Source organism: Nocardioides guangzhouensis, assembly GCF_004519545.1.
Lineage (GTDB): Bacteria > Actinomycetota > Actinomycetes > Propionibacteriales > Nocardioidaceae > Nocardioides > Nocardioides guangzhouensis.
This window is the reverse complement of the sequence record NZ_SDKM01000034.1, coordinates 1-51,457: the sequence shown is the minus strand read 5'-3', so window position 1 is coordinate 51,457 and position 51,457 is coordinate 1. Positions and strand designations below refer to the sequence as shown.

The window sequence follows — 51,457 nt, the reverse complement described above, 5'->3', positions numbered from 1 at the left end:
CCTTCACCTCACCGGTCCCCGACAACGCCCGGACGGCGTCCGGGGCGGTCGGCGTGGCGCTGGAGGTCGGGCGGGTGGTCCGGCCGGCCCCGGCGGGCGAGGCGTCGCCGGCGGTGGAGTCGGCGCTGCACGCCCCCAGCGCGAGCGCCGTCGCCGCCAGCCCGACGGGCACGGCGTGGGTGGTCCGGCGTCGGTTCATGACGACCCCTTTCGCGCCTCCGTGGCGGTGGCGGCTCCGCATGTCGACTGCTGCTCCTGTGCACACGAGGCACGAGCGGACCGCCCGGTTCCCGGGACCGCCGGATTTTCCGTCGATCCGTTGACGCGTTGTCGGTGGGGAGGTGTACCGTTCTGATTGTTCGAACAGGTGTTCGAACACCACTCCGGTGGGGGCGACCTCGACCCCCGCCCCCGCCGGGGTTCCCGCTGACGCGGCACAGCATCACCACATGCCACCGACAGGTGGCGCCGAGGGGTCGGACAGGGCGGGGTCGAAGGCTGGTTCACGAGTCCCGGTCGAGGGACCGGGGGAGAGGAAGCGAGATGCGCCGGTACGACGATCCCGTAGAGGTCCGCAAGGGGATGGTGGGCAGCCAGGAGGCGCCCGAGCAGTTCCTGTGGCGGGGCCGGCTGTGGAAGGTGCGCGACGTGCTCGCGCACTGGGTGGAGACCGGGCCGTGGTGGCAGTCCTCGGGGGTGCGGGCGGTGGTCGGCACCGACGACGCGTTCGCCGAGGAGCCGTCGGTGGCCCCGTCGCCGGTCGGGCACGACCTGCTCGCGGAGCGCGAGATGTGGCGGGTCGAGGCCGGCGCCGGCATGACCAGCGCCGGGGTGTTCGACCTGTCCTTCTCCTGGTCCGACGGCCACTGGCAGCTCGTCGGCTGCGCGGACTGAGGGGGACCGGTGAATCCCTACACGCTCCCCGCCACCACCCACGCCTACCTCGAGCGGTCCGCGGAGTCGCTGCGCGAGGCGATCACCACCTCCGAGGTGCCCGCCCGCTACGCCTTCGCCCACGTCGCCGCGCTGCGGGCGGCCGCCGCGCTGCTGGCCGCCCGGGCGGCCCCGGCGACCACCACCCGCCGCCGTGGCCAGAAGAACGCCTGGGTGCTGCTCGCCGAGGTGGCCCCCGAGCTCAGCGAGTGGGCGGCGTTCTTCGCCTCCGGGGCCTCCAAGCGGGCCGCCGCCGAGGCCGGCTCGGTCCGCGCGGTCACCGAGCGCGAGGCCGACGACCTGGTCCGCGAGGCCGACCGTTTCCTCGCGGTCGTCGAGCAGGCACTCGGGCTGGCGCCGCACGTGTCGTTCGAGCAGCAGATCCCCTGGCGTGGCGGAGCCGCGCACTCGATGGGGCGCGGAGGCGTGCGCAGTGCCTGACCCGTTCGTCCACCTGCACGTGGCGTCGGGCTACTCCCTGCAGTACGGCGCCTCCCACCCCCACGTCCTCGTCGAGCGCGCCGCCGAGCAGGGGATGGACACGCTCGCGCTCACCGACCGCGACGGCACCTACGGTGCGGTGAAGTTCGCCAAGGCGTGCCTGGCCGCGGGGATGCGGCCGGCGCTCGGGGTGGACCTCGCGTACGCCGACCCCGGTGGGCCGGGAGTCGTCGGGGCGGGCCGCCCGGCGCCGGGCCGCACCCCGGTCCGGGGCGGGGCGTTCCGCGACCCGCGGCTGCCCCGGGCCACCTTCCTGGCCCTGAGCCGGGACGGCTGGGCCGCGGTGTGCCGGCTGGTGTCGGCGACCCAGCTCGCGGGAGAGCGGGGGCGTCCGGTGACCACCCCGGACCTGGTCGCCGAGCACGTGGCCGGCGGTGACGTGCTGGTGCTGCTCGGCCCGGGCTCGACCCTCGGTGCGGCCGCGACCGAGCGCCGCGACGACCGGGCCCGGGCGGTGCTCGACCGGTGGCGCGAGATCGTGCCCGCGGGCAACCTGCTGGTCGAGGCGGTCTCCCACCGGCTGCCCGGCCACGGCCCCGGCTCCTCGCCGCACGCCGCGCGGATGCTGGGGGTGGCGCGGGAGGCCGGGTTGGGCGCGGTGCTCAGCAACGCGGTCCGCTACGCCGACCGGCTCGACGCGCCGACCGTCGACGTGCTCGACGCCGCGCGCCGGCTGGTGGCGCTCGACCTGCGCCACGTCGACCGCGGCAACGCCGAGGGGTTCCTCAAGTCCGGCAAGCAGATGCTCGAGGTGGCCGAGGAGGTGTGCCGGTTCGCCGGGCTGGGGGAGCGCGAGGCGGTGCGGCTGCTGGCCCGCACCCGGCTCACCGGCGACCGGGCGGCGCTCGACCCCCGGGCCGACCTCGGGCTGGGCGAGGTGCACTTCCCCGACCTGGAGTTCACCGGCGGCGGGGTCGCGGCCGACGCCGACCGGCTGCTCCGGGAGCGCTGCGAGGGGGCGATCGGGTGGCGCTACGGCAACGCCCCCCGGCAGCGGATCTGGAAGCGGCTCGACGACGAGCTGGAGGTGATCCGCGGCCTGGGCTACGCCTCCTACTTCCTCACCGTCGCCGACGTCACCGACCTGATCGCGGAGATGGGGGTACGGGCCGCCGCCCGCGGGTCCGGCGCCGGCAGCCTGGTCAACTACCTGCTCGGGGTCTCCGGGGTCGACCCGATCCGGCACGGGCTGCTGATGGAGCGGTTCCTCTCGCCGCTGCGCCAGGACCTGCCCGACATCGACGTCGACGTGGAGTCCGCGCGCCGGCTCGACGTCTACCGCGCGATCCTCGACCGCTACGGCGGCGAGCGGTGCGTGTGCGTCTCGATGATGGACACCTACCGCGTGCGCCACGCGGTCCGCGACGTCGGCGCCGCGCTGGGCATGCCGCCGGGCGAGACCGACGCGATCGCCAAGGCGTTCCCGCACATCCGTGCCCGCGACGCCCGGGTGGCGCTGCGGGAGCTGCCCGAGCTGCGCGCGAGCGGGCTGGGGGAGGAGCGGCTCGACCTGATGTTCCGCCTCGTCGAGCGGCTCGACGGGCTGCCCCGTCACATCGCGGTGCACCCGTGCGGGGTGCTGCTCTCCGACGCGACCCTGCTCGACCGCACGCCGGTGGAGGCGTCCTTCGCCGGGTTCCCGATGAGCCAGTTCGACAAGGACGACGTCGAGGACCTCGGCCTGCTCAAGCTCGACGTGCTCGGCATCCGCATGCAGTCCTCGATGGCGCACGCCTTGCAGGAGATCGAGCGGGTCGACGGGGTGGTGGTCGACCTCGAGGACCGGGTGCAGGTGCCGTTCGAGGACGACCCGACGTACTCCATGATCAGCCAGTCCAAGACCCTGGGCGTGTTCCAGATCGAGTCGCCGGGGCAGCGGGAGCTGGTCGGCAAGTCCGGCATCGAGTCCTTCGAGGACATCATCACCGACATCTCGCTGTTCCGGCCGGGGCCGGTCAAGAGCGACATGATCACGCCGTACCTCGAGGCCAAGCAGGGCTGGCGGTCCCCGTCCTACCTCCACGACGACCTGCGCCCGATCCTCGGCGAGACCCACGGGGTGGTGGTCTTCCACGAGCAGGTCATCGAGATCATCGCCCGGTTCGCCGGCATCTCCTACGCCGAGGCCGACGAGAAGCGGCGGGCCCTCGGCGACGTCGAGGGGATGGCCGAGACCCGCCTGTGGTTCTTCCCGCGGGCGCTCGCACTGGGGTACTCCCCGCGGGTGGTCGAGCAGATCTGGACGGTCCTCGAGGCGTTCGCGTCGTTCGGCTTCTGCAAGGCGCACGCCGCGGCGTTCGCCCTCCCGACGTACCAGTCCGCCTGGCTCAAGGCGCACTGGCCGGCGCACTTCCTGTCCGGGGTGCTCACCCACGACCCCGGCATGTACCCCAAGCGCCTCATCCTCGAGGACGCCCGCCAGCTCGGGATCACCGTGCTCGGCCTCGACGTCAACGCCTCGCAGAAGGAGTACGTCGTCGAGCGGCTCGGGGAGGCGGAGCCGACTGCGGAGGCGTGGCCCCCCGCTCCCACGGAGCCGTCAGGGCTTCCCGACGGCTCCGGCTACGGCATCCGGCTGGCGCTGTCGGAGGTGAAGGGGATCAGCGAGGCCGAGGTCGACCGGGTGGTGGCCGCCCGTCCCTACCACTCGCTCACCGACTTCTGGCACCGCGCGCGGGTGTCCCGGCCGGTGGCCGAGCGGCTGGTGCTGGCCGGCGGGTTCGACAGCGTCTACGGCATCGGGCTGCCCGGCGGGATCAGCCGCCGGGGCACGGTCACCCGGCGTGACCTGCTGCTGCAGGTCGCCGAGCTCGACCTGCACGCCCGTGCGGTGGAGCGGGCCGGGCGGGGTCGGGGGCTGGCCGGGCGTCGGGTCGCCGCCCAGGTCCGGGGGCTTCCGGCGACGCCGGCCTCGACGGCCCGGGCGCGGGTCGAGGAGGCCGCCGCCCGCAACAGCACCGACGCGCTGGACCGCGAGAGCGCGGCGCCGGTCGAGCGGCACGCGCTCGCCTCGCCGGGGATCTGGGCGCAGGCGGCCGCGCAGTCGCAGGCGACCCGGGCCCCCGAACCGGTCACCTCGGTCCAGCTCACCCTCGACCTCGGCGACGAGCCGCGGGAGGGCGAGGCCAGCGGGCTGCCCGAGATGGACGCCGAGGAGCGCATGCGCGCCGAGCTCGAGATCCTCGGCCTCGACGCGAGCCGGCACGTCGTGGAGTCCTACACCGAGTTCCTCGACGCGCTCGGCGCCACCCGCAGCAAGGACCTCCTGCGTCAGCGCAGCAAGGCCGAGCTGCTGGTCGCCGGGGTCAAGGTCGCCACCCAGACGCCGCCGATCCGGTCCGGGCGCCGGGTCATCTTCCTGACCCTCGACGACGCCACCGGCCCGGTCGACGCGACGTTCTTCGAGGACGCCCAGGGCCCGTACGCCGCCACCGTCTTCCACTCCTGGCTGCTGGTGGTCCGCGGCGAGCTGCGCCGTACCGGCCGTCGCGGGGTCTCCCTCCGCGCCACCGGCTGCTGGGAGCTGCCGGTGCTGCACGCCCTGTGGCAGCGCGAGGGGATCGCGGCGGTGCACGAGGCGATGGCCGTGGTGCCCGACGGGTTCGCCGGGGTCGGGGTGGAGCGCGCGGTCGCCGGCGCGGCCGAGAGCCGGGCCACCCGGCCGGTCATGTCAGCCCCGCAGAGCTTCGAGGGCGCCGACGGTGACGCGCCGCACGCCGCCACCCGCGGCACTGCCGGCGGCATGGGTCGGCGCCGGGTGCTGGTGCACTCCAGCGGCTTCCGGATGTCGCCGTACTCCGACATCAAGCCGGCCGGCGAGGAGACCCGCCAGGTCGCCCGCAAGCTGTGGCACCGCAGCCCGGGGAGCGCCGGATGAACGACCGCCGCCCCGGGGCGGTTCGTCGCCCACTGTTTCGTCTGGTGGGCTCGGTCGCTCGCTCGTCCCCTTCGAGACGGGCCTGGCGGCCCTCCTCAGGACACCGCCTCGCTCGACTCAGTCGCCCACTAGGGTTGCTGCCATGGCAGCCACCGAACGTTCCGAGCGGCCCAGCGAACGGCGGGCAGCCACCCGCACCGCGGTCGTGTGGGAGGCCCTGCGGTCGGTGCTCGACGCCCCCGGGGACTTCCTCGACATCGGCGGCGGCACCGGCGGCTTCGCGGTCCGGGTCGCTGAGCTCGGTCACCGGGTCTCGGTCATCGACCCCAGCCCCGACGCGCTCGCCGCGCTCGACCGGCGCGCCCAGGAGAGCGGCGTCGCCGACCGGGTCGCCGGCCAGCAGGGCGACCTGTCCAGCCTGCTCGACGTGGTCCCCGCCGGCGGGGTGGACGTGGTGCTCTGCCACGGCGTCCTCGAGTACGTCGACGACCCCGGCGCCGCACTGGCCACGATCGGCGAGGTGCTCCGCCCCGGTGGCACCCTCAGCCTGCTGGTCGCCCAGCGCCACGCCGCCGTGGTCGCCCGGGCCATGGCCGGCCACTTCACCGCCGCCCACGGGCTGCTCGACGGCACCGAGCCGGTCGGCCGCTCCGGCCGCCGGTTCACCCTCGAGGAGATCACCGGCCTCCTCGACACCGCCCACTTCACCACCCGCTCCGTGCACGGCGTCCGCGTCTTCGCCGACCTGGTCCCCGGCTCCCTGCTCGACCTCGAGCCCGGCTCCACCCGGGCCCTCGTCGACCTCGAGCGCGCCGTGTCCACGCGCCCCGAGTACCTCCCCCTCGCCACCCAGGTCCACGTCCTGGCCACCCACTGACCCCGAGGTCCTGCGGACATCGATCGGCGGCGGGACGGGCCGGGCCGGTAGGGGCCCACGCCGGGCCCCGGCCCGGGCCGGACTCGACTGCTCGGCGGTGAGGGGTGCGGGTCGGCGCCGACTCGACGTGCGTCCGGACCGACAGGCCGCCGGATCCCACCTCGGCCCGGTCCCAGTGGCACGAGACCGCCGCCGGCCGGACCGCCCCGCCCCGAAGGTACGCAACCGGCGACCCGACCACAGGCTGGCGGTCAGGTGCGGCACCGAGGGGGAACGGCCCGATGCGTGACCCTTCCTGGTCCTGTCACCTCCTCCACGTCGACATGGACGCCTTCTATGCGTCCGTGATGGTCCGCGACCGCCCCGACCTCGACGACGTACCCGTGATCGTCGGCGGCGGCTACCGCGGCGTGGTGCTGTCGGCCAACTACCTCGCCCGGGGCAGCGGGGTCCGGTCCGGGATGCCGATGACCCGGGCCCGGCGCGCCTGTCCGGCGGCGGTGGTGGTGCCGCCCGACTACGACACCTTCAGCACCGTCTCGTCCTCGGTGATCGAGACCTTCCGCCGGATCACCCCGACCGTCGAGGTGGTCTCGCTGGACGAGGCGTTCCTCGACGTGAGTGGCACCGCCCGGCGGCTGGGGTCGCCGCTGCAGATCGCCGAGTACCTCCGCGCCCGGGTCCACGACGAGCAACGGATCACCTGCTCGGTCGGCGTGGCCGCGTCGGTGTCGATCGCCAAGCTGGCCAGCCGCCGGGCCAAGCCCGACGGGGTGCTCGTGGTGCCGCCCGGCGAGGTCACCACGTTCGTGCACCCGCTCGACGTCGGCGAGCTGTGGGGCGTGGGGGAGAAGACCGCGGGGCAGCTGCACCGGCTCGGGCTGCACACCGTCGGTGACGTCGCGCACACCCCGCTGCGCACCCTCCAGCGGGCCGTCGGCCAGGCACTGGGCAGGCAGCTGCACGACCTGGCGTGGGGCACCGACCGTTCGACGATCGCGGCCCGCGACGCCTCGGTGTTCGGCGGCGACCCCGACAAGTCGATGGGCGCCCAGGAGACCTTCGGCCGCGACACCGACGACCGCGAGGTGGTGCTGCGCGAGATGCTCCGGCTGGCCGCCCGGGTCAGCAACCGGATGCGGGTCGCGGGCGTGGCCGGCCGCACCGTCACGATCACGGTCCGCTTCGCCGACTTCACCACGGTCACCCGCTCGCGCACGCTGCCCGAGGCCACCGACGTGACCCGCGAGATCCACCAGACCGCGACCCGCCTGTACGACGCGCTCGGACTGCAGCGGGCCCGGGTCCGGCTGGTGGGGGTGCGGGTCGAGGGACTGGTGCCCCGGGCCAGTGTGCAGCGCCAGCTGGTGCTCGGGGAGCGCGAGCACGGATGGGCCGACGCCGACCGGGCCGTCGACCGGGCCGCCCTCCGGTTCGGCAGCAGCGCGGTCCGGCCGGCCAGCCTGCTGCCGTGACCAGCCTGCCTGCGGGCCCGGTGGCCCGACACCCCTGCTGTGGTGGGGTCCTGCAGCCGTGACACAGCGCGACGTCCGGGGCGAAAGTCCTAGCCGGGACACCCGATCGGCCCACCCGTGGGGTGGCCCGATGACCCCACCGGACCGGTCCACCCGATCCGGGTGAGGAATTTTCACAGGTTGGGGTACTACCGTGACCAACGCCTGCCTAGACTTGGGGCAACAGCTGAGGCTGCGAACGTTGGAGGTACCGGTGCCACTCTCTGAAGAGGAGCTGCGACTACTCGAGCAGATGGAGCGCGCCCTCTCCGAAGAGGACCCGAAGTTCGCCTCCACCTTGCGCGGCACCTCCTTCCGTCGAGCCGCACGTCGCAAGGCGATCCTCGCCGGCGTCGTGTTCGCCATCGGCATCGCCGTGCTGATGACCGGAGCGGTTCTCGCCCAGGTCGTGGTCGGGGTGCTCGGCTTCGTGATCATGCTGGTCTCCGCGACGTACGGCCTCGCCGTCCTCCGCGGCCACAAGCACCCACCGACCGCCAAGTCCGGTGAGTTCGAGCGTCCCGCCAAGGGCGGCCTCGGGGTCATCGACGGGGGCCGCAAGCACCGGCCCCGTCGTCAGCGCCACCAGCGTCACCAGGGCCACAGCGGCACCCCGTTCATGGAGCGGCTCGAGGAGCGCTGGCGCCGCCGCCGCAACGAGAACGGCGGCCTCTGACCCACCGACACCACCGACCCGTCGTCACCCGGCGACGGGTCGTCGCACGTCCGGAGCACGAACGCCAGGTGTGACGCGCCCTGACGGATTCCCCGGTCGACCGGGGAATCCCTCTCTTGTCAGGCAATGCTTTCCCTGACAGGCACCAGATTCCCCGGTCGACCGGGGAAACCCTCCCTTGTCAGGCAATGCTTTCCCTGACAGGCACTAGATTCCCCGGTCGACCGGGGAATCGTGAGGCGGGTGTGACGAACGGCGGCCGGTCAGCCGACGTGGTCGACGACGTCCTGGGTGGACCGCACGCGGGTGACGACGGGGAGCTGGACGACCGAGCGGCGCAGGCTCAGCACGGAGGCGGGCAGCCAGGTGGCGCGCAGCCGGGCCTGGCGGGTGGCTCCGCCGCGCAGGGCGTCGACGCAGGTGGTGACGGTGGCGCGGAGCTCGTCGACCGTCGGCGTGCGGCTCACCTCGGGAGCGTAGCGCGCCTCCTCCAGCCACCCGACCAGTCGCTCGATCGCTGCGACCGCCTCGGGATTCGTGTGGGCGCCGGTCTGCGGGCGGGCCGGGGTGTCCGGCCCCAGCGGGGCGCCGAACTGCCGGCGCAGCAGGGCGCCGACGGCCCGGGGGGAGCGGCCGGCCGGCCACTCCACGCCGAGGTCGACCGTGGACGCGCGCAGCTCGGCCCAGGCCCCCTCCACCAGGTCGCTGTCGCCGCGCCAGCGGCGCGCGGAGGCGGCCCGGCGCAGCGTGCGCGGCGTGAGCGCCAGCGCGACCAGCAGCACCAGCAGCCCGGCCGACCACAGCACCGTGGTCCACGGGACGCCGCCGCCGGAACCCCGGCCCGAGTCGTTCGCACCCGCGGCACCGACCGACTCGGACGGGCGCGGGGCGTTGCTGAGCCGGTTGGTCGGGGAGTTGGTCACCGATGGGGCGGCGGAGTTCTCGCCGTCGGTCAGCTGGCCCGTGGTGTACGGCGGCACCACCGGCGCGCGGCTGGACGGAGTCGGCTCGAACTTCACCCAGCCGGAGCCCTCGAAGTAGAGCTCGGGCCAGGCGTGCAGGTCGTGCGTGGAGTACTCCCAGACGTCGCTGCCGACCGGGTCGCCGCCGAGGAAGCCGACCACGACGCGAGCCGGGATGTCGAGGCTGCGCGCCATCGCGGCGTACGCCGTCGCGAACTGCTCGCAGTAGCCCTCCCGGCCGCCGTCCTTGTCGAGGAACGAGACCAGGTCGGCAGCGCTGTTCCCGGGCGGCGGGTCGGTGGTGTAGACGAAGCCGCCGTCGCGCCGGAAGAACTGCTGCAGCGCGACCGCCTTCTGGTAGTCGGTCGGCTCGTTGGCGGTGACCTCCTCCGCCAGCTGGCGCACCGAGTCGGGGAACTGGTCGGGCAGGTCGGTGTACGTCGCGGCGATGTCGACCGGGGGGGTGCCGGCGTTCGCGAGGACCTGGGCGTCGAAGGTCGGGATCAGCGAGCGCAGGGAGTAGTTCATGCCCGACGTGTCCACCCCGTCCCGCGCACGGAACACGTCGAGGGTCTTGCTGTCGTAGCGCCAGTCGTCGCCGGCCTGGACGGAGGCGACGTACTCAGAGGTGGGCAACCACAGCGAGGCGAAGTTGTCGTTGATCTCGACCCGCCAGTCCTCGGTGGTTCGCGAGACGCTGTCGTCCATGCCGATCGGCGGCGGGAAGTCACCCTCGGCGGTCTGATCGGCGTCCAGGTCCCGGCCGCCCGGCGTCCACGCCTGGCCGGTGAAGACGGTGAGCAGCGAGATGTGGATGTACTCCGGGTTCGGCTCGGTGGTCGACACCCGCATCAGCGGGGTGTCCTCGCGGAGCACCAGGTCACGGCGCAGGTTGGTCATCGGGTTGGTGATGCTCACGTCGCGCCCGTCGCCACCGCCGAGGCCGCCGGGGCCGCCGTCGAAGGCGTTGAGGTCGAGGGTCGGGATCAGCACCGGGAGGAAGACCGCGAGGACGGTGGCCGAGGCGCCGATGGCCATCGTGTGCCGCGTGCCGGTCGCCCTGCGGAAGCCCAGGGCATCGCCGGGGTCGACGGCCAGCGGGCGGCCCCAGCGGCCGATCCGCTCGCCCTCCTGGACGGCGAGCATCGCGAGGAACCCGACCGCGGAGAGGCAGAACACCAGCCAGTTGACCGAGGCGTCGAGGGCGCTGACGGGCAGGCTGTAGATCATCAGCAGCGGCAGCCCGGCGATCGGGACGCGACGCAGCGTGGCGGCGAAGAAGTCGACGAGGACGCCGCAGAGCATGCCTCCGGTGATCAGCAGCGGCGTGACCGGCACCGCCTCCGTGGGCACCGGCGCGGCGTACTCGCGGGCACTGGTCACCGCGCCGTCGTACGCCGCGCCCAGCGCGTCGAGGGATCCGGTCGACGGCAGCAGCGCGTCGCCCCAGGCGGCGTTGGCGTAGAGGAAGACGGCGAGCAGCTGGACCGCGAGCACCATCACCGGCGGCAGCCGCAGGAAACGGGACAGCACCCCGGCCCCGGCGACCAGCGCGAGCCCGCCGACCAGCGGGTTGAGGTAGCTGCCCGGCACCGCGACGAAGCCGCTCCAGGCGAACAGCGTGACCCAGGTGGTCACCGCGCTGAGGGCGGCCATGCGGACGCCGAGCGAGGGGAGGGCGGTGCGGGAGGTCATGACGGGTGCACCACCTGCGGCGGGACCAGCGCCACCGGGTGCTCGCTGCGCGGGTCGGTGATGCCGCCGGCGCGCCGGCCGAGCTCCTGCCAGAGGGCGGGCAGCCGGTCGGTCGGACGGGCACCGACCGCACGCCACCCCAGCGAGGTCAGCATCGTGGCGGCGGGGACGTCGGCGTCCACGTCGACCGGGCCGATCCAGGCGTCGACGTCGAGAGCGACGGCGAGCGGGGTGGTGCCGTGGTGCTGGATCCGGGCGAGGACCGGCCGGTCGGTGTTGCCGAGGTCGCCGAGGATCGCGACCAGCAGCCCGGTGTGGCCGCCCTCGGCGAGCCAGTCGGTGTCGATCGTCCGGCGCTTGGCGACGGTCACCACGGCCAGCGCCTCGAGCAGGGGAGCAGTGTTGGCGGACGACGCCCGGTCGTGCCAGAGCGTGTTGGGGTCCTCGCCGTCGGCGGTGACCAGCCGGACCTGGAAGCCCCGCTGGGTCAGGTGCACCGCGATCGAGGCTGCGGCCGACACCGCGGTCTCGAGCGACGACGCCGCGCCGTGCCCGCGGTGCGCCTCGAGCCGGTTGTCGAGGAACAGCGTGGCCCGGGACTGCCAGGGCTGCTCCTCGCGGCGGACCATCAGCTCGCCGGTGCGGGCGCTGCTGCGCCAGTGCACGCGCCGGAGGTCGTCTCCGCGGCGGTACTCGCGGACGGTCACGTCCTCGGCGCTGCCGGTGGCGAAGGCCCGCGGCCGGTTGTCGCCGGAGCCGGTCCACGCACCGGTCAGCGGGATGGTCGGCAGGGCGACCGTGCGCGGGGTGACCGTGAGCGGCACGGTGGTGGTGAACGAGCGGCCGAGCTCGACCAGGCCGAAGGGGTCGGCGACCCGCACGGTCATCGGCCCGATCTCGAACCGGCCACGCAGGTCGGAGCGCACCTGGTAGGCGACGGTGCGGTGCCAGCCGTGGCCGATGCCCTCCACGGTGAACCGCGGGCGGGTGCCGAGCACGTAGGGCACGTGGTCCTCGAGCAGCAGCACGCCGGTCGGGGTGCGGCCCTCGTTGGTGATCTCGAGCTGGACCTGGGCGGGCTGGCCCGCGGTGACCAGCTGCGGGGAGATCGTGCGCACCAGGGCGAGCCGGTAGCGGCTGCGCCCGACGAGGTACGCCGTGACCAGGGGCAGCGCGACCAGCAGCACGCCGACCCGGGTCAGTGCGTCCTGGCCGAGCAGGATCGCGCACACCACCGCGGTGGTGCCGGCGGCGACGAAGGCGCGCCCCCGGGCGGTCAGCCCCGCCAGTCCCTCACGCATCGGTCCCCCGCTCCGGTGTCAGGTGGCCGGTCGCGACTCGGGCACCGGCACCGACGTCACGATCCGGTCGAGGATCGAGCCGATGCTGCGCCCGCTCATCGCGGCCTCGACGCTCGGCAGCAGGCGGTGCGCGAGCACCGGACGGGCCAGCGTGTGCACGTCGTCGGGCAGCACGTAGCTGCGGCCGTGGATCCCGGCGTACGCCTTGGCCGCGCGGATCAGGTGGAGGGTCGCTCGCGGCGACGCGCCGAGGTTGAGGTCAGGGGTGTTGCGGGTCGCGGTGGTCAGGGCCACGGCGTACCGCTGGACCGACTCGGCGACGTGGATGCCGGCCACCATGCCGACCACCTTGCGGATCTCCGCGGAGTCGGTGACCGGCTCGAGGTCGTCGAGGGGGTTGCGCGCGGAGTGGGCGGTGATCATCGCGAGCTCGGCAGACTGCACCGGGTAGCCCATCGACACCCGCGCCATGAACCGGTCGCGCTGCGCCTCGGGGAGGGCGTAGGTGCCCTCCATCTCGATCGGGTTCTGGGTGGCGACCACCATGAACGGCGTCTCGAGCTGCCAGGTGTTGCCGTCGACGGTGACCTGGCGCTCCTCCATGCACTCGAGCAGCGCCGACTGGGTCTTGGGGGAGGCCCGGTTGATCTCGTCCCCGACCACGATGTTGGCGAAGATGCCGCCCGGGCGGAACTCGAACTCCCGGGTGTCCTGGTTGAACACCGACACGCCGGTGACGTCTGAGGGCAGCAGGTCGGGGGTGAACTGGATCCGGCGGACCGTGGAGTCGATGGAGCGGGCCAGCGCCTTGCTCAGCATCGTCTTGCCCACGCCGGGCACGTCCTCGATCAGCAGGTGTCCCTCGGCGAGCAGCACGGTGATCGCCGTGGTCACCACCTCGGACTTGCCCTCGATCACCGAGTCGATGCTCTCGCGGACCCGCGCGGCCACCCGGGCCACGGTGTCGACGTCGCCTGCGGGAATCGTCACGATTCGCCCCTCCACCTGTCCTCGCCGGTGCCGACCACGCCGTCGGACCCCCGGTTCCGCCACCGCCTGAACGGTGCAAGTCAACCGTACGGGTGGTTGTCCCGTCCGCGGACGACTCCATAGTCATCGATTTGGTCGCTTTGCTCCCGCCCCACCTCATCCCCCACTTTCCTCCACCTCCGCCCGCCAGGCCACTGCCCGGGCCCCCAGAGCCCCGTCGTACGGCGTCACCAGGCGGGAAGCCGGTCCGGTCGCCGACGGCGCCGGGGGAGCGCCCCGGAGCGCAAAACGCCTGATCAGGGGAGGGAAACACGCTGAATATGGTTGACCGTGGATGATCGTGGAGTAAAGTGGAGCGCAGTGGAGGAAGTGGCCGTCAGAGGGGGTGGCGATGTTCTTCGGCACCTACACCCCCAAGCTCGACGACAAGGGACGGCTCTTCCTCCCGGCGAAGTTCCGGGACGACCTTGCGGAGGGGCTTGTGGTCACACGAGGGCAGGAGCGCTGTCTGACGGTGTGGTCGCTCGACGACTTCCGCGGGCTCACCGACCGGCTCCGTGAGGCGCCGGTGACCAACAAGGGCACTCGCGACTACGTCCGCATGCTGTTCGCGGCGGCGTCGCAGGAGGTCCCCGACAAGCAGGGCCGGATCACCATCCCGCCGGTGCTGCGCGAGTACGCCTCGCTCAGCAAGGACGTGATGGTCATCGGGGCGATGAACCGGATCGAGATCTGGGACCCGGGGTCGTGGCAGAGCTACTCCGAGGAGCAGGAGCAGAAGTTCTCGGAGCTCAGCGACGAGGTCTTCCCGGGGATCTGATCCCCGACGGCACCGCCGAGCAGGACACCGCCGAACAGAACTGAACAGCCGGATTCGCAGGACGAGGTCTCGGGCCCGCTCCCTGTGCGTCTTCTGGGACCCCTTCCCCGGTTCCAGACGACGGACTCGTAGCCATCTGGGGCACCTTCCCCGGTTCCAGAGGGCGACCTTCCCACTCCGTGGGAGCGGGCAGGGACCTGGTCAGGCGAATCAGGCTCGGCATTTCGGCAACCGCTGGACCCGAACCGCAGCCAGGCAGCAGTCGCAGAACCCCACCGCAGCACCGTCAGTCCATTCCCGTCAGCAGGGGTCGAGATCATGAGCATCGCAGTCACCGGCAGGCCGCCCGCGGCCCGTCGCGTGCGCCACCAGGCGCGCGAGGTGCTGGCGGTGATGGCGTTCTCCCTGGCGAGCTCGGTCGCGCTCACCGTGCTGCTGGTGCTGCTCATGACGCTGGGCCGGCAGGGCTAGGTCCGGATGAGCAGCCCACGCCACGTCCCCGTCCTGCTGGACCGGGTCGTCGCCCTCCTCGCGCCCGCGCTCGACCACCACGGTGCGGTGCTGGTCGACGCCACCCTCGGCCTCGGCGGCCACTCCGAGGCGGTCCTCGCGGCCTGCCCGGAGGCGCGGCTGGTCGGGATCGACCGCGATCCCGACGCGCTCGCGCTGGCGGGGGAGCGGCTCGCGCCGTACGCCGACCGCACGACGTTCGTGCACGCCGTCTACGACCGGATCCCCGAGGTGCTCGCCGACCTCGGCCTCCCGCACGTCGCCGGCGTCCTGTTCGACCTCGGCGTCTCCTCGATGCAGCTCGACGTGCGCGAGCGAGGGTTCGCCTACGCCCAGGACGCACCGCTGGACATGCGGATGGACAGCACCGCGGACCTGACCGCGGCCGACGTGCTCAACACCTACCCGGCGGCCGACCTGGCCCGGGTCCTGCGCGAGTACGGCGAGGAGAAGTTCGCGAAGCGGATCGCGGACCGGATCGTCGCCGAGCGCGAGCGGGAGCCGTTCACGACCTCCGGCCGCCTCGTCGCCCTGCTGTACGACGCGATCCCGGCGCCCGCACGGCGCACCGGCGGCCACCCGGCCAAACGGACCTTCCAGGCGCTGCGGATCGAGGTCAACGACGAGCTCGGCGTCCTGCGCCGCGCCATCCCGGCCGCCATCGAGGCGATCGGTGTGGGCGGCCGGGTGGTCGTCGAGTCCTACCAGTCCCTGGAGGACCGGCTGGTCAAGCAGGCGTTCGCGGCCGCGACGCGGTCCGACGTGCCCGAGGACCTGCCGTTCGTCCCCGAGGGCCACGAGCCGGCGCTGCGCCTGGTCACGCGCGGGGCCGAGAAGGCTGTGGAGCCCGAGCTCACCGACAACCCCCGGGCCGCCTCCGTGCGGCTGCGGGCGATCGAACGCGTGCGTGAAGGAGTCACCGAATGAGCACCCCGCTTCCCCACAGCCGGGTCCGCGTCCAACGGATCGCCGAGGCCGCCGTCGAGCGTGCCCGGCTCACCGTCGTGCCCCGGGTCCGGGCGCGCAGTCCGCGGGTGCCGTTCGTCACGCTGGTCTCGCTGCTGCTGGTGGGTGGCGTGGTCGGGCTGCTCATGTTCAACACCACGATGCAGCAGAACGCGTTCGCGGCCACTGAGCTCGAGCAGCACGCCTCCGACCTCACCTCGCGGGAGCAGACCCTGCGCATGCAGCTCGAGGTGCTGCGCGACCCGCAGGTCGTCGCCGAGAAGGCGCGCGCCCTCGGCATGGTCGACGCCGGCGCCCCGGCGTTCCTCAAGGCGGACGGCTCGGTCGAGGGGGTCGCCGTGCCGGCCACGGTCGAGAACAAGGTGCCGATCCTGCCGCCCGCGGTGAAGAAGCCGGAGGCGCTCGACCCGAAGCCGATCATCGTCTTCGAGAAGCCCGGGAAGGAGCAGAAGGCCGACGCGAAGACCAAGAAGAAGAGCGACACGGACCGCACCTCACACCGGGACGGCGACCGTGAGCGCAGGATGAGCGGCACCAGGACGAACTCGGGAGACCGGAGCACGCGTTGACCGCTCGATCGCACCCTCAGCGCCCCGGCCGGTCCGGGCGCCCCGGGCGGTCCCGGGCGGGCTCGCGGGCGCACCCGATGGCCCGGCTGCGGTTCGGCTTCGTCGTCATCGCCATCGTGCTCTCCGTGTTCGGGGTCCGCCTCGTGCAGCTCCAGGGCATCGACCCGAAGGCGTACGCCGCCATGGCCGCCCGTGAGGGCTCCGAGGAGGTGGTGCTCCCCGCCGAGCGCGGCGCGATCACCGACCGCAACGGCGTCGAGCTGGCCACGTCGGTGGACGGGCTGATGCTGGTCGCCGACCCGCAGATGACCCACGACGACGCGGCCGCGATCGCGACGTACCTCGCGGACGAGCTCGACCTCGACTACTTCCAGACGCTCACCCGGCTGCGGGAGGAGGACACCCACTTCGTCTACCTCGCGCGCCGGGTGCCCTCGACGATCGCCAACCGGGTCCTCGGCGAGCTCGAGGACCGTGGCTACAAGGGGCTGAGCGTCCGCCGCGACCCGATGCGCGACTACCCCAACCGCGACGTGGCCGCGAACCTGGTCGGCTTCCTCGGCGAGGACGAGGCTCTCGGCGGCCTCGAGCGGACCTTCGACCACCTGCTCTCCGGCACCGACGGCAAGGCGACCTACGAGGTCGGCGGCGGCAACCGGATCCCGCTCGGCGACAGCACCACCGTCAAGCCACGCAACGGGTCCGACCTGAACCTCACCATCGATCGCGACGTCCAGTGGTACGTCCAGCGGGTGCTCCGCGCCACCGTCCGGGGGGCCGGCGGCGACTCCGGCGTGGCCGTCGTGATGGACACCCGCACCGGCGAGCTGCTGTCGCTGGCCGACTACCCGACGTTCGACGCGAAGAACCCGCTGCTCTCCCCGAAGGCAGACCTCGGCTCCCGGGCGATGAGCGACGTCTACGAGCCGGGCTCGGTCGAGAAGGTGCTCACCGCCGCCTCCCTGATCGATGCCGGCAAGGTCACGCCGCGCACCCACATCAAGGTGCCGCCGTACCTGAGCCGGCCGGGCGCGGCCCCGATCCGCGACCACTGGGACCACGACATGCTGCGCTACACGCTGGCCGGCGTGATCTCCCGTTCCTCCAACATCGGCACCGTCCTGGCGGCCCGCAAGTTCACCGCCGACCAGCTCTACGGCTACCTCCGCACGTTCGGCCTCGGGCAACGCACGAACATCGGCGTCAGGGGCGAGACCGCCGGCCTGCTCGCGGACCCGTCGCTGTGGACGCAGGTCAACCAGGACACCATCGCGTTCGGCCAGGGCGTCAGCGTCAACGCGGTCCAGATGGCCGCGGCGGTCAACACCATCGCCAACGGCGGCGTGCGCGTCGACCCCAGCCTGGTCCGCGGCACCGCCACCACGGACGACGGCACCGAGGTCGGCACCGGCGTGGCCACCCAGCACCGGGTGATCAGTACCCGGGCCGCCCGGCAGACGATGCTGATGATGGAGCTGGTGACCGACGTCGACGACGGCGTCGCGCCGGGCGCCGCGGTCCCGGGCTACCGGGTGGCCGGCAAGACCGGTACCGCGCAGCGGGCCGGCAAGGACGGCGGGTACGACGGCACGTTCACCGTGTCCTTCGCGGGCTTCGCCCCGGCCGACAAGCCCCGGTTCACCGTCTACGTGGTGGTCCAGAACCCCCGCAACGGTGGCGGCGGAGGCTCGGTGGCCGGTCCGGCGTTCAGCAAGATCATGAGCTACCTCCTGCGTCGCTACGGAGTCCCGCCGACGGGCACCAGGCCCTCGACCTACCCCGTCGAGTGGTGAGCGCGGGCGATAGCCTCGGCCCGTGGTGAGGGAGCGGTGAACGACGACGAGCTGCGGGCGACCCGGCCGGCGCGACCGCCGCGGACCCCGCTGTCCGAGGTGGCGCGCCGCCTCGGCATCCCGTTCCCGGCGGCGACCGCCGGGAACCCCGAACCCGAGGTGACCGGCGTGACCCTGGCGTCCAGCCGGGTCCTCCCCGGCGACCTGTACGCCGCCCTCCCGGGCGCCCGCGTCCACGGCGCGACGTACGTCGCGGACGCGGTGGCCCGTGGGGCGGTCGCCGTGCTCACCGACGCCGAGGGTGCCGCCCGGCTCGCCGACCTGCCTGTCCCGGTGCTCGCCGTCGAGCAGCCCCGCCGGCTGCTCGGTGCCCTCGCCGCCGACCTGTACGGCGCCCCGGCGGCCGCGCTGCGCCTGATCGCGGTCACCGGCACCCAGGGCAAGACCACCACCACCCGGCTCGCGGACCAGGCGTTCGAGGCGGCCGGGATCACCGCCGGCGTGATCGGCACCGTCGGCACCCGCGTGGCCGGCGAGGAGATCAGGACCTCGCTGACCACGCCGGAGGCACCCGACCTGCACGGGCTGTTCGCGATGATGCGCGAGCGCGGCGTGGAGGCGTGCGCGATGGAGGTCTCCAGCCACGCGCTGGTGATGGGCCGGGTCGACGGGGTGGTCTTCGACGTCGCGGTCTTCGTGAACCTCGGTCGCGACCACCTCGACTTCCACGCCGACGTCGAGGACTACTTCCAGGCCAAGGCGAGCCTGTTCACCCCGGCCCGGGCCCGGCTCGGGCTGGTCAACATCGACGACCCCTACGGCCGGCGGCTGGCCGCCGAGGCCGGGATCGAGATCCGCACCTTCTCGGCGACCGGAGCGCCGGCCGACTGGCGCGCGCTCGACGTCCGGCTGGCGCCGGACGGCTCCGAGTTCACCGTGGTCGGCCCCGACGACGAGTGGGCCAGCACCTGGGTGCCGATCGCGGGCGACTTCAACGTGGCCAACGCGCTGGCCGCGATCGCGGCGATGACCGAGGCCGGCTTCCCGCTCGCCGACGTCGCCGCGGGCATGGCCGCGGCGGACGGCGTGCCCGGGCGGCTGGAGAAGGTCGAGGCCGGCCAGGACTTCCACGTCGTGGTCGACTACGCGCACAAGCCGGACGCGGTCGAGGCCGCGCTGACCACGCTCCGGCCGCTCACCGAGGGCCGGCTGATCGTGGTCATCGGCGCCGGCGGCGACCGCGACACCGGCAAGCGCCCGGTCATGGGCGAGATCGCCGCGCGGCTCGCCGACGTGGTCGTGGTGACCGACGACAACCCCCGAAGCGAGGACCCGGCCGCGATCCGGGCCGCGGTGCTGGCGGGGACCACCGGCGGCGGCGCCGAGGTGCGCGAGGTCGGCGACCGTCGGCTCGCGATCCGCACCGCGCTGGCACTGGCCGACCCTGGCGACATCGTGCTGGTGGCCGGCAAGGGACACGAACGAGGACAGGAGATCCAGGGCGAGGTGCACCCGTTCGACGACCGTGAGGTAGTGCGCGAGGAGCTGGCCGGCAGCACCGGGGAGGCCCTCGGATGATCCGGATGACCCTGGCCGAGATCGCCGAGGTCGTCGGGGGAGCGGCGCACGGCGACGCGACGGTCACCGGGCCGGCGTTCTTCGACAGCCGCGCGGTGGAGCCCGGCGGGCTGTTCCTCGCGGTCGAAGGGGAGCGGGTCGACGGCCATGACTACGCCGTCGGTGCGGTCGCCGCGGGCGCCGCCGCCGTGCTCGGCTCCCGGCCCACAGACGTGCCGACCGTCGTCGTGGACGACCCGGTCGCCGCGCTCGGGCTGCTCGCCCGGCACGTCCGCGACCGGCTGTCCGACCTGACCGTGCTGGCGCTGACCGGCAGCCAGGGCAAGACCGGCACCAAGGACTACCTCGCCCAGGTGCTCGGGACCGCCGGCGAGACCGTGGCCACGACCGGCAACCTCAACAACGAGATCGGGGTTCCGGTGACGGTCCTCCGGGCGGGCCCGACCACCCGTTACCTGGTGGTCGAGATGGGGGCCCGCGGCGTCGGCCACATCGCGTACCTCTGCGGGATCGCGCGGCCCACCGTCGCCGGTGTGCTCAACGTCGGCACCGCCCACCTGGGTGAGTTCGGCAGCCGCGAGGCGATCGCCCGGGCCAAGGGGGAGATCCTCGAGGAGCTCCCGGCCGACGGGGTCGCCGTGCTCAACGCCGACGACGACCTGGTCGCGCCGATGGCCGGTCGCACCGCCGCCAGGGCCCTGACGTTCGGCCGGGCCGCCGGCTCCGACGTGACCTGGCACGACGCGACGTACGACGACCTGGGCCGGCCGACCGCGACCTTCGGCCACGCGGGCCACGAGGCCGAGGTGGCGCTGCGCCAGGCCGGCGAGCACCAGCTCGCCAACGCCGGGGCGGCAGCGGCGTTCGCCGTGGCCGCGGGTCTCGGGCTCGACGACGTCGCCGGGGCGCTGCGGGAGGCGGTCAGCCTCTCGCGGTGGCGGATGGAGATCACCGACCTCCCCGACGGGGTGGTGGTCGTCAACGACGCCTACAACGCCAACCCGGCGTCCATGGGGGCCGCCGTCGACACCCTGGCCCGCATCGGCGAGCGCCGGCGTACGACGGGTGGCCGGACCATCGCCGTGCTGGGGGAGATGAAGGAGCTCGGCGACACCCACGACGAGGCGCACCGCGAGGTCGGCGAGGTCGTCGCGCGTGCCGGGATCGACCGGCTGCTCGTGGTCGGCGAACCGGCGGCCGCGATGGCCGCGGGTGCGGCCTCGGTCACCGACTGGCCGGGCACGGCGATCCGCGTCGCCGGCCGCGATGAGGCTCTGGCATGGTTGCGCGAGAACATCGCCGCCGGTGACGTGGTCCTCGTCAAGGCATCGCGCGGCGCGGCCCTGGAGCTCGTCGTCCAGGGGCTGACCGAGATCCCGGAGGAGAGAGCATGAGAGCGATCCTGCTCAGTGGCGGGCTGGCGCTGATCATCTCCCTCCTCGGCACCCGCTACGCGATCCGGCTCCTCTCGGCCAAGGGCTACGGACAGGAGATCCGCGAGGACGGCCCGACCAGCCACCACACCAAGCGCGGCACGCCGACCATGGGCGGCACCGTGATCATCCTGTCCGCGGTGGTGAGCTACTTCGCGGCGAAGCTGATCACCCAGGACCTGCCCACCGCCTCGGCGATGCTGCTGATCTTCCTCTTCGTCGGGATGGGGCTGGTCGGCTTCCTCGACGACTTCATCAAGATCTACCGGCAGCGGAACCTCGGCCTGCGCAGCAAGGCGAAGATGATCGGCCAGACCGTCGTGGCCGTGGTGTTCGGCGTGCTGGCCCTGTCACCGTGGCTCGAGGACGACCGCGGCCGCACCCCGGCGTCCCTGCACATCTCGTTCATCCGCGACTTCGAGTGGCTGGCGCTGCCGGCGATCCTCGTGATCGCGATCATCTGGGTGATCATCACGGGCTTCAGCAACGCGGTGAACCTCACCGACGGGCTCGACGGCCTCGCGGCCGGTGCTTCGATGATGGTGTTCGGCGCCTACACGCTGGTGAACATCTGGCAGAACAACCAGTGGTGCGGGCAGATCGACATCACCTACGGCCGCTGCTACGAGGTCCGCGACCCGCTCGACCTCGCCATCGTCTCGGCGGCGATCACCGGCGCCTGCTTCGGCTTCCTCTGGTGGAACGCCTCACCGGCCCAGATCTTCATGGGCGACACCGGGTCCCTCTCGCTCGGCGGCGCGCTCGCCGGGCTGGCGATCCTGACCCGCACCGAGATGCTGCTGCTGGTGCTCGGCGGCCTGTTCGTCGTCGAGACGCTCTCGGTGATGCTCCAGGTCGGCTACTTCAAGGCGACCGGTGGCAAGCGGATCTTCCGGATGGCGCCCCTGCACCACCACTTCGAGATGCTCGGCTGGGAGCAGGTGACGGTCGTGATCCGGTTCTGGATCATCACCGGCCTCTGCGTCGCCGCGGGTCTCGGCGTCTTCTACGCCGAATGGGTGGCCGGGACGTGACCCCCCGTGACTGACCCCGAGAAGCTCGGACGGCACGACTCCTGGGAGGGCGTCAGGGCCGTCGTGGCCGGCTTCGGCGTCTCCGGCTTCGCCGCCGCCGACAACCTCAACCACCTCGGCGCGTCGGTGACCGCGCTCGACGAGGTAATCGGTGACAAGGCCGAGAAGGCCGAGCTCCTCGAGGTGCTCGGCGCCGACGTCCGGCTCGGCGAGGGCGCCACCGCGACCCTGCCCGACGACACCGACGTGCTGGTCACCTCGCCCGGCTGGCGCCCTGACGCGCCGCTGCTCGCCCAGGCCCGGGAGCGCGGCGTCCCGATCTGGGGAGAGGTCGAGCTCGCGTGGCGGCTCCGCGACCCGAACCACGACACCCCCTGGCTCGCGGTCACCGGCACCAACGGCAAGACCACCACGGTCCAGATGCTCGACGGCATCCTCCGTGCGGCCGGCCTGCGTAGCGTCGCCGTCGGCAACGTCGGGCTCCCGATCGTCGAGGCGGTCATGGACCCCGAGCCGTACGACGTGTTCGCGGTCGAGCTCTCCAGCTTCCAGCTGCACTACACCGACTCGATGAGTGCCGAGTCCGCAGCGGTGCTCAACATCGCGCCCGACCACCTCGACTGGTACGACGACCCCGCGGCGTACGCCGCTGACAAGGGCCGGATCTACCACAACGTGCAGCGCGCCTGTGTCTACAACGTGGCCGACCTGGCGACCGAGCGGCTGGTCCGCGAGGCCGACGTGGTCGAGGGCGCGCGGGCGATCGGCTTCACCCTCGGCACCCCCGGCGTGGGCATGGTCGGGCTGGTCGACGACTTGCTGGTGGACCGCGCCTTCATCGAGCAGCGTGAGACCACCGCCGCCGAGCTGTGCGCGATCGCCGACCTCGCCTCGCCCGCCCCGCACTTCATCGCGAACGCGCTCGCCGCCGCGGCCCTGGCCCGGGCGCACGGGGTGCCGCAGACCGCGGTCCGCGACGGGCTGCGCGGCTTCCGTCCCGACGGGCACCGGATCGCGCTGGTCGCCGAACGCGACGGCGTCGCCTGGGTCGACGACTCGAAGGCCACCAACGCAGCTGCCGCCCAGTCCTCCCTCCAGGCCTACGACCCCGTGGTCTGGATCGCCGGCGGCCTGGCCAAGGGCGCCCGCTTCGACGACCTGGTGCAGGCGGTCCGCGGCCGGCTGCGCGGCGTCGTGCTGCTCGGCGCCGACCGCAGCGTGATCGCGGACGCCCTTTCGCGACACGCGCCCGATGTGCCGGTCATCGACGTGCACGCCGGAGAGACTGGTCCCGGCGAGGGCGTCATGGACCGCGTCGTCACGGCGGCAGCCGACCTGGCCCGTCCCGGCGACACGGTGCTGCTGGCTCCCGGATGCGCCTCGATGGACATGTTCGCCAACTATGGCGAGCGGGGAGACCGGTTCGCCGAGGCGGTCCACCGCCGGACCGGACCGCACTAGCAGCGCAGGAGACGACACGTGGCCACCACGACGCCGGAGCGCGAGACCGCTCCGCCGCGTGGCCTCCGGACCGGCCGCGGCCGAAGGGTCGGCTGGTTCACCTCGCTTCGGCACGCCCTGGACCGCCCGCTCACGTCGTACTACCTGCTGCTCGGGGCCTCGGCGCTGCTGCTGACGATCGGGCTGATCATGGTGCTGTCGGCCTCGAGCGTCTACTCCTACCGCGTCAACGACGGCGACTCCTACGCCGTGGTCAAGCGGCAGCTGCTGTGGGTGGCGATCGCGCTGCCCTGCGCCTGGATCGCCTCGCGCATGTCCACGCGCGCGATGCGACGCCTTTCCTGGCTCGGGATCGTCGTCTCGATCGTGCTGCTGCTGCTCACCCGCGTGCCCGGGCTCGGCGTCGAGGTCAACGGCAACACCAACTGGCTCGCCCTCGGGCCGGTCCAGATCCAGCCCTCCGAGATCGCCAAGCTCGCGCTGATCCTCTGGGCCGCCCACGTCTTCGCCCGGAAGGAGAAGCGGCTCGACGACACCTGGCACCTGCTGATCCCGGTCGTGCCGGGCATGGCGGCGGTGGCCGTGCTGGTGATCGTGGGCCACGACCTCGGCACCGCGCTGGTGCTGCTGGCGATCATGCTCGGCATGGTCTGGGTGGCCGGCGCCCCGTGGAAGCTGTTCGCGTTCGGCGGCTCGGTGATCGCGGTCGGCGCCTTCTGGCTGGCCACCACCAGCGGTGAGCGCCGGCAGCGGCTGTTCAACTTCGCGGACCCGTTCAAGGACTACCACGACGCCGGCTGGCAGCCCGCACACGGCCTCTACGCGCTCTCCACCGGCGGCTGGTTCGGCCAGGGCATCGGCGCCAGCCAGCAGAAGTGGGGCGACCTGCCCGAGGCGCACACCGACTTCATCTTCGCGGTGCTCGGCGAGGAGCTGGGCCTGATCGGCACCTTGCTGGTGCTGGCGCTCTTCCTGACCATCGCGTACGCCGCGATCCGGGTCGCCACGGTCACCCGCGACCCCTTCGTCCGCTACATGTCCTTCGGCATCACGATCTGGCTGCTCGGGCAGATGATCATCAACGTCGGCATGGTGCTGGCTATGCTCCCGGTCATCGGCATCCCGCTGCCGCTGGTCTCCTACGGCGGCTCGGCCCTCCTGCCCTCGCTGGTCGCGCTGGGCATCCTCGTAGGCTTTGCCCGGTCCGAGCCCGAAGCCGCCCGGGCCCTGGCCGCCCGCAAGCGGGGACGGTCGGCCGGGCTGGCGGCCATGTCACGCCGAGGTCACTGAACATGCGCGTCCTGCTCGCCGGTGGAGGCTCCGCTGGCCACACATCGCCCCTGCTCGCCACCGCCGACGCCCTGCGTCGCCTCGACCCGTCCGTCGAGATCACCTGCCTGGGCACGCCCCGCGGGCTGGAGAACCGGGTGGTTCCCGAGGCCGGCTACCCGTTGGAGCTGATCCCGCCGGTGCCGCTGCCACGCCGGCCCAGCGGCGACCTGCTGCGGGTGCCCGGCCGGCTGCGCGGCGCGGTCAAGGCGACCATGGAGGTCTTCGACCGGGTCGGGCCCGACGTCGTGGTCGGCTACGGCGGCTACGTCTCCATGCCGGCGTACCTCGCCGCCCGGCGCCGGAAGCTCCCGCTGGTCGTCCACGAGCAGAACGCCCTGCCCGGCCTCGCCAACAAGGCCGGCGCCCGGATCGCCGACGTGGTCGCGGTGAGCTTCCCCGACACCAGGCTCCCCAAGGCGCAGTACGTCGGCCTCCCGCTACGCCGCATGATCGGCGCCCTGGACCGGGCCGCGCACCGCGCCGAGGGCCGCTCGTTCTTCGGGCTGGACGCCGACCGCCCGACGCTGCTGGTCACCGGCGGCTCGCAGGGCGCCCGGCGCCTCAACCAGTCCGTGTCCGCAGCGGCCGGAGCGCTCGCCGAGGCCGGCGTCCAGGTGCTGCACGTGGTCGGCCCCAACGGCGAGGCATCGCCCGAGGGGACCGGAGTGCCCTACACGGTCGTCCCGTTCGTCGACCGCATGGACCTCGCGTACGCCGCCGCCGACCTCGTCCTCTGCCGGGCCGGCGCCAACAGCGTGGTCGAGGCTGCCGCGACAGGCCTCCCCGGCATCTTCGTCCCGCTCCCGATCGGCAACGGCGAGCAGGAGCACAACGCCCGACCGGTGGTCGACGCCGGCGGTGGCCTGCTGCTCGCCGACGCCGCGCTCACCCCCGAGTGGGTGGCCGCGACCGTTCCCGGCCTGGCCACCGACGCGGACCGGCTCGCGGAGATGGGCGCCGCCGCGGCCGCGCTGGTCCCGCGCGACGCCGACGACCGGCTGGCCCGGCTCGTCGCCGACGCCGCGGCGAGGGGTCGTTCGTGAGGATCCCCGTCCCCGAGGAGCTGCTGCCCGCCGACCGGCTGGGCCGGGTCCACTTCGTCGGCATCGGAGGAGCGGGCCTGTCCGCGATCGCGCGGATCATGCTCGCGCGCGGGATCACGGTCAGCGGCAGCGACGGCACCGACTCGCCGACGCTCCAGGCGCTGCGCGACCTCGGCGCCACGGTGCACCTCGGTCACGACGCCGCCCAGGTCGCCGACGCGGACACGCTGGTGGTCTCGACCGCGGTGCGAGAGGACAACCCCGAGGTCGTCGCCGCCCGGGCCGCCGGGCTGCGGATCCTCCCGCGCTCGGCCGGCCTCGCCTCGGTCATGGACGGGAAGCGCACCGTCGCGGTGGCCGGGACGCACGGCAAGACCACGACCACCTCGCTGCTCACCGTCGCCCTCCAGGCCGCCGGCGCGGACCCGACGTACGCCATCGGGGGCGACCTCACCAGCACCGGGGTGAACGCCGAGGACGGCACCGGCGAGGTGTTCGTCGCGGAGGCCGACGAGAGCGACGGGGCGTTCCTCGTCTACTCCCCGTCGATCGCGGTGGTCACCAACATCGACGCCGACCACCTCGACCAGTGGGGCACCGAGGAGGCCTACCGGGCGGCCTTCACCGACTTCCTCGGCCGGATCGAGCCCGGCGGCCTGCTGGTCACCTGGGCCGACGACGAGGCCACCGCGGCCCTCGCCGAGCGGGCCCGCGAGCGCGGACTGCGGGTCACGACGTACGGCGTCTCCGACGGCGCCGACCTCGTCGCCCGCGACCTGCGCCAGGACGGCACCCGCACCACGTTCACCGTGGCCCGCCGAGGGGAGTCGCTGGGGGAGCTGACGCTGCAGATCCCGGGCCGCCACTACGTCCTCAACGCGCTCGCCGCGATCGCTGTCGGACTCGACCTCGGCCACGCCTTCGCCGGGCTCCGCGGGGGGCTGGAGTCGTTCGCCGGCACCCGCCGTCGCATGGAGCGCAAGGGCGAGGCCGCCGGCGTGCGGGTCTACGACTCCTACGCGCACCACCCGAGCGAGATCCGGGGCGACCTCGAGGCGGCCCGGTGGGTCGCGGGCGAGGGGCGGCTCGTGGTGGCGTTCCAGCCGCACCTGGTCTCCCGCACCCGGATCTTCGGCACCCGCATGGGCGCGGAGCTCGGCGCCGCCGACGAGGTCGTGGTGTGCGACGTCTACCTCGCGCGTGAGGACGCCGACCCCGACGTCACCGGACGCCTCGTCGCCGACGCCGTCCCGCTGGCCGATGCGCACGTGCACTTCGAGCCCGACCTCGACGCCGTACCCTCGCTGCTGGCCGGGCTCGCCCGCGACGGCGACCTGGTGCTGACCCTCGGCGCCGGCACCGTCACGACCGTCGGCCCGCGGGTGCTCGAGCTGCTGGAGGCACGGGGATGATCGACCTGCGCACGGGGGAGGAGCACGAGGCCGAGGTCTCGGAGAGCTCCCGCAGGCGGTTCGCCCGCCGGCAGTGGGCCCGGCGCTGGCTGGCCTGGCGGCTGGTGGTGGCGGTGCTGCTCGTGCTGGCGCTGGTGGCCGGCGTGGTCTGGCTGTTCTTCTTCTCCTCGACGCTGGCGGTCAAGGGCGTCGAGGTCCAGGGCACGGCGCAGCTCACCGAGCAGCAGGTCCGCGCCGCGGCCGCGGTCCCGACCGGCGAGCCCCTGGCCCGCGCCGACCTGGCGGGGATCCGCGACCGGGTCGAGGACCTGCCCCAGGTGGCGTCGGTCGACGTCTCCCGCCAGTGGCCGGACCGGATCCTGCTGCGGGTGACCGAGCGGCAGGCGGTCGCCGTGGTCGAGGTCGACGGTCGGCTGCGTGGCATGGACGACGGGGGAGTGGTGTTCCGCGACTACGCCCGCCGCCCGCGTGTGCTCCCGCTGGTCAAGGTCCCCGCCGGCACCGGCGAGGAGGCCCTGGCCGAGGGCGCCGAGGTCGTCGGCGCCCTGCCGTTCCGCCTCGCCCGCAAGGTCGCCTACGTCGAGGTCGCCTCGGTCGACCGGATCACGCTCCACCTCCGTGACGGCCGCACGGTCATGTGGGGGAGCGCGGAGCAGTCCGACGAGAAGGCCGTCGTGCTCGACGCGCTGCTGCAGCGCCCCGGCCGGGAGCTCGACGTCTCCGTCCCCGGTCAACCCACCTCCCGCGGCTGACCTCCCGCCCCGTACCCCGCGCCCTACCCCGCCCGTATCCCGCGCCGTACCCCGCGCCGTACCCCAGTGCCCCACCCACTGCCGGAGCCCGCCCCCGGATACTCCCAAACGTTCGAGGGGGTCTCCCCGGCGTGTCGAGGACCCTTTTCGTTTGGGACTATCCGGAAATCGGCGTCGGGGGCACGGCGTGTCTGCGGAGGTACGTCGACGGCGGTCCCTACTGTTCTTCAGCAACGAGAGGTTGACATAACTATAACCCTCGACTTGAGGGTTAGGGTTCTGGAAGCCGATCGGACTTCCCCACTGAGCAGTTCCGCCCAGTCGCACACACCGCACACGCAGGGCCCCGGCAACCGGGGCGACACCGATCAGGAGAGGCACAGCCGCCGTGGCAGCAGCACAGAACTACCTGGCCATCATCAAGGTCGTAGGTATCGGTGGGGGTGGCGTCAACGCCGTCAACCGGATGATCGAGGTCGGACTCAAGGGTGTCGAGTTCATCGCGATCAACACCGATGCCCAGGCCCTGCTCATGAGCGACGCCGACGTCAAGCTCGACATCGGCCGTGAGCTCACCCGCGGGCTCGGCGCCGGCGCGAACCCCGAGGTGGGTGCCAGGGCCGCCGAGGACCACGCGGACGAGATCGAGGAGGTCATCAAGGGCGCCGACATGGTCTTCGTGACCGCCGGCGAGGGCGGTGGCACCGGCACCGGCGGTGCGCCCGTCGTGGCCCGCATCGCCCGCTCGCTCGGCGCGCTGACCATCGGCGTCGTGACTCGCCCGTTCGCCTTCGAGGGCCGTCGTCGCGCCAACTCCGCCGAGGAGGGGATCGCCCAGCTCCGCGAGGAGGTCGACACCCTCATCGTCATCCCCAACGACCGGCTGCTGTCGATCAGCGACCGCAACGTGTCGGTCCTCGACGCCTTCAAGCAGGCCGACCAGGTGCTGCTGCAGGGTGTCTCCGGGATCACCGACCTGATCACCACCCCCGGCCTGATCAACCTCGACTTCGCGGACGTGAAGTCGGTCATGGCCAACGCCGGCTCGGCCCTCATGGGCATCGGCTCGGCCCGGGGCGAGGACCGCTCCGTCGCCGCCGCCGAGATGGCCGTCTCCAGTCCGCTCCTCGAGGCCAGCATCGACGGCGCGCACGGCGTGCTGCTCTCGATCGCCGGTGGTTCCGACCTCGGCCTGTTCGAGATCAACGAGGCCGCCGCGCTAGTGGCGCAGTCCGCGCACCCGGAGGCGAACATCATCTTCGGTGCCACCATCGACGACGCCCTCGGCGACGAGGTGCGGGTGACCGTGATCGCCGCCGGCTTCGACGGGGGCATGCCCAAGCGCCGCGACGAGGGCACCGTGCTCCGCCGCCAGGCCCCGCCGCAACAGACCCAGGAGCAGACCCGGGCCGCGGTGCAGCAGCTGGCCGTGCAGCGCAGGCCGGAGCCGGCCCGAGCCGAGGAGCGCCCGGAGGAGCCGTCCCGCCAGCCCGAGCCGGCCCACGTCGGCGTGCAGTCCCCGCCGCAGCAGCAGCCGCCGCCGGCCCGGCAGCCACGGCAGGTCCAGTTCGACGACGACGACCTGGACGTGCCCGACTTCCTCAAGTGACCGCCCCGGCGCAGACCGGTCCGACCAACCCGAGGTAGACAGTCAGGGTGTACTTCCACCGCACGTCGCACGGCCCCGTCGACCTGGCCTTCACGGACAGGCACGGCGGGGTCAGTGCCGTGCCCTGGGACTCCCTCAACCTCGCACTCGAAGGTGCCGACGACCCCGACGCCACCGCCGCGAACGTACGTCGCGTGGTCGAGGACTTCGCGCCCGACGCCACCCTGGCCGACATGCGGCAGGTCCACGGCGCGCACGTCCACGTGGTCGACGACCCCGCCGGTCCGCGGCCCGACGCCGACGGCCTGGTCACCGCCCGCAGCGACGTGGTGCTGCTGGTCCGGGTCGCCGACTGCGTTCCGGTGCTGCTGGCCGACCCGGTCGCGCGCGTGGTCGGTGCCTCCCACGCCGGCCGCCCCGGCCTGGCCGCCGGGGTCGTGCCCGCGACCGTGGCCGTGATGCGCGAGCACGGCGCCACCGAGATCACGGCCTGGGTGGGTCCGCACGTGTGCGGCGGCTGCTACGAGGTGCCGGCCGCGCTGCAGGACGAGGTCGCGGCGCTGGTGCCCGAGTCCCGGGCCACCACCACCTGGGGCACCCCGGCGCTCGACATCGGGGCCGGGGTCCGGGCGCAGCTCGTCGCCGCCGGTGTCACCGTCGTCGACGTCTCGCGCTGCACCAGGGAGTCCACGGACCTCTACTCCCACCGCCGCGACGCCGTCGGCGCCGGCCGGTTCGGTGGCCTGGTCAGGATCCGCCCGTGAGCGCCGACCGCAGGGCCGAGGTCGCGGCCGGCCTCGACGCCGTACGCCGCCGGATCGCTGCCGCGTGCGCCGACTCCGGCCGTGACCCCGACGAGGTCACGCTGGTGGTGGTCACCAAGTTCTTCCCGGCCTCCGACGTCCGGATCCTGGCCGACCTCGGCGTCACGGACGTGGGAGAGAACCGCCACCAGGAGGCCGAGGCGAAGGCGGCGGAGTGCCGCGACCTCGGCCTCACCTGGCACTTCATCGGCGGCCTGCAGTCCAACAAGGCCGCGGCGGTGGCGTCGTACGCCGACGTCGTGGAGTCCGTGGACCGGTCCAAGCTCCTCGCCGGGCTCGCGCGGGGGGCGCACCAGCGCTCGCACCCGGTCGACTGCCTGATCCAGGTGAGCCTCGACCCGCCCGACGCCGGCGCCGGCCGCAACGGTGCCCCGGTCGAGGACCTGCCCGACCTGGCGGCCGACCTGGCCTCGCGCGACCTGCTGCGGCTGCGTGGCCTGATGGCGGTGGCCCCGCTCGACGCGGACCCCGGAGAGGCCTTCGACCGGCTGGCCGCGATCCGCCGCGAGCTGCTGGTCGACCACCCTGCGGCGACATGGCTGTCGGCCGGCATGAGTGGTGACCTGGAGGCCGCGATCACCCGCGGTGCGACACACGTACGCATAGGCCGCGCGGTGCTCGGTGAGCGCCCGCGGATCAAGTAATGTCAACGACACAGCGTCTCGGTCCCGGGGCGCGGGAGTTCCGGAGGATCAGCTCATGAGCGGCGCGATGCGCAAGATCGGCGAGTACCTCGGCCTGCTCGAGGACACCGGCCGGTACCCCGAGGACGAGGGCTACGACGACTACGACGAGCCCCCCGCGCGCCAGCAGCGCGAGGAGGCGGCCCCTGCCACCGTCGCCAGCATCAGCGAACGCCGCCGGCCGCAGGCGGTCCCGACAGGAGTTGTCGCCGAGTTGTCCCGCATCACCACCCTCCACCCGCGCACCTACAACGAGGCCCGCACGATCGGCGAGAACTTCCGTGACGGCGTGCCGGTGATCATGAACCTCTCGGAGATGGACGACTCGGACGCCAAGCGCCTCGTCGACTTCGCCGCCGGTCTGGTCTTCGCCACCCGGGGCACCATCGAGCGGGTGACCAACAAGGTCTTCCTGCTGTCCCCGCCCAATGTCACGGTCGCTGCGGAGGACAAGCAGCGGATCGTCGAGGGCGGCTTCTTCAACCAGAGCTGAGCGGCTTGTGGAAGCAATCGGTCAGGTCATCCACCTGATCCTCTGGTTGTTCATCGCCCTGCTGTGGGTGCGGTTCGTCTTCGACTGGGTCCAGGTGTTCGCGCGGTCGTGGTCGCCACGAGGCCCGCTGCTCGTGCTTCTGGAGGTGGTCTACTCCGTCACCGATCCGCCGATCAAGGCGCTGCGCCGGTTCATCCCGCCGCTGCGTCTGGGGAGCGTCGCGCTGGACCTGAGCTTCCTGATCGTGCTCATCGGCGCCTACCTGCTCCTGGTGCTCAACGCCAGGATCTTCTTGTCCGCATGAGGGGGAGGTCCGGGATGGTGGGTGGACATGATGGACTGGCGCTATTGTTCGACACGAGCACAAGAATTCCGTGGCAGTTCGAGACAGGTAATTCCGTGACTAGAGATGAATGGGTGAGGTCATGCCGCTGACGCCTGAGGACGTGAGCAACAAGCGCTTTACTCCAGTCCGGCTCCGTGAGGGCTACGACATGGGTGAGGTCGACCAGTTCCTCGACGAGGTGGAGGCCGAGCTCGCGCGGCTCACGAAGGAGAACGACGACCTGCGCGCCAAGCTCGCCGCCGCCCAGGCCGGTGGGCCGCCCACCCAGCCGGTGCCGGTCCAGAAGGCCCCCGAGCCGGAGCCCGAGCCGGAGCCCGAGCCGGAGCCGGACCCCGTGCGCCAGGCGCCGCCCGCGCCGGCCCCCCTGGCCACCACCGCGTCCGTCGGTGTCGAGACGATCCGCGTGGAGACCGTGCCCGAGGCGTCCAACGCCGCGGCCCGCCTCCTCGAGATCGCGACCCGCAACGCGGACGAGCTGGTCGAGGACGCCAAGAACGAGGCCGACAAGATCGTCGGCGAGGCCCGCACCAAGGCCGAGCGCCTGGAGTCCGAGGCGAAGTCCAAGGCCGACCGGCTCGAGGCCGACGCCCGCACCCGCTCGCAGATGCTCGACTCGGAGACCGCCGAGCGTCGTCAGCAGATGTTCGGAGACCTCGAGAAGGAGCGCGACAAGCTCAACGCCGACGTGGAGAACCTCCGCTCCTTCGAGCGCGAGTACCGCTCCCGTCTCAAGAGCTACTTCACGCAGCAGCTCGAGTCGCTCGACTCGGGTCAGGACGCCGGCCGCTCGCTCGGCGAGCCCTCCACCCAGGCGCCGAAGCGCCTGCGCTCGATCCTCGGCGAGGACGAGGGCTGACACCGGCTCGACCATCACGGAATCACGAACGGCCCACCCCTGCGGGTGGGCCGTTCGTCGTACGTGGGCGCGCCGGTTTGAGTACGGTTCATCGACGGGCTAGCCTCCCCTCACTCATCGGTGGCTCCGGTCACAGGCGCTCAGGTCCGAAAGGGAACCGGTTCGATGGCTCGCAGCTCGACTCGCTCGTTGGCAGGCTCGGCTGCTGCCGCCGCGAAGAAGGTGATCTCCCGGCGTCCGCGCACGGCCGCGAAGGCCGCGGACGCGCCGGCGAAGAAGACGGCCACGACGAAGGCGTCGGGCACGAAGAAGGCGGCCGCCACGAAGGCCCCCGCGAAGAAGGCCCCGACCACGAAGACGTCCGCGGCGGCGAAGGCCCCCGCGAAGAAGACGACCGCGAAGAAGGCCCCCGCGAAGACGACCGCCAAGAAGGCCGCCGCCACGAAGGCACCCGCGAAGAAGGCCCCCGCGAAGAAGGCCCCGGCCACGAAGGCGCCCGCCACGAAGGCGCCCGCGAAGAAGGCCCCGGCCACGAAGGCGCCCGCGAAGAAGACGACCGCGAAGACGGCCCCCGCGAAGAAGACGACCGCGAAGAAGACGGCCGCCAAGGCCCCGGCCGCGAAGGCCGCCGCCACGAAGACCGCGGCCGGCAAGGCCGCCACCACGAAGGCACCCGCGAAGAAGGCACCGGCGAGGAAGACCGTGGCCAAGACCGCGGCGCCGGCCACCAAGAAGGTCGAGGCTCCGGTGACCCAGGCTCCTGCACAGAAGACGGCCGCGAAGACGGCCACCGCGAAGAAGGCCCCGGCCCGCAAGGCCGCGACCAAGAAGGCCGCCCCCGCCGCCCTGGTGGTGAAGGAGGGCGAGGAGAAGTGGACCAAGGCCGAGCTCGACGAGGTCCTGACCGACCTCAACGAGCACGCCGCCCGGCTGCGCACCGAGCTGCACGACCAGGAGGAGGAGCTGGCCGGGCTGATGCGCGACGCCGGTGACGGGGCCGGCCACGACCAGGCCGACATGGGCGCCACCAGTTTCGAGCGCGACCACGAGCTCACCGTGGTCAACAACGCCCGCGACATGCTGGCCCAGACCGAGCGGGCGCTGGCCCGCATCGACGACGGCACGTACGGCGTGTGCGAGTCGTGTGGCAACCCCATCGGCAAGATGCGGTTGATGGCTTTCCCCCGTGCGACACTGTGCCTGTCATGCAAGCAGCGCGAGGAGCGTCGCTGAACCCCAGCGACGAGGACAGCACCCCGGAGACCATCCCGGACCCCGCCGTACCCTCCCGTTCCCGGCTGATCGTGCTCTTTGCCGCGGTCGCGGCGTTCCTCTACACCCTCGACGTGGTCGGCAAGGTGTGGGCGGTCCGGCACCTCACGCCGGGGGAGACGGTCGACCTGGTCGGGCGGTACTTCGGGCTGCACCTGACCCGCAACCCGGGCGCGGCGTTCAGCACCGGCACGGCGTACACCGAGGTCCTCAGCGTGCTGTCGATCACCGCGATCTGCGCGGTGCTCTGGGTCAGCCGGCGGCTCGGCAGCCGGCTGTGGGCGGTCGGCCTCGGTGCGCTGCTGGCCGGGGTCGCCGGCAACCTGACCGACCGGCTGTTCCGGGAGCCGGGCTTCCTGCACGGCCACGTGGTCGACTACCTGCGGTTCCCGCACTGGCCGATCTTCAACATCGCGGACATCTGCATCAACGTCGCCGCGGCGATCATCATCATCCAGGCGCTGCGCGGGATCGGAGTGGACGGCCGTCGCGTCGCCAGGAACGAGGAGTGACGCCATGACCGAGCAGCGCGTGGTCCTGGTGCCCGAGGGCCTGGCCGGAGAGCGCGTCGACACCGCCATCGCCCGGATGTTCGGCCTCTCGCGCACCCGCGCGGCCGACCTGATCGTCCAGGGACACGTCCAGGTGGACGGGGACGGGGTCGGCAAGTCCGACCGGGTGCACGCCGGCTCGATGCTGGACGTGACCATCCCCGCGGAGACCGACCCGCTCGCGGTGGTCCCGGAGATCGTCGAGGGGATCAAGATCATCCACGACGACGAGTCCATCGTGGTGATCGACAAGCCGGTCGGCGTCGCCGTGCACCCCAGCCCCGGCTGGTCCGGCCCGACCGTGGTCGGCCACCTCGCCGGCGCCGGCTTCCGCATCTCGACCAGTGGCGCCTCCGAGCGCAAGGGCATCGTGCAGCGGCTCGACGTCGGCACGTCCGGCGTCATGGTGATCTGCAAGTCCGAGCACGCTTACTCCGTGCTCAAGAACGCCTTCCGCAACCGCACCGTCGACAAGACCTACCACGCGCTGGTCCAGGGCCACCCCGACCCGCTCGAGGGCACCATCGACGCCCCGATCGGCCGGCACCCGAAGGCGGACTACAAGTTCGCGGTGATGCCCGACGGAAAACACTCGGTCACCCACTACAAGCTGCTCGAGGCGCACCGGTTCGCGAGCCTGCTGGAGGTCCACCTCGAGACCGGCCGCACCCACCAGATCCGGGTGCACATGGCCGCGCTCAAGCATCCCTGCGTCGGTGACCTGACGTACGGCGCCGACCCGGTGCTGGCCCGCCGGGTCGGGCTGGAGCGGCAGTGGCTGCACGCGGTCCGGCTGGGCTTCGAGCACCCCGACACCGGTGACTACGTCACCTACGAGTCGGCGTACCCCGACGACCTGGCCGCGGCCCTGGAGATCATCCGCGATGCCCACTGACGGCGGCGCCACCGACCTCGTCCTCCGGCCCGGGCTGCACGAGGACCTGCCGGTCGTCGCCGACCTCTTCCTCGCCTCGCGGCAGGGCGCGGTGCCCGCGATGCCGCCGATGGTCGGGCCCGTGGAGCACGCCCGCCGGTGGGTCCTCGACTGGGACCTGGCCCGCCAGGAGCTCTGGGTCGCCGAGACCCCGGCCGGCCCGGTCGGCTTCGCCAACGTCGAGGGTGCCTGGCTCAACGGCCTGTACGTCGCCCCCGACGCCGCCCGGTCCGGCGTCGGCAGCGCGCTGCTGGACCTGGTGAAGGGGATCCGGCCGGACGGGTTCTGCCTCTGGGTCTTCGAGAGCAACGAGCCGGCCCGCGCGTTCTACCGCAGGCACGGGCTGGTCGAGCTCGAGCGCACCGACGGGCAGGGCAACATGGAGCGCTCCCCGGACATCCGGATGGCCTGGCCAGGTGCCGACCCGCTGGGGTTCTACCGGGGGCTGATCGACGACGTCGACGCCGCGCTCGGCGACCTGCTGGCCCGCCGGGTCGCCCTCACCCGGGTGGTCCAGCAGCACAAGCGCGCGACGGCCGGGTCCTCCGAGCGCGACACCGAGCGGGAGCGGGCGATCGCGGAGGCGCTGGCCGAGCGGGCCCCCGAGCTGGGCGCAGAGCGGCTGCAGCGGATCGTGCACGCGATCATCTCCGAGTCGCTGGACGCCGCGGAGCCGGACCAGCCGTAGGCCACGTCACTCGAGTCGGGGCGCCTGCTGCGCGGGCGCCGGCTCGAGCGACGCACCCTAGCGCAGCATCCGCTTCCCGTGGCGGTGCGCGGTGTGGTGCCACATCCACAGGGTCACGTCGATGACCCGCAGGTCGGAGACGTGCTCCGGCACCGGCGCCGCCGCCCGGAGCTCCCGGACCCGCCGGAGCACCTCCGGCGCGCCGCCCAGGGCATCGTGGAAGGAGCGCCACACGTCCTCCGGGTGGTGCAGCACGCAGCGCGCCACCTCGTCGTACACCGGGATCAGCCGGGGTCGCTTGCGGGCCAGCAGGGTCCCGGCACCCACCCAGCCGAGGCCGTCCTGGGCGCGGAACAGGTCCCAGAGCACGTCGGCCTGCGAGCGGTCGCCGATCAGCGCCGCCGCCTCGGGCTGGCCGAGCGCGACGCTGGTCGGGATCGCCCGCAGCAGGTCGGAGACCCGGCGGCTCAGCGGTCCCTCGAGGAGGTCGGCCGCGGTCTCGCCGGGCACCGCGACGCCCAGCGTGCGCAGGGCGACCAGGTCCTCCGCGGTGATCCGGTCGCGCGACTCCGGCCGGTCGCCGCCGCCCCCGAGCGCCTGGAAGTGACGGCCCTCGAACTCGGTGAAGTAGCTGCGCAGGTTCGGCACCGCGCGTTCGTCGCCCAGTACGTCGAGAAGCCGTCCCGCCAGTGCCGTCATGTCGTCCCCCCGCCTGAGCCGGCGCCGGTCCCCTCCGGCGCCGAATCGATTGTGCACGACGACGGGGGAGACATGTCACAAACGCGTGCGTACTGGGGTGCCGCGGGTGTGGGGTGGTCGGGTGACCACGTCCGTCGAGACCCGCCTGCACCGGCCGGGGACGGCGTCGTACCGGCGCTTCAACGCGGCGATGGTCCTGGCCGGGCTCGCCGGCTTCGGCATCCTGTACGCCGCCCAGCCGGTGCTGCCCCTGATCGGCCACGAGTTCGGGGTGAGCCCGGCCCGGGCCAGCCTCGCGGTCTCCGCGAGCACGGGCGCGCTGGCGGTCGCGGTGGTCCCGGCGGCCGCGGTCGCCGCCCGCTGGGGCCGGGTGCGCACGATGCGGGCCGGCCTGGTCGCGGCGGTGCTGCTGACCGCACTCGCCGCGGTGGCGCCGACGTACGCCGTCCTGGTGGTGCTCCGGGTCCTCGCCGGCGCCGCGCTGGCCGGGGTGGTCGCGGTCGCGATGGGCCACGTCGGGTCGGAGATGCACCCGGCCGGGCTGGGGTCCGCGATGGGTCTCTTCGTCGCCGGGAACTCCCTCGGCGGGGTCTCCGGGCGGCTGCTCGGGGCCGCAGTCGCCGACCTGGCGTCGTGGCGGGTGGCGTTCGCCGTGCTCGCGGCCTGCGCGCTCGCGATCACGGTCGCGTTCTGGCGGCTGCTGCCGGACCCGGTGGCCGACCACCGCGCGCAGGATCGGGGGAGGACCCGCTGGGTCGAGGTGGCCCGGCGCCCCGGCCTGCTCTCGCTGCTGTCGATCCCGTTCCTGCTCATGGGCGGGTTCGTCGCCGTCTACAACTACCTCGGGTTCCGGCTCGTCGCCGACCCGTTCTCGCTGCCGCTCGCGGTCGCCGGCCTGGTCTTCCTGGCCTACCTCGCCGGGACGGTGTCGGCCGCGGTCGCGGGGCGCCTCGCCGACGCGTTCGGCCGACCGCCGGTGCTGGTCGGCTCGGTCGTGGTCTCCGCCGCCGGGCTGGCGCTCACCCTCCCGGACCGGCTTCCGCTGGTGGTCGCCGGGCTGGTCGTGTACACCGCCGGGTTCTTCGGCGCGCACGCCACCGCCAGCGGCTGGGTGCCGGTCGTGGCCGGCCCGTACGCCGGCGTCGGGGCTGCTGCGTACGTCTGCTCCTACTACGCCGGGTCCAGCGTGTTCGGGGCGGCCCTGGGCGTGGCCTGGACCGGCTCCGGCTGGGCCGGCGTGGCCGGCTCGGTGGGGGTGCTGACCCTGCTCGGGCTGGCCGCCGCGACGGTGGTGACCGTCCGTGCCCGGACCACCCGGGATTGTCAGTGCGTCCTGTCAGCATCGGGTGACCGGGTCACGTAGGCTGGCGTCCTTCCCCGAGATCGGCGCCCGGCCCCGTGTCGCGGCTGATCGTGCCTGCCCGCGACCACCCAGTCAGGAGACACCTCGCAGATGGCGTCCGACTCCTTCGTGCACCTCCACGTGCACACCGAGTACTCCATGCTCGACGGGGCGGCACGGCTCGGTGCACTGGCGGAGCGCACGGCCGAGCTGGGCATGCCGGCGGTGGCCATGACCGACCACGGCAACGTGTTCGGCGCCTACGAGTTCTACTCCAAGGCCAAGGCGGCCGGGGTCAAGCCGATCATCGGCGTCGAGGCCTACTTCACGCCCAACATCTCCCGCTTCGACAAGCGTGGCATCAACTTCTACGACGGCGGCTCCGACGACGTCTCGGCCCGCGGCGCCTACACGCACATGACCCTGCTCTCGGAGTCCACCGAGGGCATGCACAACCTCTTCCGGCTCTCGACGGGAGCCTGGCGCGACGGCTTCTTCAAGCAGCCGCGCATGGACCGCGAGCTGCTCGCCGCGCACGGCAAGGGCATCATCGGCACCACCGGCTGCCCGTCCGGCGAGGTCCAGGTCCACCTCCGCTACGGCCAGTACGACGCCGCCCGCCAGGCCGCCGCCGACTTCCAGGACATCCTCGGCCGGGACAACTACTTCCTCGAGCTGATGGACCACGGGCTCTCCATCGAGACCCGCGTCCGCGACGGCCTGCTCCGGCTGGCCAAGGACCTCCGGATCCCGCTGCTGGCCACCAACGACTCCCACTACGTCAACCGCGAGGACGCCCCGTCCCAGGAGCACCTGCTCTGCATCAACTCCGGGTCGACGATGGACATCCCGGCCGGCGACGGCCCGGGCCAGCGGTTCGCGTTCTCCGGCGACGGCTACTACCTCAAGTCCGCCGCCGAGATGCGCGAGCTGTGGCGCGACTTCCCCGAGGCCTGCGACAACACGCTGCTGGTCGCCGAGCGCTGCGACGTGCAGTTCTCCGAGGCGGTGGGCAAGTACATGCCCAAGTTCCCCTGCCCGGAGGGGGAGAACGAGGACTCCTGGCTGGTCAAGGAGGTCGAGCGGGGCCTGCACCACCGCTACCCGGCCGGCATCCCCGACCGGGTGCGCAAGCAGGCCGAGTTCGAGCTCGGCGTCATCACCCAGATGGGGTTCCCGGGCTACTTCCTCGTCGTCGCCGACTTCATCAACTGGGCGAAGGACAACGGCATCCGGGTCGGCCCGGGCCGTGGCTCCGGCGCGGGCTCGATGGTCGCCTACGCGATGCGGATCACCGACCTCGACCCGCTCGAGCACGGCCTGATCTTCGAGCGCTTCCTCAACCCCGACCGCGTCTCGATGCCCGACTTCGACATCGACTTCGACGAGCGCCGCCGCGGCGAGGTGATCCGCTACGTCACCGAGAAGTACGGCGACGACCGGGTCTCCTACATCGTCACCTACGGCACCATCAAGGCCAAGCAGGCGGTCAAGGACTCCTCCCGGATCCTCGGCTATCCGTTCGCGATGGGCGACCGGATCACCAAGGCGATGCCGGCGGCCGTGATGGGCAAGGACGTCCCGCTCCAGGACATCTTCGACTCCGGGCACAAGCGCTTCTCCGAGGGCGGCGAGTTCCGCTCGCTCTACGACGCCGACGCCGACGTCAAGCGGGTGGTCGACACCGCGATCGGCATCGAGGGCCTCAAGCGCCAGTGGGGCGTGCACGCGGCCGGCGTGATCATGTCCAGCGAGCCGCTGGTCGACGTGATCCCGCTGCTCAAGCGGCCCGCCGACGGCGCCATGATCACGCAGTTCGACTACCCGACCTGCGAGGCGCTCGGCCTCATCAAGATGGACTTCCTGGGGCTGCGCAACCTCACCGTCCTCGACGACGCGGTCAAGAACATCGAGGCCAACCGCGGGGAGTCGGTGGTCCTCGAGGACCTCCCGCTCACCGACGACGCGACGTACTCCCTGCTCCAGCGCGGGGACACCCTCGGCGTCTTCCAGCTCGACGGCGGCCCGATGCGGGCGCTGCTGCGGTCGATGCGCCCCGACACCTTCGAGGACATCTCCGCCGTCGGTGCGCTCTACCGGCCCGGCCCGATGGGCGCCGACTCCCACAACAAGTACGCCCGCCGCAAGACCGGGCGCGAGCCGGTCGAGCCGATCCACCCCGAGCTCGCGGAGGCGCTGGAGGACATCCTGGGCGAGACCTACGGCCTGATCGTCTACCAGGAGCAGGTCATGGCGATCGCCCAGAAGCTGGCGGGCTACACGCTCGGACAGGCGGACATCCTGCGCCGGGCCATGGGCAAGAAGAAGAAGGCCGAGCTGGACAAGCAGTTCGAGGGCTTCTCCGGCGGCATGACCGAGCGCGGCTACTCCATGGCCGCGATCAAGACCCTGTGGGACATCCTGCTGCCGTTCTCGGACTACGCCTTCAACAAGGCCCACTCCGCGGCGTACGGCCTGGTGTCCTACTGGACCGCCTACCTCAAGGCCAACTACCCGGCGGAGTACATGGCCGCCCTGCTCACCTCGGTCAAGGACGACAAGGACAAGTCCGCGATCTACCTCAACGAGTGTCGCCGGATGAAGATCCAGGTGCTCCCGCCCGACGTCAACGAGTCGGCCAGCAACTTCACCCCGGTCGGCACCGACATCCGCTTCGGCCTCAACGCGATCCGCAACGTCGGCCACAACGTGGTCGAGGGAATCGTCGCGGCCCGGCAGGAGAAGGGCCGCTACGCCGACTTCAACGACTTCATGGACAAGGTTCCCGCGCTGGTCTGCAACAAGCGGGTGATCGAGTCGCTGATCAAGGCCGGCGCGTTCGACGAGATGAAGCACAAGCGCCGGGCACTGGTGGCCATCCACGAGACCGCGGTCGACCAGTACGTCGACATCAAGCGCAACGAGGCGATCGGCCAGGACTCGCTGTTCGGCGGGCTCGACGACGAGGCCGGCTCGGGCTTCGGGATCTCGGTGGCCGTCCCCGACATCGACGACTGGGACAAGATGACGCTGCTCGGCCACGAGCGCGACATGCTCGGCCTCTACGTCTCCGACCACCCGCTGCTCGGCCTCGAGCACGTGCTCTCCAACGGCACCGACTGCACCATCGGCGCGCTGATGCTCGACGAGGAGCGGCCGGACGGGTCGACGATCACGGTCTCCGGGCTGGTGACGTCGGTGCAGCGCAAGATCACCAAGCGGGGCGACACCTGGGCGATGGTGACCCTGGAGGACCTCGACGGCGCGATCGACGTGCTGCTGTTCCCGAGCGCCTACCAGCTCGCCGCGACGTACCTCACCGAGGACGCGATCATCACGGTCAAGGGCCGGCTCTCGCGCAGCAAGGACCAGCCCGAGCTGCACGGCCAGGAGGTCACGGTCCCGGACATCAGCGAGGGGCCGTCCGGGCCGGTGGTGATCACCCTGCCCTCGACCCGCTGCACCGCTCCCGTGGTCGAGCAGCTCAAGGACGTGCTCGGTGCCCACCCGGGCATGACCGAGGTGCACCTCAAGCTGCTCTCGCGCACGTCGACGACGGTGATGAGGCTCGACGACCGGCTCCGGGTGACCCCGGCCCCGCCCCTGTTCGCGGACCTCAAGCAGCTCCTCGGGCCGGGTTGCCTTGGCCAGTGACCGTCCCACCCTGCTGCGGCAGGTGATCATCGTGCTGGCCACCTTCGTGGTGGCCGGTGTCGTCTGCGGGTTCATCTGGTACGCGCTGTGGACCCCGGCGCCGAAGGGCACCGTCTTCCAGCACAAGGTGTTCTTCGAGCCCGACGCCGAGTTCCGGGGGACCGGCCTCTACATGGCCGTCGCGTCCGTGGCCGGGCTGCTGCTCGGCTTCCTGTTCGGCTGGCTGTTCGAGACCGACGAGGTGACCACGCTGGCCGCGGTCGCCGGGGGTGGCGTGCTGGCCGGACTGGTGATGGCCTGGGTCGGACACCTGCTCGGGCCGGAGAGTGCGGCGGAAGTCGCCCGCAGGACCGCGGATTTCGAGAGAATCGACGGCGACCTGCACGCGGGTCCGGTCGCGGCGTTCGTCGCGTTCCCGGGGGCCGCCGTGCTGGGCAACGCCGTCGTGCTGATCACCTTCACGCGCCGGCGGTCCAAGACGGAACCCGACGGGTAGCCTGCCCGTCGGACTTTGCACCACACCAGACACCACCACGCCAGCAGCACCGCACGATCGGGGGACCCATGACCGACCAGACGCCGCCTCCGGGCCAGCAGCCGCCCGGCTCGCCGTACGGGCAGCAGCCGGGCCAGCCGGGCCAACCGCCGGTGGAGCACCTCCAGTCCGGCGCCGGTGCGCGGGTCGGCACGGAGAAGGAGCCCCGCACCGGCGGCCGTCGCCGGGCGATCGCGATCGGCGGTGGCCTGATCGGCGCCGCGCTCATCGGTGGCGGCGTGTGGGCCTGGTCCGCGTGGTTCTCGCAGGGTCCGCAGCCCGCGGAGGCGCTCCCGGACAGCACCCTCGCCTACGTCTCGGTCGACCTCGACCCGCCCGGTCAGCAGAAGGTCGAGGCGCTGCGCACGCTGCGCAAGTTCCCGGCGTTCCGTGACGAGGTCGGGCTCGACGAGGACGACGACATCCGCAAGGAGCTGTTCCAGAGCCTGCAGGACGACGGTCTCTGCAAGGACGTCGACTACGGCGACGACGTGGAGCCCTGGCTCGGCCAGCGGGCCGCGTTCGCGCTCGTCGACCTCGGCAAGGACACCCCGTCCCCGGTCGTCGTGGTCCAGGTGAGCGACGAGGACGCGGCCGAGAAGGGCATCGACGCGCTCGTCGACTGCGCGAACCCCGAGGCATCGGGTGACGACTTCGGTGGCTACGCGTTCAACGGCGACTGGGTCGTCTTCGCGGAGACCACGGGCATCGCCGAGGACGTCGTGGACGCGGCGGACGAGGGCACCCTCGGCGACGACGCCGACTACACCCGGTGGATCGACGAGGCCGGTGACCCCGGCATCATCACGATGTACGCCGCCCCGAAGGCCGGCAAGGCCCTGCTCGACGCGATGGACAGCGGGCTGCTCGGCGGGGGCGGGTACGCCTACGGCGGCAGCGACTACTCCGAGTCGGACTCCGGCTCCTTCTCCGACGAGATCGTGGCCACGGCCCAGCCCGTCGACCCGGCGGCGTACGTCGACGAGGAGACCGAGTCGCCCGAGCCCGGCACCATCAACCCGAGCAACCTCGTGACGGAGAACCCGAGGGACGTCCCGATGGAGATGCCCAGCGACTTGCCGACGGACTTCCCGAGCGACTTCCCGACCGAGCTGCCCAGCGACTTCCCGACCGGGCTGCCGACCGACTACCCGACCGTGGAGCCGACCGAGTTCGACATGGACGACTACGCCGACGAGCCCGAGCTCCCCGACGCCACCCGGGACCTGCTCGCGGACTTCAAGGGCGGCGCCGCGGTGATCAGGTTCGACGACGGGGCACTCGAGATCGAGGCCGCGATGGACGGCTTCCAGTCCGACCTGACCGACGCGATCACCAGTGACCGCGGGGCGGACGTCCTCGAGACCCTGCCCGACTCGACCGCGGTGGCCTACGGGCTCGGCTTCGAGGACGGTTGGGTCCAGGCCCTCATCGACGAGCTCGGGCCGATGATCGAGGACGGGTCCGGGATGAGTGTCGACGAGGCGATCGCGGAGGCAGAGAAGGAGACCGGCCTCTCCATCCCCGAGGACATCGAGACCCTGACCGGCGAGTCCCTGGCGGTCGCGCTGGACGGCGACTTCGACCCGAAGGCCGTCGACGACGCGCCCGACGCCCTGCCGGTCGGCGCCAAGATCAAGGGCGACCCCGCCGAGATCGCGAAGGTGATCGAGAAGCTGCGGGCGCAGCTCCCGGCGGACGAGCAGCAGTACCTCGTCACGAGGGAGGACGGCGACTACGTGCTGGTCGGCACCAGCGACGCCTATCTCGACAAGCTGGCCGGCGACGGCGACCTCGGTGACAGCGACGTCTACGAGAAGGTCATCCCGGACTCCGAGGACGCGGCCGCGGTGCTCTACGTCGACTTCGACGCCGGCGGCGGCGACGGCTGGCTGGCTGACCTCGTCGGCAGCTTCGACTCGAAGGACGCCAGTGACAACGTCGCGCCCCTGGAGGCACTCGGCGTGAGCAGCTGGACCGACGGGGACACCACCCACGGCCTGCTGCGACTCACCACCGAGGACTGACCGGAGCCTCAGCCCCGGCCGATCGGAGCCGTGGTCGCACCCGTGACCCGGACCAGGTCGGCCGGGGCCAGCTCGATGTCGAGGCCGCGCCGCCCACCGGACACGAAGACGGTGTCGTGGGCGGTGGCGGTCTCGTCCAGCACCGTGGGGAGGGCCTTCCTCTGGCCGACCGGCGAGATCCCGCCGACGACGTACCCGGTGCTCCGCTGGGCGGCGGCCGGGTCGGCCATGACCGCCTTCGACGCACCGACGGCGCGGGCCAGCGCCTTGAGGTCGAGCTGCCCGGTGACCGGGACGATGCCGACCACCAGCCGGCCGCCGGCGTCCGCGAGCAGGGTCTTGAAGACGCGCTCGGGCGGCACGCCCAGCGCCTCGGCCGCCTCGAGGCCGAAGCTCTCGGCGCGGGGGTCGTGGTCGTAGGGGTGCAGCGTGAACGACACGCCCGCGCGGGTCAGCGCGACCGTGGCCGGCGTCCCGCCGCCGCCCTTCTTCGCCATCGGTGCCCCGGCCTCGCCCTCAGTTCGGCGACCAGCCGGTGCGGGCCAGCTCGGTGGCCGGCAGCGACGGGATCGCGGCGATCGCCCGCAGCTCGTCGCGCAGCATCGTGGTCAGCATGCCCAGCCGCAGCGAGGCATTCTCGGCCTCGAGCAACGACTGGCGGTCGGGGAGGGTGAGCAGGCAGGTCGCGGCCAGGCTCCACGAGAGGTACGTCGGGTCCTGGGGGAGGGTGCCCTCGAGGACCTCCTCGCCGTGGATCTCGGAGAGCGCGTCGCGGTAGCGGTCGAAGACGTCGCACGCGGTCTGCACCAGCTCGGGGTCGACCGGCTCCTCGCGCTCGCGGATCACGTCGATGGTTCCGGAAAGAAAGGGCCCGGAGGACTCCATCGCCTCGAGCCGGAGCCGGCTACGGCCGACCGCGACGATGTCGAAGGTGCCGTCGTCGTGCGGCTCCACCTCGGTGAGCTGCAGCAGGCAGCCGATCCGGTGCACGGACTGGCCGCCGCGCTCGCCGACCTCGTAGCCCTCGCGGATCGCCACCGAACCGAACAGCCGCTCAGCCGGGTCCTCGATGCGCAGCAGCCGGTGCACCAGCGCCCGGTAGCGGTCCTCGAACACGCGCAGCGGCACCGTCACGCCAGGGAAGAGCACCGTGTTCAGGGGGAACATCGGCAGCTGCTCGCTCACGATTCGAGCCTAGCCGTTCTCACGCGGGAAACGGGGGAGAGGTGCCCGCGCCGCGACACCTAGAATCGTGCCCATGATCCGCCGCATCGACCTCCGGGGAGCCACCTCCATCGACCTCGGGTCCGCCGTGCCGCGGGCCGACTTCGACGTGGAGGCCGCGGCCCATGTGGTGCGTCCGGTCTGCGACGACGTCCGCGCCCGTGGCGTCGAGGCGATCCGCGAGTACTCCGCGCGCTTCGACGGGGTCGAGCAGGAGGACATCACGGTCCCGGCCGCGGCGCTGCAGGAGGCCCTGGCCGGGCTCGACCCCGAGGTGCGGGCCGGGCTCGAGGAGTCGATCCGCCGGCTGAGGATCACCTGCGAGGCGGAGCTCGAGCGGGACGTGACCACCGAGCTGGGCACCGGCGCGACCGTGACCCACCGGATGGTCCCGGTCCGGCGGGTCGGGCTCTACGTCCCTGGCGGGATCGCCCCGCTGGTCTCGTCCGTGGTGATGAACGTGGTGCCCGCACAGGTGGCTGGTGTCTCCTCGATCGCGCTGACCTCCTCGCCGCAGAAGGACAACGGGGGCTTGCCGCACCCGACGATCCTCGCCGCCTGTGCGCTCCTCGGCGTCGACGAGGTGTACGCCGTCGGTGGGGCCCAGGCGATCGCGATGTTCGCCCACGGCGCCGGTCCGTGCCGCAAGGTCGACCTGGTCACCGGGCCGGGCAGCATCTACACCGTCGCGGCCAAGCGCCTGCTCAAGGGCGTGGTGGGCATCGACTCGGAGGCCGGACCCACCGAGATCGCGATCCTCGCCGACGACACCGCGGAGGCGCCGTACGTCGCGGCCGACCTGCTCAGCCAGGCCGAGCACGACCCGCTCGCGGCCGCGGTGCTGGTGACCCCGTCCGAGCGGCTGGCCGGCGAGGTCGAGGCCGAGCTCGACAAGCAGGTGTCGGTCACCCGGCACGCGGAGCGGATCCGCACCTCGCTGGCCGGGCAGCAGTCCGGGATCGTGCTGGTCGACGACCTCGAGCAGGGCCTGGCCGTGGTCAACGCGTACGCCGCGGAGCACCTCGAGATCCAGACCGCCGACGCGGCCGACCTGGCGGCCCGGGTGCACAACGCCGGGGCGATCTTCCTCGGGCCGTTCGCGCCGGTGTCGCTCGGCGACTACTGCGCCGGCTCCAACCACGTGCTGCCCACGGCCGGCTGCGCCTGTCACTCCTCCGGCCTGTCCGTCCGCTCGTTCCTCAAGGCCGTCCACGTCGTCGACTACTCCCGTGCCGCGCTCGCCGAGGTCGCCGACCACGTCGTCGCGCTGGCCGAGGCCGAGGACCTGCCCGGGCACGCCGCCGCGGTCCGCGTGCGGCTCGACCGCGAGGACTGAACCCCATGACCTTCCCTCCGCTCCGGGAGGAGCTGCGCGGGATCGCGCCGTACGGCGCCCCGCAGCTCGACGTCCCGGTCCAGCTCAACGTCAACGAGAACCCCTACGGTCCCTCGCAGTCCGTGGTCGACGACGTGGCTGCCTCGGTGGCCGCCGCGACCACCGCGCTCAACCGCTATCCCGACCGCGAGTTCACCGAGCTGCGCACCGCGCTGGCGGCGTACCTCAACTCCTCCGGGGGCAGCGGCATCACGCCCGACCAGGTGTGGGCCGCCAACGGGTCCAACGAGGTGATGCTCCAGCTGCTGCAGGCCTTCGGCGGCCCGGGCCGGACCGCGGTGAGCTTCGCGCCGACGTACTCCATGTACCCCGAGTACGCCCGCGACGCGATGACCGGCTGGGTGGTCGGCCACCGCGAGAGCGACTTCAGCCTCGACCTCGACGCCGCCCGCGCGCTGGTGCTCGAGGAGCGGCCGACCGTGGTGCTGCTGCCGTCGCCGAACAACCCGACCGGCACCGCGCTGCCACCCGAGGCGGTCAGCACGCTCTGCGCGGCGGCCGGGGACGGAATCGTCGTCGTCGACGAGGCGTACGGCGAGTTCCGGCGGTCCGGCACCCCGAGCGCGCTGGAGCTGCTCGCGACGCACCGCAACCTGGTCGTCACCCGGACCATGAGCAAGGCGTTCGCGCTGGCCGGGGCCCGCGTCGGCTACCTGGCGGCGGCACCGGAGATCTGCGACGCGATCCGCGTGGTCCGGCTGCCCTACCACCTGTCCGCGGTCACCCAGGCGACCGCGCTGGCCGCGCTGCGGCACGCAGCCGAGCTGCTCGGCCGCGTGGACGACCTGCGGGCCGAGCGCGACGAGACCGTACGCTGGTTGCGCGAGCAGGGGCTCGAGGTGGCCGACAGCGACGCGAACTTCGCGCTGTTCGGGCGGTTCGAGGACCGGCACGCGGTGTGGCAGGGGCTGCTGGACCGTGGGGTGCTGATCCGCGAGACCGGCCCCGACGGATGGCTCCGGGTGTCGATCGGCACCGCGGACGAGATGGCGGCGTTCAGGCAGGCGCTCACGCAGGTGAGGAAGGAGCTCTCATGAGCAGGACCGCGCGGATCGAGCGGCAGACCAAGGAGTCCAAGGTCCTCGTCGAGCTCGACCTCGACGGCAGCGGCCGGGCGGACGTGTCCACCGGCGTCGGCTTCTACGACCACATGCTGCACTCCTTCGCCCGCCACTCCCTGGTCGACCTCACCGTCCAGACCGAGGGCGACACCCACATCGACGCCCACCACACCGTCGAGGACACCGCGATCGTGCTCGGCGAGGCGCTGCGCGAGGCGCTCGGTGACAAGGCCGGCATCCGCCGGTTCGGCGACGCCACGGTCCCGCTCGACGAGGCGCTGGTGCAGGCCGTGGTCGACGTCTCGGGAAGGCCCTACTGCGTGCACACCGGCGAGCCCGAGGGCCAGGCCTACGTCACCATCGGCGGCGACAGCGGCCCCGGCTACCTCGGCTCGCTGACCCGGCACGTCTTCGAGACCATCGCCTTCCACGCCCAGATCGCGCTGCACGTGCGGGTGCTCTCCGGCCGCGACCCGCACCACGTCGTGGAGACCCAGTTCAAGGCGTTCGCCCGGGCGTTCCGCGACGCGGTGGCGCTCGACCCGCGCGAGACCGGCGTGCCCTCGACCAAGGGTTCCCTGTGAACACCCCACGACGTTCTTCGACTCCCCCGCCTCGCTCCTCCGCCGGACAACGCCGCGGGGACCCCGACGCGTTGAAGGGCTGAGGTGAAGTCGGTCGTCGTCCTCGACTACGGGTCGGGGAACCTGCGGTCCGCCGTGCGCGCCGTCGAGCGGGCCGGTGCCGAGGTCACGCTGACCGCGGACCGGGCCGCCGCCCAGGACGCCGACGGCCTGGTCGTGCCCGGGGTCGGGGCGTTCGCCGCCTGCATGGCCGGGCTGCGCGCCGTGCGCGGTCACGAGGTGATCGGCCGGCGGCTCGCCGGCGGCCGACCCGTGCTCGGCATCTGCGTGGGCATGCAGGTGCTGTTCTCGCGCGGCGTCGAGCACGGCGTCGAGACCGAGGGCTGCGACGAGTGGCCCGGGGTGGTCGAGCGGCTGCAGGCACCGGTGGTGCCGCACATGGGCTGGAACACCGTCGAGGTGCCCGACGGCTCGTCGCTGTTCGCCGGTGTCGAGGGGGAGCGCTTCTACTTCGTGCACTCCTACGGCGTCCGTGACTGGACCCTGGTCACCAACGACCGGACCCGGGCGCCGCTGGTGACCTGGGCCGAGCACGGCGGTGACCGGTTCGTGGCCGCGGTGGAGAACGGGCCCCTGTCGGCCACCCAGTTCCACCCGGAGAAGTCCGGCGACGCCGGCGCCGGGCTGCTGCGCAACTGGGTGCGCTCGCTGTGAGTGCCGGACAGGGCGGCCGGTGAGCAAGGAGCGAGCCCGCCGCCGGGCCGAGCGTGAGCGGGTGGCCGCGCTCAAGGCTGCCGCCCGGGCCGCCGAGCAGGAGCGCGCGGAACGCCGGGCCGCCCGCCGGCGCGCGGTCACGAGCCGGCTGCCGGCGTTCGGTCGCGGCCGGCAGACCGGCATCCTGGCCCGGCGGCGCCGTACCCAGACCACGTTCCTGGTCTGCCTGCTGCTCGCGCTGAACGTGCTGGTCTGGGTGGTGTGGGACGACTGGGCGATGCGGCTGGCCGGGTTCGTGGTCAGCGTCCTGGCCGCTCCGGTGATCCACACGCTGGCCTTCCGCCGATGACCCCCCCGACTTTCCTAGGATCGAGCCCATGAGCACCTACCTCGAGCTGCTGCCCGCCGTCGACGTCGCGGGAGGACAGGCGGTGCAGCTCGTGCAGGGCGTCGCGGGCTCCGAGAAGCGCTTCGGCGACCCGATCGAGGCGGCCCTGCGCTGGCAGGAGGCGGGGGCCGAGTGGATCCACCTCGTCGACCTCGACGCGGCCTTCGGCCGCGGACACAACCGCGAGCTCCAGGCGAAGATCGTCGGCACCCTCGACATCCGGGTCGAGATGAGCGGCGGCATCCGCGACGACGAGTCGTTGGCGGCCGCGATGGCGGCGGGCTGCCGCCGGGTCAACATCGGCACCGCCGCGCTGGAGCAGCCGGAGTGGTGCGCCAAGGCGATCGCCGAGCACGGCGACCGGGTGGCGGTCGGGCTCGACGTCCGCGGCCGGACGCTGGCCGCGCGGGGATGGACCCGCGAGGGTGGCGACCTGTACGACGTGCTGGCCCGGCTCGACTCCGAGGGCTGCGCGCGCTACGTGGTCACCGACGTCAACAAGGACGGCATGCTCCAGGGCCCGAACCTCCAGCTGCTGCGCGACGTCTGCGCCGCCACCGACCGGCCGGTCGTGGCCTCCGGCGGGATCACCGAGCTGGCCGACCTCGAGGCGCTGCAGGGCCTGGTCGGGGAGGGCGTGGAGGGCGCGATCATCGGCACCGCGCTCTACGAGGGCCGGTTCACGCTCGAGGACGCGCTCGGCCTGACGAAGCCGGCGCGATGAGCCTCGCCGTACGCGTGATCCCCTGCCTGGACGTCGACGCCGGGCGGGTGGTCAAGGGCATCAACTTCAAGGAGCTCAGGGACGCCGGCGACCCGGTCGAGCTGGCCCGGACCTACGACGCCGAGGGCGCCGACGAGCTCACCTTCCTCGACATCTCCGCCTCGCACGAGGGCCGGGCGACCACGATGGAGATCGTGTCCCGGACCGCCGAGGAGGTCTTCATCCCGCTGACGGTCGGCGGGGGAGTGGGCTCGGTCGGCGACGTCGACCGGCTGCTGCGCGCCGGCGCCGACAAGGTCGCGGTCAACACCGCCGCGATCGCCCGCCCCGAGCTGGTCGCCGAGATCGCCGACCGGTTCGGCAACCAGGTCCTGGTGCTCTCCGTCGACGCGCGCCGCGCGACGGGCACGGACTCCGGGTTCGAGGTCACCACCCACGGCGGCCGGAAGTCGGCGGGGCTGGACGCGGTCGCCTGGGCGGCGCGGGCCGCCGAGCTCGGCGCCGGCGAGATCCTGCTCAACGCGATGGACGCCGACGGCACCCAGGACGGCTTCGACCTCGAGCTCCTGCGCGCCGTGCGGGCGGTCGTCGACATCCCGGTGATCGCCTCCGGCGGCGCCGGGAAGGCCGAGCACTTCCCGCCGGCCGTCGATGCCGGCGCCGACGCGGTGCTCGCGGCCACGATCTTTCACTTCGGCACGGTCTCGATCGCGGAGGTCAAGGCCGCGCTCGCCGCCGCCGGCCACCCCGTCCGCTGAGGCTGGCGGGCGAAACCACGACTCGAACCACCGTTCCCGGTGGTCGAGGAGCGAGCGCCAGCGAGC

At 72.7% G+C, this 51,457-nt stretch carries 48 protein-coding genes; 40 read left to right on the top strand and 8 right to left on the bottom strand.

Translation table 11 applies throughout. The features are described from left to right. Positions 1 to 199, bottom strand: a 199-nt coding sequence (locus EKO23_RS19505; protein ID WP_217702709.1) for a hypothetical protein, incomplete at its 3' end; no start/stop codon positions are given. Between the two features lie 344 nt (positions 200 to 543). On the opposite strand from EKO23_RS19505, the gene EKO23_RS19500 reads away from it, so the two are divergent. From EKO23_RS19500 to EKO23_RS19475, 6 genes are all read left to right on the top strand, one after another. After that, on the top strand, positions 544 to 894 hold the full coding sequence (locus EKO23_RS19500) for a DUF6504 family protein (protein WP_134719810.1): 351 nt from the start codon (positions 544 to 546) through the stop codon (positions 892 to 894). 9 nt (positions 895 to 903) lie between these two features. Beyond that, positions 904 to 1,374, top strand: coding sequence for an SAV_6107 family HEPN domain-containing protein (locus tag EKO23_RS19495; protein WP_134719808.1), 471 nt, complete (start codon positions 904 to 906; stop codon positions 1,372 to 1,374). Further along, positions 1,367 to 5,311 carry a DNA polymerase III subunit alpha gene (locus tag EKO23_RS19490; protein ID WP_134719806.1) on the top strand — a complete coding sequence of 1,315 codons (3,945 nt, stop codon included), beginning with the start codon at positions 1,367 to 1,369 and terminating at the stop codon, positions 5,309 to 5,311. The genes EKO23_RS19495 and EKO23_RS19490 overlap by 8 nt, the downstream gene beginning before the upstream one ends. A gap of 142 nt (positions 5,312 to 5,453) precedes the next feature. Beyond that, positions 5,454 to 6,188, top strand: a complete 735-nt coding sequence (locus EKO23_RS19485; protein ID WP_134719804.1) for a methyltransferase — start codon at positions 5,454 to 5,456, stop codon at positions 6,186 to 6,188. A gap of 281 nt (positions 6,189 to 6,469) precedes the next feature. Beyond that, positions 6,470 to 7,663 (top strand): DNA polymerase IV, encoded by a 1,194-nt coding sequence (dinB, locus tag EKO23_RS19480; RefSeq protein WP_134719802.1) that lies wholly within the window; start codon positions 6,470 to 6,472, stop codon positions 7,661 to 7,663. A gap of 253 nt (positions 7,664 to 7,916) precedes the next feature. Next, positions 7,917 to 8,378, top strand: coding sequence for a DUF3040 domain-containing protein (locus EKO23_RS19475; protein WP_134719800.1), 462 nt, complete (start codon positions 7,917 to 7,919; stop codon positions 8,376 to 8,378). A gap of 263 nt (positions 8,379 to 8,641) precedes the next feature. Here the strand turns inward: EKO23_RS19475 and EKO23_RS19470 are convergent, their stop codons facing one another. Genes EKO23_RS19470 through EKO23_RS19460 form a run of 3 tightly spaced genes read right to left on the bottom strand, consistent with a single transcriptional unit; the run spans position 8,642 to position 13,326 of the window. Next, positions 8,642 to 11,035 (bottom strand): transglutaminase TgpA family protein, encoded by a 2,394-nt coding sequence (locus EKO23_RS19470; protein ID WP_134719798.1) that lies wholly within the window; start codon positions 11,033 to 11,035, stop codon positions 8,642 to 8,644. Continuing rightward, positions 11,032 to 12,336: a DUF58 domain-containing protein gene (locus EKO23_RS19465; RefSeq protein WP_134719796.1), complete on the bottom strand. Its 1,305-nt coding sequence runs from the start codon at positions 12,334 to 12,336 to the stop codon at positions 11,032 to 11,034. Before EKO23_RS19465 ends, EKO23_RS19470 begins: the two co-directional genes overlap by 4 nt. Before the next feature lie 18 nt (positions 12,337 to 12,354). Beyond that, complete coding sequence (locus EKO23_RS19460) at positions 12,355 to 13,326, bottom strand: AAA family ATPase (protein WP_246051197.1); 972 nt, start codon at positions 13,324 to 13,326, stop codon at positions 12,355 to 12,357. Between the two features lie 391 nt (positions 13,327 to 13,717). Between EKO23_RS19460 and mraZ the strand changes: the two genes are divergently transcribed. The 19 genes from mraZ (at position 13,718) to EKO23_RS19370 (ending at position 32,840) form a co-directional block, all read left to right on the top strand. Continuing rightward, on the top strand, positions 13,718 to 14,146 hold the full coding sequence (gene mraZ / locus EKO23_RS19455; RefSeq protein WP_134719794.1) for a division/cell wall cluster transcriptional repressor MraZ: 429 nt from the start codon (positions 13,718 to 13,720) through the stop codon (positions 14,144 to 14,146). Between the two features lie 318 nt (positions 14,147 to 14,464). Beyond that, the gene (locus tag EKO23_RS25425) at positions 14,465 to 14,617 is read left to right on the top strand and encodes a hypothetical protein (RefSeq protein ID WP_167880559.1); all 153 of its coding nucleotides are present in this window, start codon (positions 14,465 to 14,467) and stop codon (positions 14,615 to 14,617) included. A 6-nt stretch (positions 14,618 to 14,623) separates the two neighbouring features. After that, entirely contained in the window at positions 14,624 to 15,583 is a 960-nt protein-coding gene (gene rsmH / locus EKO23_RS19450) for a 16S rRNA (cytosine(1402)-N(4))-methyltransferase RsmH (protein ID WP_134719792.1), read from the top strand. Next, complete coding sequence (ftsL, locus tag EKO23_RS19445) at positions 15,580 to 16,191, top strand: cell division protein FtsL (protein WP_134719791.1); 612 nt, start codon at positions 15,580 to 15,582, stop codon at positions 16,189 to 16,191. The genes rsmH and ftsL overlap by 4 nt, the downstream gene beginning before the upstream one ends. Positions 16,192 to 16,268: 77 nt before the next feature. After that, the gene (locus tag EKO23_RS19440) at positions 16,269 to 17,984 is read left to right on the top strand and encodes a peptidoglycan D,D-transpeptidase FtsI family protein (RefSeq protein ID WP_134719790.1); all 1,716 of its coding nucleotides are present in this window, start codon (positions 16,269 to 16,271) and stop codon (positions 17,982 to 17,984) included. A 36-nt stretch (positions 17,985 to 18,020) separates the two neighbouring features. Next, entirely contained in the window at positions 18,021 to 19,562 is a 1,542-nt protein-coding gene (locus EKO23_RS19435) for a UDP-N-acetylmuramoyl-L-alanyl-D-glutamate--2,6-diaminopimelate ligase (protein ID WP_246051196.1), read from the top strand. Continuing rightward, a complete protein-coding gene (locus EKO23_RS19430) occupies positions 19,559 to 20,956 on the top strand; it encodes a UDP-N-acetylmuramoyl-tripeptide--D-alanyl-D-alanine ligase (protein WP_134719789.1) in 1,398 nt (465 codons plus the stop codon). The genes EKO23_RS19435 and EKO23_RS19430 overlap by 4 nt, the downstream gene beginning before the upstream one ends. Further along, positions 20,953 to 22,029, top strand: coding sequence for a phospho-N-acetylmuramoyl-pentapeptide-transferase (gene mraY / locus EKO23_RS19425; protein WP_134719788.1), 1,077 nt, complete (start codon positions 20,953 to 20,955; stop codon positions 22,027 to 22,029). The genes EKO23_RS19430 and mraY overlap by 4 nt, the downstream gene beginning before the upstream one ends. Positions 22,030 to 22,035: 6 nt before the next feature. After that, positions 22,036 to 23,490, top strand: coding sequence for a UDP-N-acetylmuramoyl-L-alanine--D-glutamate ligase (gene murD, locus EKO23_RS19420; RefSeq protein ID WP_134719787.1), 1,455 nt, complete (start codon positions 22,036 to 22,038; stop codon positions 23,488 to 23,490). 18 nt (positions 23,491 to 23,508) lie between these two features. After that, positions 23,509 to 24,780, top strand: coding sequence for a putative lipid II flippase FtsW (gene ftsW / locus EKO23_RS19415; protein ID WP_134719786.1), 1,272 nt, complete (start codon positions 23,509 to 23,511; stop codon positions 24,778 to 24,780). A 2-nt stretch (positions 24,781 to 24,782) separates the two neighbouring features. Further along, positions 24,783 to 25,865 (top strand): undecaprenyldiphospho-muramoylpentapeptide beta-N-acetylglucosaminyltransferase, encoded by a 1,083-nt coding sequence (gene murG, locus EKO23_RS19410; protein ID WP_134719785.1) that lies wholly within the window; start codon positions 24,783 to 24,785, stop codon positions 25,863 to 25,865. Further along, the gene (gene murC, locus EKO23_RS19405) at positions 25,862 to 27,277 is read left to right on the top strand and encodes a UDP-N-acetylmuramate--L-alanine ligase (protein WP_134719784.1); all 1,416 of its coding nucleotides are present in this window, start codon (positions 25,862 to 25,864) and stop codon (positions 27,275 to 27,277) included. The genes murG and murC overlap by 4 nt, the downstream gene beginning before the upstream one ends. Continuing rightward, positions 27,274 to 28,029, top strand: coding sequence for a cell division protein FtsQ/DivIB (locus tag EKO23_RS19400; RefSeq protein WP_134719783.1), 756 nt, complete (start codon positions 27,274 to 27,276; stop codon positions 28,027 to 28,029). Before murC ends, EKO23_RS19400 begins: the two co-directional genes overlap by 4 nt. 388 nt (positions 28,030 to 28,417) lie before the next feature. Then, the gene (ftsZ, locus tag EKO23_RS19395) at positions 28,418 to 29,638 is read left to right on the top strand and encodes a cell division protein FtsZ (RefSeq protein ID WP_134719782.1); all 1,221 of its coding nucleotides are present in this window, start codon (positions 28,418 to 28,420) and stop codon (positions 29,636 to 29,638) included. Positions 29,639 to 29,685: 47 nt separating this feature from the next. Further along, the gene (gene pgeF, locus EKO23_RS19390; protein ID WP_134719781.1) at positions 29,686 to 30,402 is read left to right on the top strand and encodes a peptidoglycan editing factor PgeF; all 717 of its coding nucleotides are present in this window, start codon (positions 29,686 to 29,688) and stop codon (positions 30,400 to 30,402) included. After that, positions 30,399 to 31,106: a YggS family pyridoxal phosphate-dependent enzyme gene (locus EKO23_RS19385; RefSeq protein ID WP_134719780.1), complete on the top strand. Its 708-nt coding sequence runs from the start codon at positions 30,399 to 30,401 to the stop codon at positions 31,104 to 31,106. Before pgeF ends, EKO23_RS19385 begins: the two co-directional genes overlap by 4 nt. Before the next feature lie 55 nt (positions 31,107 to 31,161). Further along, positions 31,162 to 31,638 carry a cell division protein SepF gene (locus EKO23_RS19380; protein ID WP_134719779.1) on the top strand — a complete coding sequence of 159 codons (477 nt, stop codon included), beginning with the start codon at positions 31,162 to 31,164 and terminating at the stop codon, positions 31,636 to 31,638. Positions 31,639 to 31,645: 7 nt separating this feature from the next. Continuing rightward, the gene (locus EKO23_RS19375; RefSeq protein WP_134719778.1) at positions 31,646 to 31,942 is read left to right on the top strand and encodes a YggT family protein; all 297 of its coding nucleotides are present in this window, start codon (positions 31,646 to 31,648) and stop codon (positions 31,940 to 31,942) included. A 121-nt stretch (positions 31,943 to 32,063) separates the two neighbouring features. After that, positions 32,064 to 32,840 (top strand): DivIVA domain-containing protein, encoded by a 777-nt coding sequence (locus tag EKO23_RS19370; RefSeq protein WP_134719777.1) that lies wholly within the window; start codon positions 32,064 to 32,066, stop codon positions 32,838 to 32,840. A gap of 140 nt (positions 32,841 to 32,980) precedes the next feature. Here EKO23_RS19370 and EKO23_RS26260 read toward each other — a convergent pair whose 3' ends face one another. Then, positions 32,981 to 33,550, bottom strand: coding sequence for a hypothetical protein (locus tag EKO23_RS26260; protein ID WP_175582722.1), 570 nt, complete (start codon positions 33,548 to 33,550; stop codon positions 32,981 to 32,983). Between EKO23_RS26260 and EKO23_RS26255 the strand changes: the two genes are divergently transcribed. The 4 genes from EKO23_RS26255 to EKO23_RS19350 are packed head-to-tail and all read left to right on the top strand — an operon-like array spanning position 33,543 to position 36,285. Next, the gene (locus tag EKO23_RS26255) at positions 33,543 to 34,073 is read left to right on the top strand and encodes a TraR/DksA family transcriptional regulator (protein WP_175582721.1); all 531 of its coding nucleotides are present in this window, start codon (positions 33,543 to 33,545) and stop codon (positions 34,071 to 34,073) included. The genes EKO23_RS26260 and EKO23_RS26255 overlap by 8 nt on opposite strands. After that, entirely contained in the window at positions 34,046 to 34,624 is a 579-nt protein-coding gene (gene lspA / locus EKO23_RS19360; RefSeq protein ID WP_246051195.1) for a signal peptidase II, read from the top strand. The genes EKO23_RS26255 and lspA overlap by 28 nt, the downstream gene beginning before the upstream one ends. Positions 34,625 to 34,628: 4 nt before the next feature. Further along, entirely contained in the window at positions 34,629 to 35,558 is a 930-nt protein-coding gene (locus EKO23_RS19355; protein ID WP_134719775.1) for an RluA family pseudouridine synthase, read from the top strand. Beyond that, positions 35,548 to 36,285, top strand: coding sequence for a GNAT family N-acetyltransferase (locus EKO23_RS19350; RefSeq protein WP_134719774.1), 738 nt, complete (start codon positions 35,548 to 35,550; stop codon positions 36,283 to 36,285). The genes EKO23_RS19355 and EKO23_RS19350 overlap by 11 nt, the downstream gene beginning before the upstream one ends. A 57-nt stretch (positions 36,286 to 36,342) precedes the next feature. Here the strand turns inward: EKO23_RS19350 and EKO23_RS19345 are convergent, their stop codons facing one another. Continuing rightward, positions 36,343 to 36,984 (bottom strand): DUF6308 family protein, encoded by a 642-nt coding sequence (locus tag EKO23_RS19345; RefSeq protein WP_134719773.1) that lies wholly within the window; start codon positions 36,982 to 36,984, stop codon positions 36,343 to 36,345. A gap of 121 nt (positions 36,985 to 37,105) precedes the next feature. Here EKO23_RS19345 and EKO23_RS19340 point away from each other — a divergent pair, with 121 nt between their 5' ends. The 4 genes from EKO23_RS19340 to EKO23_RS19325 all read left to right on the top strand — a co-directional run bounded on the left by EKO23_RS19340 (position 37,106) and on the right by EKO23_RS19325 (position 44,542). Then, the gene (locus EKO23_RS19340; RefSeq protein ID WP_167880558.1) at positions 37,106 to 38,347 is read left to right on the top strand and encodes an MFS transporter; all 1,242 of its coding nucleotides are present in this window, start codon (positions 37,106 to 37,108) and stop codon (positions 38,345 to 38,347) included. Positions 38,348 to 38,437: 90 nt separating this feature from the next. Then, complete coding sequence (gene dnaE, locus EKO23_RS19335; RefSeq protein ID WP_134719771.1) at positions 38,438 to 41,980, top strand: DNA polymerase III subunit alpha; 3,543 nt, start codon at positions 38,438 to 38,440, stop codon at positions 41,978 to 41,980. After that, the gene (locus EKO23_RS19330; RefSeq protein WP_134719770.1) at positions 41,970 to 42,476 is read left to right on the top strand and encodes a hypothetical protein; all 507 of its coding nucleotides are present in this window, start codon (positions 41,970 to 41,972) and stop codon (positions 42,474 to 42,476) included. Before dnaE ends, EKO23_RS19330 begins: the two co-directional genes overlap by 11 nt. Positions 42,477 to 42,544: 68 nt before the next feature. Then, complete coding sequence (locus EKO23_RS19325; RefSeq protein WP_134719769.1) at positions 42,545 to 44,542, top strand: DUF3352 domain-containing protein; 1,998 nt, start codon at positions 42,545 to 42,547, stop codon at positions 44,540 to 44,542. A gap of 8 nt (positions 44,543 to 44,550) precedes the next feature. On the opposite strand, the gene ybaK is transcribed toward EKO23_RS19325, so the two are convergent. Both ybaK and EKO23_RS19315 read right to left on the bottom strand, forming a co-directional pair. Next, entirely contained in the window at positions 44,551 to 45,039 is a 489-nt protein-coding gene (gene ybaK / locus EKO23_RS19320) for a Cys-tRNA(Pro) deacylase (protein ID WP_134719768.1), read from the bottom strand. 19 nt (positions 45,040 to 45,058) lie between these two features. After that, positions 45,059 to 45,727 carry an LON peptidase substrate-binding domain-containing protein gene (locus EKO23_RS19315; protein ID WP_134719767.1) on the bottom strand — a complete coding sequence of 223 codons (669 nt, stop codon included), beginning with the start codon at positions 45,725 to 45,727 and terminating at the stop codon, positions 45,059 to 45,061. A gap of 73 nt (positions 45,728 to 45,800) precedes the next feature. Here EKO23_RS19315 and hisD point away from each other — a divergent pair, with 73 nt between their 5' ends. The 7 genes from hisD (at position 45,801) to hisF (ending at position 51,391) form a co-directional block, all read left to right on the top strand. Next, a complete protein-coding gene (gene hisD, locus EKO23_RS19310) occupies positions 45,801 to 47,102 on the top strand; it encodes a histidinol dehydrogenase (RefSeq protein WP_134719766.1) in 1,302 nt (433 codons plus the stop codon). 5 nt (positions 47,103 to 47,107) lie between these two features. After that, the gene (locus EKO23_RS19305; RefSeq protein WP_134719765.1) at positions 47,108 to 48,199 is read left to right on the top strand and encodes a histidinol-phosphate transaminase; all 1,092 of its coding nucleotides are present in this window, start codon (positions 47,108 to 47,110) and stop codon (positions 48,197 to 48,199) included. After that, complete coding sequence (gene hisB / locus EKO23_RS19300; protein ID WP_134719764.1) at positions 48,196 to 48,807, top strand: imidazoleglycerol-phosphate dehydratase HisB; 612 nt, start codon at positions 48,196 to 48,198, stop codon at positions 48,805 to 48,807. Before EKO23_RS19305 ends, hisB begins: the two co-directional genes overlap by 4 nt. An 84-nt stretch (positions 48,808 to 48,891) precedes the next feature. Next, on the top strand, positions 48,892 to 49,521 hold the full coding sequence (hisH, locus tag EKO23_RS19295) for an imidazole glycerol phosphate synthase subunit HisH (protein ID WP_134719763.1): 630 nt from the start codon (positions 48,892 to 48,894) through the stop codon (positions 49,519 to 49,521). 19 nt (positions 49,522 to 49,540) lie between these two features. Continuing rightward, a complete protein-coding gene (locus EKO23_RS19290; protein WP_134719762.1) occupies positions 49,541 to 49,870 on the top strand; it encodes a hypothetical protein in 330 nt (109 codons plus the stop codon). Positions 49,871 to 49,898: 28 nt separating this feature from the next. After that, positions 49,899 to 50,633 (top strand): bifunctional 1-(5-phosphoribosyl)-5-((5-phosphoribosylamino)methylideneamino)imidazole-4-carboxamide isomerase/phosphoribosylanthranilate isomerase PriA, encoded by a 735-nt coding sequence (priA, locus tag EKO23_RS19285; protein ID WP_134719761.1) that lies wholly within the window; start codon positions 49,899 to 49,901, stop codon positions 50,631 to 50,633. Then, positions 50,630 to 51,391 (top strand): imidazole glycerol phosphate synthase subunit HisF, encoded by a 762-nt coding sequence (hisF, locus tag EKO23_RS19280; protein ID WP_134719760.1) that lies wholly within the window; start codon positions 50,630 to 50,632, stop codon positions 51,389 to 51,391. Before priA ends, hisF begins: the two co-directional genes overlap by 4 nt. Positions 51,392 to 51,457 lie beyond the last annotated feature (66 nt).

Bases quoted from the DNA above. Each gene is read 5' to 3' on its own strand.
- EKO23_RS19380 (WP_134719779.1), top strand. From the start codon at position 31,162: ATGAGCGGCGCGATGCGCAAGATCGGCGAGTACCTCGGCCTGCTCGAG.
- mraY (WP_134719788.1), top strand. From the start codon at position 20,953: ATGAGAGCGATCCTGCTCAGTGGCGGGCTGGCGCTGATCATCTCCCTC.
- hisD (WP_134719766.1), top strand. From the start codon at position 45,801: ATGATCCGCCGCATCGACCTCCGGGGAGCCACCTCCATCGACCTCGGG.
- EKO23_RS19440 (WP_134719790.1), top strand. From the start codon at position 16,269: ATGGCCCGGCTGCGGTTCGGCTTCGTCGTCATCGCCATCGTGCTCTCC.
- EKO23_RS19325 (WP_134719769.1), top strand. From the start codon at position 42,545: ATGACCGACCAGACGCCGCCTCCGGGCCAGCAGCCGCCCGGCTCGCCG.
- ybaK (WP_134719768.1), bottom strand. From the start codon at position 45,039: ATGGCGAAGAAGGGCGGCGGCGGGACGCCGGCCACGGTCGCGCTGACC.
- lspA (WP_246051195.1), top strand. From the start codon at position 34,046: ATGCAAGCAGCGCGAGGAGCGTCGCTGAACCCCAGCGACGAGGACAGC.
- dnaE (WP_134719771.1), top strand. From the start codon at position 38,438: ATGGCGTCCGACTCCTTCGTGCACCTCCACGTGCACACCGAGTACTCC.
- priA (WP_134719761.1), top strand. From the start codon at position 49,899: ATGAGCACCTACCTCGAGCTGCTGCCCGCCGTCGACGTCGCGGGAGGA.
- EKO23_RS19305 (WP_134719765.1), top strand. From the start codon at position 47,108: ATGACCTTCCCTCCGCTCCGGGAGGAGCTGCGCGGGATCGCGCCGTAC.
- EKO23_RS19350 (WP_134719774.1), top strand. From the start codon at position 35,548: ATGCCCACTGACGGCGGCGCCACCGACCTCGTCCTCCGGCCCGGGCTG.
- EKO23_RS19430 (WP_134719789.1), top strand. From the start codon at position 19,559: ATGATCCGGATGACCCTGGCCGAGATCGCCGAGGTCGTCGGGGGAGCG.
- EKO23_RS19465 (WP_134719796.1), bottom strand. From the start codon at position 12,336: ATGCGTGAGGGACTGGCGGGGCTGACCGCCCGGGGGCGCGCCTTCGTC.
- EKO23_RS19355 (WP_134719775.1), top strand. From the start codon at position 34,629: ATGACCGAGCAGCGCGTGGTCCTGGTGCCCGAGGGCCTGGCCGGAGAG.
- ftsL (WP_134719791.1), top strand. From the start codon at position 15,580: ATGAGCACCCCGCTTCCCCACAGCCGGGTCCGCGTCCAACGGATCGCC.
- EKO23_RS25425 (WP_167880559.1), top strand. From the start codon at position 14,465: ATGAGCATCGCAGTCACCGGCAGGCCGCCCGCGGCCCGTCGCGTGCGC.
- murG (WP_134719785.1), top strand. From the start codon at position 24,783: ATGCGCGTCCTGCTCGCCGGTGGAGGCTCCGCTGGCCACACATCGCCC.
- EKO23_RS19345 (WP_134719773.1), bottom strand. From the start codon at position 36,984: ATGACGGCACTGGCGGGACGGCTTCTCGACGTACTGGGCGACGAACGC.
- EKO23_RS19470 (WP_134719798.1), bottom strand. From the start codon at position 11,035: ATGACCTCCCGCACCGCCCTCCCCTCGCTCGGCGTCCGCATGGCCGCC.
- EKO23_RS19500 (WP_134719810.1), top strand. From the start codon at position 544: ATGCGCCGGTACGACGATCCCGTAGAGGTCCGCAAGGGGATGGTGGGC.
- EKO23_RS19400 (WP_134719783.1), top strand. From the start codon at position 27,274: ATGATCGACCTGCGCACGGGGGAGGAGCACGAGGCCGAGGTCTCGGAG.
- dinB (WP_134719802.1), top strand. From the start codon at position 6,470: ATGCGTGACCCTTCCTGGTCCTGTCACCTCCTCCACGTCGACATGGAC.
- hisB (WP_134719764.1), top strand. From the start codon at position 48,196: ATGAGCAGGACCGCGCGGATCGAGCGGCAGACCAAGGAGTCCAAGGTC.
- EKO23_RS19370 (WP_134719777.1), top strand. From the start codon at position 32,064: ATGCCGCTGACGCCTGAGGACGTGAGCAACAAGCGCTTTACTCCAGTC.
- mraZ (WP_134719794.1), top strand. From the start codon at position 13,718: ATGTTCTTCGGCACCTACACCCCCAAGCTCGACGACAAGGGACGGCTC.
- rsmH (WP_134719792.1), top strand. From the start codon at position 14,624: ATGAGCAGCCCACGCCACGTCCCCGTCCTGCTGGACCGGGTCGTCGCC.
- EKO23_RS19485 (WP_134719804.1), top strand. From the start codon at position 5,454: ATGGCAGCCACCGAACGTTCCGAGCGGCCCAGCGAACGGCGGGCAGCC.
- hisF (WP_134719760.1), top strand. From the start codon at position 50,630: ATGAGCCTCGCCGTACGCGTGATCCCCTGCCTGGACGTCGACGCCGGG.